General features: G+C 71.7%; 49 protein-coding genes (1 of these 49 cut by a window edge). 22 read left to right on the top strand and 27 right to left on the bottom strand.

Going from position 1 to position 56,782, the window contains the following annotated elements; genetic code table 11:
* Together ABZ848_RS38310 and ABZ848_RS38305 are read left to right on the top strand one after the other, a co-directional pair.
* Positions 1-792, top strand: partial view of an alpha/beta hydrolase gene (locus ABZ848_RS38310; RefSeq protein WP_360839489.1) — the 3' portion only. Its footprint begins 84 nt before the window's first position; only the last 792 of its 876 coding nucleotides appear in the window; its start codon lies off the left edge, out of view; it ends in the stop codon at positions 790-792.
* Positions 789-1,391, top strand: coding sequence for a helix-turn-helix domain-containing protein (locus ABZ848_RS38305; RefSeq protein ID WP_360839487.1), 603 nt, complete (start codon positions 789-791; stop codon positions 1,389-1,391). The genes ABZ848_RS38310 and ABZ848_RS38305 overlap by 4 nt, the downstream gene beginning before the upstream one ends.
* Before the next feature lie 3 nt (positions 1,392-1,394).
* Here ABZ848_RS38305 and ABZ848_RS38300 read toward each other — a convergent pair whose 3' ends face one another.
* The 4 genes from ABZ848_RS38300 to ABZ848_RS38285 all read right to left on the bottom strand — a co-directional run bounded on the left by ABZ848_RS38300 (position 1,395) and on the right by ABZ848_RS38285 (position 4,987).
* Positions 1,395-1,754 (bottom strand): metalloregulator ArsR/SmtB family transcription factor, encoded by a 360-nt coding sequence (locus ABZ848_RS38300; RefSeq protein ID WP_360839485.1) that lies wholly within the window; start codon positions 1,752-1,754, stop codon positions 1,395-1,397.
* A gap of 70 nt (positions 1,755-1,824) precedes the next feature.
* Positions 1,825-3,060, bottom strand: a complete 1,236-nt coding sequence (locus ABZ848_RS38295; protein WP_360839482.1) for a class I SAM-dependent methyltransferase — start codon at positions 3,058-3,060, stop codon at positions 1,825-1,827.
* 107 nt (positions 3,061-3,167) lie between these two features.
* Positions 3,168-4,679 carry a helix-turn-helix transcriptional regulator gene (locus ABZ848_RS38290; protein ID WP_360839480.1) on the bottom strand — a complete coding sequence of 504 codons (1,512 nt, stop codon included), beginning with the start codon at positions 4,677-4,679 and terminating at the stop codon, positions 3,168-3,170.
* Positions 4,676-4,987 carry a helix-turn-helix transcriptional regulator gene (locus tag ABZ848_RS38285; protein WP_360839478.1) on the bottom strand — a complete coding sequence of 104 codons (312 nt, stop codon included), beginning with the start codon at positions 4,985-4,987 and terminating at the stop codon, positions 4,676-4,678. The genes ABZ848_RS38290 and ABZ848_RS38285 overlap by 4 nt, the downstream gene beginning before the upstream one ends.
* Before the next feature lie 169 nt (positions 4,988-5,156).
* Here ABZ848_RS38285 and ABZ848_RS38280 point away from each other — a divergent pair, with 169 nt between their 5' ends.
* On the top strand, positions 5,157-5,945 hold the full coding sequence (locus tag ABZ848_RS38280; protein ID WP_360839477.1) for an SAM-dependent methyltransferase: 789 nt from the start codon (positions 5,157-5,159) through the stop codon (positions 5,943-5,945).
* A 52-nt stretch (positions 5,946-5,997) separates the two neighbouring features.
* Here ABZ848_RS38280 and ABZ848_RS38275 read toward each other — a convergent pair whose 3' ends face one another.
* Positions 5,998-6,984: a L,D-transpeptidase gene (locus tag ABZ848_RS38275; RefSeq protein ID WP_360839475.1), complete on the bottom strand. Its 987-nt coding sequence runs from the start codon at positions 6,982-6,984 to the stop codon at positions 5,998-6,000.
* 798 nt (positions 6,985-7,782) lie between these two features.
* Positions 7,783-8,847 carry a YihY/virulence factor BrkB family protein gene (locus ABZ848_RS38270; protein WP_360839474.1) on the bottom strand — a complete coding sequence of 355 codons (1,065 nt, stop codon included), beginning with the start codon at positions 8,845-8,847 and terminating at the stop codon, positions 7,783-7,785.
* Between the two features lie 138 nt (positions 8,848-8,985).
* Between ABZ848_RS38270 and ABZ848_RS38265 the strand changes: the two genes are divergently transcribed.
* Positions 8,986-9,489 carry a GIY-YIG nuclease family protein gene (locus ABZ848_RS38265; protein WP_360839473.1) on the top strand — a complete coding sequence of 168 codons (504 nt, stop codon included), beginning with the start codon at positions 8,986-8,988 and terminating at the stop codon, positions 9,487-9,489.
* Here ABZ848_RS38265 and ABZ848_RS38260 read toward each other — a convergent pair.
* Together ABZ848_RS38260 and ABZ848_RS38255 are read right to left on the bottom strand one after the other, a co-directional pair.
* Positions 9,450-10,214, bottom strand: a complete 765-nt coding sequence (locus ABZ848_RS38260; protein WP_360839663.1) for an IclR family transcriptional regulator — start codon at positions 10,212-10,214, stop codon at positions 9,450-9,452. The two genes, ABZ848_RS38265 and ABZ848_RS38260, sit on opposite strands and share 40 nt — an antisense overlap.
* A 191-nt stretch (positions 10,215-10,405) precedes the next feature.
* Complete coding sequence (locus tag ABZ848_RS38255; RefSeq protein ID WP_360839472.1) at positions 10,406-11,026, bottom strand: TetR/AcrR family transcriptional regulator; 621 nt, start codon at positions 11,024-11,026, stop codon at positions 10,406-10,408.
* Positions 11,027-11,311: 285 nt separating this feature from the next.
* On the opposite strand from ABZ848_RS38255, the gene ABZ848_RS38250 reads away from it, so the two are divergent.
* Positions 11,312-12,931, top strand: coding sequence for a GMC oxidoreductase (locus ABZ848_RS38250; protein WP_360839471.1), 1,620 nt, complete (start codon positions 11,312-11,314; stop codon positions 12,929-12,931).
* 65 nt (positions 12,932-12,996) lie between these two features.
* Here ABZ848_RS38250 and ABZ848_RS38245 read toward each other — a convergent pair whose 3' ends face one another.
* From ABZ848_RS38245 to ABZ848_RS38205, 9 genes are all read right to left on the bottom strand, one after another.
* Positions 12,997-14,079, bottom strand: coding sequence for a class I SAM-dependent methyltransferase (locus ABZ848_RS38245; protein WP_360839470.1), 1,083 nt, complete (start codon positions 14,077-14,079; stop codon positions 12,997-12,999).
* Positions 14,076-15,266, bottom strand: coding sequence for a glycosyltransferase (locus ABZ848_RS38240; protein ID WP_360839469.1), 1,191 nt, complete (start codon positions 15,264-15,266; stop codon positions 14,076-14,078). Before ABZ848_RS38240 ends, ABZ848_RS38245 begins: the two co-directional genes overlap by 4 nt.
* Positions 15,263-16,075 (bottom strand): alpha/beta hydrolase, encoded by an 813-nt coding sequence (locus tag ABZ848_RS38235; RefSeq protein WP_360839468.1) that lies wholly within the window; start codon positions 16,073-16,075, stop codon positions 15,263-15,265. The genes ABZ848_RS38240 and ABZ848_RS38235 overlap by 4 nt, the downstream gene beginning before the upstream one ends.
* Positions 16,076-16,078: 3 nt before the next feature.
* On the bottom strand, positions 16,079-16,390 hold the full coding sequence (locus ABZ848_RS38230; RefSeq protein ID WP_360839466.1) for an acyl carrier protein: 312 nt from the start codon (positions 16,388-16,390) through the stop codon (positions 16,079-16,081).
* Positions 16,387-20,904 (bottom strand): beta-ketoacyl synthase N-terminal-like domain-containing protein, encoded by a 4,518-nt coding sequence (locus tag ABZ848_RS38225; RefSeq protein WP_360839465.1) that lies wholly within the window; start codon positions 20,902-20,904, stop codon positions 16,387-16,389. Before ABZ848_RS38225 ends, ABZ848_RS38230 begins: the two co-directional genes overlap by 4 nt.
* A 13-nt stretch (positions 20,905-20,917) precedes the next feature.
* Entirely contained in the window at positions 20,918-27,934 is a 7,017-nt protein-coding gene (locus ABZ848_RS38220; protein WP_360839464.1) for an SDR family NAD(P)-dependent oxidoreductase, read from the bottom strand.
* 234 nt (positions 27,935-28,168) lie between these two features.
* Positions 28,169-29,839 carry an FAD-dependent oxidoreductase gene (locus tag ABZ848_RS38215; protein ID WP_360839462.1) on the bottom strand — a complete coding sequence of 557 codons (1,671 nt, stop codon included), beginning with the start codon at positions 29,837-29,839 and terminating at the stop codon, positions 28,169-28,171.
* Positions 29,840-29,966: 127 nt separating this feature from the next.
* A complete protein-coding gene (locus ABZ848_RS38210) occupies positions 29,967-31,142 on the bottom strand; it encodes an FAD-dependent oxidoreductase (RefSeq protein WP_360839460.1) in 1,176 nt (391 codons plus the stop codon).
* A 34-nt stretch (positions 31,143-31,176) separates the two neighbouring features.
* The gene (locus tag ABZ848_RS38205; protein WP_360839661.1) at positions 31,177-31,830 is read right to left on the bottom strand and encodes a TetR family transcriptional regulator; all 654 of its coding nucleotides are present in this window, start codon (positions 31,828-31,830) and stop codon (positions 31,177-31,179) included.
* Between the two features lie 95 nt (positions 31,831-31,925).
* Here ABZ848_RS38205 and ABZ848_RS38200 point away from each other — a divergent pair, with 95 nt between their 5' ends.
* The 10 genes from ABZ848_RS38200 (at position 31,926) to ABZ848_RS38155 (ending at position 42,275) form a co-directional block, all read left to right on the top strand.
* Positions 31,926-32,576: a TetR family transcriptional regulator gene (locus tag ABZ848_RS38200; protein ID WP_360839458.1), complete on the top strand. Its 651-nt coding sequence runs from the start codon at positions 31,926-31,928 to the stop codon at positions 32,574-32,576.
* 199 nt (positions 32,577-32,775) lie between these two features.
* Positions 32,776-32,970 carry a ferredoxin gene (locus tag ABZ848_RS38195; protein WP_360839456.1) on the top strand — a complete coding sequence of 65 codons (195 nt, stop codon included), beginning with the start codon at positions 32,776-32,778 and terminating at the stop codon, positions 32,968-32,970.
* A 17-nt stretch (positions 32,971-32,987) separates the two neighbouring features.
* Entirely contained in the window at positions 32,988-34,214 is a 1,227-nt protein-coding gene (locus ABZ848_RS38190; protein ID WP_360839455.1) for a cytochrome P450, read from the top strand.
* 5 nt (positions 34,215-34,219) lie between these two features.
* Positions 34,220-35,005 carry an SDR family NAD(P)-dependent oxidoreductase gene (locus ABZ848_RS38185; protein ID WP_360839453.1) on the top strand — a complete coding sequence of 262 codons (786 nt, stop codon included), beginning with the start codon at positions 34,220-34,222 and terminating at the stop codon, positions 35,003-35,005.
* A 22-nt stretch (positions 35,006-35,027) separates the two neighbouring features.
* Complete coding sequence (locus ABZ848_RS38180; RefSeq protein ID WP_360839451.1) at positions 35,028-36,191, top strand: amidohydrolase family protein; 1,164 nt, start codon at positions 35,028-35,030, stop codon at positions 36,189-36,191.
* Positions 36,192-36,228: 37 nt separating this feature from the next.
* Positions 36,229-37,440 (top strand): Xaa-Pro peptidase family protein, encoded by a 1,212-nt coding sequence (locus ABZ848_RS38175; RefSeq protein ID WP_360839449.1) that lies wholly within the window; start codon positions 36,229-36,231, stop codon positions 37,438-37,440.
* Positions 37,430-38,554, top strand: coding sequence for a M24 family metallopeptidase (locus ABZ848_RS38170; protein WP_360839447.1), 1,125 nt, complete (start codon positions 37,430-37,432; stop codon positions 38,552-38,554). Before ABZ848_RS38175 ends, ABZ848_RS38170 begins: the two co-directional genes overlap by 11 nt.
* 77 nt (positions 38,555-38,631) lie before the next feature.
* A complete protein-coding gene (locus ABZ848_RS38165) occupies positions 38,632-39,603 on the top strand; it encodes an enoyl-CoA hydratase/isomerase family protein (protein WP_360839445.1) in 972 nt (323 codons plus the stop codon).
* Positions 39,600-41,942, top strand: a complete 2,343-nt coding sequence (locus ABZ848_RS38160) for a CoA transferase (protein WP_360839443.1) — start codon at positions 39,600-39,602, stop codon at positions 41,940-41,942. Before ABZ848_RS38165 ends, ABZ848_RS38160 begins: the two co-directional genes overlap by 4 nt.
* 21 nt (positions 41,943-41,963) lie before the next feature.
* Complete coding sequence (locus ABZ848_RS38155) at positions 41,964-42,275, top strand: hypothetical protein (RefSeq protein ID WP_360839441.1); 312 nt, start codon at positions 41,964-41,966, stop codon at positions 42,273-42,275.
* A gap of 55 nt (positions 42,276-42,330) precedes the next feature.
* On the opposite strand, the gene ABZ848_RS38150 is transcribed toward ABZ848_RS38155, so the two are convergent.
* Entirely contained in the window at positions 42,331-43,782 is a 1,452-nt protein-coding gene (locus tag ABZ848_RS38150; RefSeq protein ID WP_360839439.1) for an MFS transporter, read from the bottom strand.
* A gap of 189 nt (positions 43,783-43,971) precedes the next feature.
* Positions 43,972-44,805: an SDR family NAD(P)-dependent oxidoreductase gene (locus ABZ848_RS38145; protein WP_360839438.1), complete on the bottom strand. Its 834-nt coding sequence runs from the start codon at positions 44,803-44,805 to the stop codon at positions 43,972-43,974.
* A gap of 172 nt (positions 44,806-44,977) precedes the next feature.
* Here ABZ848_RS38145 and ABZ848_RS38140 point away from each other — a divergent pair, with 172 nt between their 5' ends.
* The 4 genes from ABZ848_RS38140 to ABZ848_RS38125 all read left to right on the top strand — a co-directional run bounded on the left by ABZ848_RS38140 (position 44,978) and on the right by ABZ848_RS38125 (position 48,879).
* Positions 44,978-45,868 (top strand): helix-turn-helix transcriptional regulator, encoded by an 891-nt coding sequence (locus ABZ848_RS38140; protein ID WP_360839436.1) that lies wholly within the window; start codon positions 44,978-44,980, stop codon positions 45,866-45,868.
* Between the two features lie 121 nt (positions 45,869-45,989).
* Positions 45,990-46,994 (top strand): RNA polymerase subunit sigma-70, encoded by a 1,005-nt coding sequence (locus tag ABZ848_RS38135; RefSeq protein ID WP_360839434.1) that lies wholly within the window; start codon positions 45,990-45,992, stop codon positions 46,992-46,994.
* A 20-nt stretch (positions 46,995-47,014) separates the two neighbouring features.
* Complete coding sequence (locus ABZ848_RS38130) at positions 47,015-48,439, top strand: MFS transporter (protein WP_360839433.1); 1,425 nt, start codon at positions 47,015-47,017, stop codon at positions 48,437-48,439.
* An 89-nt stretch (positions 48,440-48,528) separates the two neighbouring features.
* Entirely contained in the window at positions 48,529-48,879 is a 351-nt protein-coding gene (locus ABZ848_RS38125) for a VOC family protein (protein WP_360839430.1), read from the top strand.
* On the opposite strand, the gene ABZ848_RS38120 is transcribed toward ABZ848_RS38125, so the two are convergent.
* Positions 48,866-49,561, bottom strand: a complete 696-nt coding sequence (locus ABZ848_RS38120; protein WP_360839428.1) for a helix-turn-helix transcriptional regulator — start codon at positions 49,559-49,561, stop codon at positions 48,866-48,868. The genes ABZ848_RS38125 and ABZ848_RS38120 overlap by 14 nt on opposite strands.
* A 150-nt stretch (positions 49,562-49,711) precedes the next feature.
* On the opposite strand from ABZ848_RS38120, the gene ABZ848_RS38115 reads away from it, so the two are divergent.
* Together ABZ848_RS38115 and ABZ848_RS38110 are read left to right on the top strand one after the other, a co-directional pair.
* A complete protein-coding gene (locus ABZ848_RS38115) occupies positions 49,712-50,728 on the top strand; it encodes a zinc-binding dehydrogenase (protein WP_360839426.1) in 1,017 nt (338 codons plus the stop codon).
* Between the two features lie 33 nt (positions 50,729-50,761).
* Complete coding sequence (locus tag ABZ848_RS38110; RefSeq protein ID WP_360839424.1) at positions 50,762-51,622, top strand: alpha/beta fold hydrolase; 861 nt, start codon at positions 50,762-50,764, stop codon at positions 51,620-51,622.
* On the opposite strand, the gene ABZ848_RS38105 is transcribed toward ABZ848_RS38110, so the two are convergent.
* On the bottom strand, positions 51,613-52,041 hold the full coding sequence (locus ABZ848_RS38105; protein ID WP_360839422.1) for a nuclear transport factor 2 family protein: 429 nt from the start codon (positions 52,039-52,041) through the stop codon (positions 51,613-51,615). The genes ABZ848_RS38110 and ABZ848_RS38105 overlap by 10 nt on opposite strands.
* The gene (locus tag ABZ848_RS38100; RefSeq protein WP_360839420.1) at positions 52,041-52,580 is read right to left on the bottom strand and encodes a GNAT family N-acetyltransferase; all 540 of its coding nucleotides are present in this window, start codon (positions 52,578-52,580) and stop codon (positions 52,041-52,043) included. Before ABZ848_RS38100 ends, ABZ848_RS38105 begins: the two co-directional genes overlap by 1 nt.
* A gap of 493 nt (positions 52,581-53,073) precedes the next feature.
* Here ABZ848_RS38100 and ABZ848_RS38095 point away from each other — a divergent pair, with 493 nt between their 5' ends.
* Positions 53,074-54,309 (top strand): acyl-CoA dehydrogenase family protein, encoded by a 1,236-nt coding sequence (locus ABZ848_RS38095; protein WP_360839419.1) that lies wholly within the window; start codon positions 53,074-53,076, stop codon positions 54,307-54,309.
* 53 nt (positions 54,310-54,362) lie between these two features.
* Here ABZ848_RS38095 and ABZ848_RS38090 read toward each other — a convergent pair whose 3' ends face one another.
* From ABZ848_RS38090 to ABZ848_RS38070, 5 genes are all read right to left on the bottom strand, one after another.
* Positions 54,363-54,956, bottom strand: a complete 594-nt coding sequence (locus tag ABZ848_RS38090; protein ID WP_360839418.1) for a GAF domain-containing protein — start codon at positions 54,954-54,956, stop codon at positions 54,363-54,365.
* Positions 54,957-54,988: 32 nt separating this feature from the next.
* Complete coding sequence (locus tag ABZ848_RS38085; protein WP_360839416.1) at positions 54,989-55,591, bottom strand: ATP/GTP-binding protein; 603 nt, start codon at positions 55,589-55,591, stop codon at positions 54,989-54,991.
* The gene (locus tag ABZ848_RS38080) at positions 55,569-55,946 is read right to left on the bottom strand and encodes a DUF742 domain-containing protein (protein ID WP_360839414.1); all 378 of its coding nucleotides are present in this window, start codon (positions 55,944-55,946) and stop codon (positions 55,569-55,571) included. The genes ABZ848_RS38085 and ABZ848_RS38080 overlap by 23 nt, the downstream gene beginning before the upstream one ends.
* A gap of 2 nt (positions 55,947-55,948) precedes the next feature.
* Positions 55,949-56,377, bottom strand: coding sequence for a roadblock/LC7 domain-containing protein (locus ABZ848_RS38075; protein ID WP_360839659.1), 429 nt, complete (start codon positions 56,375-56,377; stop codon positions 55,949-55,951).
* 51 nt (positions 56,378-56,428) lie between these two features.
* Positions 56,429-56,782: SAM-dependent methyltransferase (locus tag ABZ848_RS38070; RefSeq protein WP_360839412.1), on the bottom strand; the 354-nt coding region annotated here is incomplete at its 5' end.

Genomic DNA, 56,782 nt, shown 5'->3' with positions numbered 1-56,782 from the left:
CCGCCCGTGCTGTTCGTGCACGGGCTGCTGGTCAACGCCGACCTGTGGCGGCACGTGGTGCCGGCCGTCGCGGGCGCCGGGTTCCGCTGCCTGGCCCCGGACTGGCCGCTGGGCTCCCACGAGCACCCCATGAACCCGGAGGCGGACCTGAGCCCGCCCGCTCTCGCCGCGCTCGTCGCCGACTTCCTCGCCGCCCTCGACCTGACCGACGTCACGGTGGTTGCCAACGACACCGGCGGGGCGCTGGTCCAGATCATGATGGCCCGTCATCCCGAGCGGATCGGCCGCGTGGTGCTCGCCGGCTGCGACAGTCTGGAGCGGTTCTTCCCACCCCAGTTCGCCTACCTGCCCGTGCTGGCCCGGCTGCCGGGATCGGGGTGGCTGATCGCCCAGTTCCTGCGGCCACGGGTGCTGCACCGGCTGCCGTTCACGTTCGGTCTGCTGTCCAGGGTGCCGATCCCCGCCGAGGTCATGGACTCCTATCTGCGGCCCGCGCGCAGGCATGCTGGTGTGCGCCGCGACCTGCGCCGCTTCCTCACGGGCGTGCACCGCCGGCACACCCTGGCCGCGGCCGAGTCGTTCCCCGCCTTCGACCGGCCGGTCCTGCTGGCCTGGGCCGAGGACGACCGGCTCTTCCCGCTCTCACTGGCCTACCGGCTCAACGCCCTGCTCCCCCACGCCCGGCTCGCCCCCGTCGCGGACTCCCGCACGTTCCTGCCCGAGGACCAGCCCGCCGTCCTCGCCGACCTCATCGCCGCCTTCGCCCAGACCCCCGCCCCCGAGCACCGATGACCGAGCGGCGACGCCAGCGGGACCGCACCCGGGCCACCCGTCAGGCGCTGATCACCACGGCCCGGCGGCTGTTCGCGCAGCGCGGGTTCGCCGCCGTACCGGCCGAGGAGATCGTCGCCGAGGCGGGTCTGACCCGTGGTGCGCTGCGCCACCAGTTCGGCGACAAACGTGAGTTGTTCCGCGCGGTGTTCGAGGAGCAGGAGCGCGACATCACCGACCGCGTCGCCGCCGCGCTCGCCGACGCCGACGGGTCCTGGAGCGCCGCCACCGAGGGTCTGTCCGCGTTCCTGGACGCCTGCGAGGACCCCGAGGTGATCCGCATCGCGCTGACCGACGCCCCCGCTGTCCTCGGCTGGGCCGAGTGGCGCGCGATCGAGGCCCGGCACGGGCTGGGCCTGGTCATCGCCGGGCTCGACCAGGCCATGGCCGAGGGCATTCTCGTACGACAGCCCGCAGACGTCGTCGGCCACCTCGTGCTCAGCGCGGCGATCGAGGCCGCGCTGCTCATCGCCCAGGCACCCGACCCCCGCGCCGCGCGGGCCGAGGCCGAACAGGCTCTCCTCGCCCTGCTCGGCGGACTGCGGACACCGACGAATTGACCGTCATACGCCGGCTGACGGCGCCGTCACCTCTTGTTGCGTGGCCTGAAGGTCGGCGAGGAGTTCGGCCTGGCCCGCCAGGACGCCCGAGAGGATGGTGCGGGCGACGCGCAGCAGTTCGGCGACGTAGGGGCTGGTCAGCGAGTAGTAGACGGTCGAGCCCTCCTTGCGGGTCACCACCAGGTTCGCCCGCCGCAGGACCGCGAGCTGCTGGGAGAGATGGGCGGGTTCGATCCCGACCTCGGGCAGCATCTCGGAGACCGCGTGCTCGCGCTCGCTCAGCAGCTCCAGGACGCGGATACGGGCCGGGTGACCGAGCGTCTTGAAGAACTCGGCCTTCAGTTGGTACAGCGGCGTACTCAATGTGCGTCGCCTCCTCGACCTCAGGAATTGCCAATGTTAGCAATTCCTGAGGTGGCGCCCAGGGGACCTGTCAGCGCAGGCCTGCCAGGAACTCCACGAGTCTGCGCAGGCGGGACGGCCGGGGGCCGGGGTCGGCGGTGCGTTCGGCGACGAGGTGGTAGGCCTGCAGCGCGTTGACCTTGAAGGCGTGGGTGCCGCCCCAGAGGAAGAGCCGGAAGGCCCGGTACGTCTCCTCGCCCCATCGCGCGACGATGTCGTCCCGGGCTGCGTCGAGGCGCTTCGCCCATTCCAGCATCGTCAGCTCGTAGTCGCGGGTCTCCCGGGTCACGTCCAGGACCTCGAAGCCGTGGTAGAGCATCTCCCCCATGACGTCCTGGAGCGTCATGTAGGTGTGCCGGCCGCCCCAGATGTAGTCGCGGGTGAACGAACTCACCGAGAACTTCTGGATGGACGCGGAGCCGTCGAGATACAGCCGCCCGCCGGGCTTGATCACGTCCCAGGCCCTGGCGGCGAATCTGCGGTAGTCCGGGAGGTGTTCGATCACGCCGTAGATGACGGCGTGGTCGTACGGCTCAGCCGGGCGATGGGTGAGGAAGTCCTCCAGCAGGACCTCGCCGGGCAGGTCCTTGTCGGCGATCAGTCCCCGTATGTGGTGCGCGGAGTCGTCCGCGAGCGTCAGCGTGGTGACGTGCACGCCGCGTTCGCCGCAGTACTGGGTGACACCACCCCAGCCTCCGCCGATGTCGAGCAGCCTGTCCCCCGGCTTCAGGTCCAGTGCGGCGAACATGGTCTCCAGCTTGTGCTCGGACGCTTCCTCGATCGTCTCGCCTGGGTGCTGGAAGAGGCCCTGCGAGTAGAAGCGGTACCGCCTGTCGATGAACGTGAGGTAGAAGTCGTCGCCACGGCTGTAGTGCGCCGAGACGGCCTGCTTGTTCATCTTGAGGGGCGAGCGCACGAAGTCGTACAGGAACCGCAGCCGCTGACGCATCGGCACCTGTTCCCGCAGCCCCGCGCGGACGTCGAACACCGCGCCCAGGTCTCCTTCGACATCGATGTCGCCCGCCACGAAGGCCCGGCCGATAGCCATCTCCGTCAGGGGTGTGCGCAGCGCGCTCTCCGAGCGGAACACCACCCGATACCGAGGCTCGCCCGCGCCGACCGGAACCACTGCGCCCGAGGGCAGCTCCATCTCTCCCGGCAGATCGGCAGCGGCCAGCAGGGCCGCAAGGCCGGTCCGGGGCAGCAGCCCGGCCGCGCCCGTGACGCGACCGTCGGCATCCGGCCTCGTACCCGTGTCTCTGGCCATCGGGACCTCGCTCCCAGGTTCAGCACCGCGAGCACGGCGCTATAAACGACCACTCCTTGGGCGCGATCTTGAGGGCCGACCCGAAACGCCGTCAAGAGACTGCCGGGCTACGGGCCGACGTGGTAGACGTCCTTGACCTTCACCTCGGTGACGCCGCGGCCCTCGGGGAACACCTTGCGCCAGTCGCCGATGACATGGAGTTCGTCGGTGCCCATCGCGCGGACGACCGTCAGGCCCTCGTCGTACGCGCGATGGGCCTTCCACCAGAGGTTGGCGAAGGCCTGGCTGCGGATGAGGTGCATCCAGTCGGTTCGGTACAGCTCGCGGTTGTAGTTCGACTCGCCGAGCGTGGAGACGAACTTCGAGTACATCGCCTTGACGTACTCCAGCGTCACCTCGTCGTCCTCGGCGATCGCCCGGTCCCGGGCGTCCTTGAGAGCGACGCGGAACTTCTCCAGCAGGCCCTCGGTGGCGCCGGAGGTCCAGGACTCGTGGATCTCCGGCGGGTCGCACAGGCCGTGCTTCGGGCCGGAGACGCGCAGCAGGAGGCGCAGGGTCGACTCGGTCACCCACAGCGGGCCCGGCTCGTCCCGGCTGCCGATCGGGTTGGGCAGGTAGGCGTCGTGGTCCCAGTCGGGCGGGGTGATCAGGTGGACGCCGGCGCGGCGCGGGTTGTGGTGGTTGCCGGTGGAGTGCTCGAGCTGGCCGAGCGGCAGATGGGTCTTCAGCGCGCTGAGATACGCGCCGTTGACGTCGAGCGCGGTGATCTCGTGTTCGCCGGGCGGCAGTTCGGGCCGCGCCCACTTGGGGCGGGCCTCCCAGATCTGGTCGGCGCCGCGGGCGGACTGCTTGCGCAGGACGTCGGGCAGCCACGGGTGGGCGACCACGTCGTAGCGGCCGCCCTTGCGGGTGTGGTCCAGCAGCACCATCGCGTCCGGGATCGCCCGCTTCACCAGCGCGGTGGTCGCCCTGTCCACGTCTCCGGAGTGCTCGGCGAGCGCGGCCGCGACCGCGGTGGCGATCAGGTCCGGATCGTCGGCGGGCTTCATCCGGCGGCCGACGGGCACGACCCTGACGCCGCGTCCTTCCTGCCCCGGTCGGCCGGTGGGCTGCGTGCGCCCAGGTGACGTATGTGGAGCGGGCTTCTCCGGCGAGGAAACCTCATGCGCGGGTGCCGCTACCTCGCACTCGGCGGGGTCCAGGTGCTGGGGGAATCCGGCGACCTGGTGGCGAGCGGGCTGACCGCACAGCACGCACGGTTGGGGGGTGGCGAGGACGTCGACGTCGTCGTCCTGACCGGCTGTCTGCTCGGCATCCGCGCGGGGTTCGTCCTCCGGTTCCTCGTCCAGGGCTTCGTCGGCCGTGTCCGATGCCTCGGCGGCCAGTTTGGTCCTCGCGCCCTCGAGGAAGTAGGCGTACTTCTCCCGCACTTCGCCGCTGGGGTCTCGTCCCGACTCCCAGCCCCCGACCGTGGACGGGCTGACGCCCAGGGCCTGGGCGAGCTGCGCGCGCGAGAGGTTCAGTTCCTCGCGCAGGGTGCGCCGCTCCTCGGCCGATGGCAGCGGCACCTCCTTCTTCGCGCCGGCGAGCAGCGCGTCGATCGCGCCGAAGTCCGTCATGACGTACGCCCCTCGGTGGCAGCGGAACGGTGAGGGCCGGCCTGGCGGCCGAGGGCGCGGCGGCGCGCGGCGGGCAGCGCCTCCGCGGCCCGGGTGGGGCCGGCGAACAGGTCGAGGACGTCGATGCCGTAGTGCGCGGCAACCGCCTCGCAGTCGGCCAGACTCCAGCCGGCGGCACCGGACTGACGGCGGCTCACCTGGGCCTGGCTCACGCCCAGGACGGCGGCGAGTTCGGTCTGCGACTCGCCGGCCGCGTGCAGGAGTGCCGCCACCGCCGATCGCACTCGGTCCTCAAGGCTCATACCCATGAAGGGGAAGCTATCACTTTTACCTCATGAAATATGCGTATTGCGCAACCCCTGGCGATCGCGCGGACCGAGCGCTTCAACTCCCGTTCCCTGCAGGCCACATAGCTCACCCGCGTACGATGATCGAGTACTCGGCCCGCCCACATTTCACCCGCGTGATGGAGCTGCAATGACGTCCGACCCACAGCCGTCCGTGCGCATCGACACCAGCAAGGCGCATCCCGCGCGGGTCTACGACTGGCTGCTGGGCGGCAAGGACAACTACCCCGTCGACGAAGCCGTGGGAGTGCTGCTGCCGTCCGAGGCGAGGGATGCGGCGCGGCAGAACCGGCAGTTCATGCACCGGGCGGCGGCCTGGCTCGCCGGGCAGGGCGTGGACCAGTTCCTGGACATCGGCACCGGGATTCCGACCGAGCCCAATCTCCACCAGATCGTGCAGGACGTCATGCCGACGGCGAAGGTCGTCTACGCCGACAACGATCCGATCGTCCTGCGGCACGCCGAGGCGCTGCTGGTCAGCCGCCCCGAGGGGGTCACCGACTACATCGAGGCCGACGTACGCCGGCCCGACGGCATCGTCGAGCACGCGCGGCACATCCTGGACTTCGACCGGCCCATCGCGCTGTCGCTCATCGCGCTGATGCACTTCATCACCGACGAGCAGGGGGCCGGGGACATCGTCCGCGATCTGGTCGCCACGCTGCCGTCGGGCAGCTATCTGGTGCTCTCGCACGCGGCTTCCGACCTGTTTCCGGAACTCGCCGAACAGGTCACCGCCCAGTACGCCAAGGGCGGTATCCAGCTCGCGTTCCGTACCCGGCCGGAGGTCGAGCGCTTCTTCGACGGTCTGGAGCTCGTCCCGCCGGGCCTGGTCACCGCGACCGAGTGGACGACTCCCGACCTGCCCGCCGACCCGGAGGGCAGCGGCATCTACGCGGGAGTGGCGCGCATCGCCTGAACCTCAACCCGCCGCCCCCGCGAGAGCGTCCCGCGGGGGCATGCGAACGGCGTTACAGCGTCGCGGTCGTCTGCTCCCCGGACGCGCTGCCCGTGAGCCACTGGTCCCAGTCCAGGTTGAAGTCGGCGTAGCCGTTGTCGGCCGGGGCCTTGCCTCGAGGGGAGCCGGTGATGGTGACGGGGTCGCCCTGCTTGACCTGGCCGTAGAACCACTTCGCGTCCGACATCGACAGGTGGACGCAACCGTGCGAGCCTCGGGCGCTGCCGCTGCCCGGGTTGGGGTCGCCGGTCGAGTAGTGGACGTACGTGCCGGACTGCGTCAGGTGGACGTCCCAGGGCAGCGTGAGGTCGTAGTAGTTGGCGCTGCCCTTGTCGCAGCTGATGCCGACGCTGCAGGAGGTCATGTGGACCTTCTCCTGCTTGTCGATGACGGCCATCGTGCCGTCCCACGTCGGGTACTCGGCGCTGCCCGCGTTGATGGACAAGGTGCGCACCAGCGTGCCGTTCTTGGTCACCTTCATGGTGTGGTTGGTGACGGAGACGTCCGCGCGGACGTCGTCACCGACCTTGAAGGTGTGCGTGTAACCGTGCACGCCGTAGCGGCCGTTGCCGTTGCTGACGCCGGTCATGTCGGCGTCGATCTTCACCGTCGTACCGGCGGGCCAGTACGTCTTCGGCCGCCAGTCGGCGCGCCGGTCGCCCATCCAGTGCCAGGCGCCCTCCACCGGCTGCGAGGCGCTGACCTTCATGTGCTTCTCGACCGTGGCGCGCGCCTTGGCCGCCACCGGGTTCGTGAAGACCACCGAGATCGGCATGGCCACGCCGACCGTGGTTCCCGACTGCGGCATGATCGTGTCCAGCAGCATCGGCGGGCCCGCGGGCTTCGTCGGTGACGGCGAGGCGCTCGCGCTCGCCTTGCCCGACGCCTTCGCGTCCGCCCCGCTCGCCTGGTCGCCGCTGCCGCCGCCGCAGGCACTCACGCCCATCAGCGTCGCGACCGTGACGAGTGCGATTCCTATGCCACCCCTGCGCCGTCCCACGACCCGACCCGCTCTCTCGCTCCCGACCCCTGTAGGGTCCGCCTCCTTGTCAGACAGAGATCCCCCGGGTCGCAGTTCCATGCAGCACACAGATGTTTAGTGATCCACATCACTCGCACTTGCCGTGTCCCCCCATCCTGGTCAGTTCTTTGCCGCGCCGACGGCGTAGGTGCTCACATAGGCGAGCCGGCCGGTCAGCCGCACGATGGGGAGATCGGTGGTACGCCTCTTCTCCGTCATCGTGATCCGGGCGGCGGGCCCACGCAGATGGGCTTCGTGTCCACCGGGTCCGCATCGCAGTACTCACGCTTCTTGAGCATGTACCAGACACCCAGTCCCGCCTCGATCCGCTCCCCGGGCCGTGCGACCCGTACGGGGGAACGGTCGTCGTGGCTCGGCGCGTGGGACACGGGCGGGCGGATCCCGGTGACCGTGGCGGCAGCGTGGCGAGCGCGACGGACAGTTCGGACCTGATGTCGTGGTTCTCGTCCCCGGACTCGCTTCGGGGGTCGGGCAGTTGAGGGGTCAGGAAGTGTACGACCCGTCGTTTCCGCTGCCGGGTGATGTTGTTGTTGATCAGGGCGCGTCGGACGTACTGGTCAGGTGCGTCCAACGTACGTATGTGATGCCAGCGCAGACAGATCTTGGCCAGCGTGGCCTGGACGAGGTCCTCCGCACGCGTCTCTTCGAGAGGCGCTCGGCGCTGGGCTGGTCATGACACGCACTCCTCCGTGTAACACCACGCACTCGCGGATCGGGGTGCAGGCACCGGCTGAACAGATGCGGGTCGGCAGCGGGCTAGACGTCGTCCAGGCGGCGGAGGTCGGACTCGTCCCACGAGCGGGTGTCGCGGGGCTGGGTGTAGGGCTCGGCCTGCGGCGGATGTCCGCCGGCGATGGCCCGCTGCCGGACGCTCTCCGCGTCGAACTCCAGGCCCAGGAGGACCGCGAGGTTGCTGATCCACAGCCAGACGAGGAAGACGACGGCTCCGGCCATGGTGCCGTAGGTCTTGTTGTAGGTCGCGAATTGAGCCACGTAGAACGCGAAGCCCGCGGAGGCGGCGAGCCAGATCACCAGGGCCAGCAGGCTGCCCGGGGTGATCCAACGGAAGCCCTTCACCTTGGCGTTGGGCGTGGCCCAGTACAGGATCGCCAGCATCACCGTCACCAGCAGCACGAGGACCGGCCACTTGGCGATCGCCCAGACCGTCAGCGCGGTGTCGCCGATCCCGAGCGCCTGCCCGGCATGACGGGCGAGCCCGCCGGTGAAGACCACGATCAGCGCGCTGATCACCGCCAGCACCATGAGTACGACGGTCACCCCGAGCCGTACCGGAAGGATCTTCCAGACCGGCCGTCCCTCCGGCATGTCGTAGACGGCGTTGGCGGCACGGATGAAGGCGGCGACGTACCCGGACGACGACCACACCGCGACCACGATGCCCACCAGGGCCATCACGGAGCCGGTCCCGGCGCTGTTCTGCAGCTGTTCCACGGCCCGTGTGACGATGTCGCGCACCGGACCGGGGGCGAGCTGCCTGAGGTTGGACAGCACCTTGTCGGTGGCCGACTTGCCGGCGACCCCGAGAAGGGAGACCAGCACCAGCAGGGCCGGGAACAGGGAGAGCACTCCGTAGTACGTCAGCGCCGCGGCCCGGTCGGCGAGCTCGTCGTCCCTGAACTCCTTGAAGGTGCCTTTGAGTACGGCGGCCCGGGCCCCCTTCGGCAGTTTCGTCGGCGTGTCGGGCGCGGCCCGCTCGACCTCCTCGTCCGGCCCGGCCTCCTGCGGAGCCGGCACCCGGGTGTCCGGGTGGTCGTCGCGGGCGTTCTGGGGCTTCCGACTCGGAAGATGCAGCTTCGCCATGGCCGCCGGGTATCCCGCCGGCGCGAGCTCAACCCGGTGCGTCCCGGCCGTCACGTGAGGCCGGGGCATTGTCAGACCCGCGTGAGAGCGTGAGGACGTAGCGTCCTGCGAGTGCGGCGGAGGCGAGGAGGCGCCGGCATGACCCGCATCGACACGCAGTTCCTGCGCGCCCTCTTCGACGAGGAGGGCAGCCTGCACACCGCGGGCCGGACCGCCCTGTACCGGCTCTACGGCCCCGAGGGGCTGCTCTACGTCGGGATCTCGGTCAGTCCGCTCACGCGCGTGCGGACACACCTCAGGGAGCAGGCGTGGGCAGCCCACGTCATAGGGGTCCGGATCGACTACCCCGACGATCCCGAAGCGGCCGAGCGGGAGACGATATGGGCCGAGCATCCCAAGTACAACGTGGTCTTCAACGGCTCACTCCCTCCCCCGCCGCCGGACCGCGCACAGCGGCTACGAGTCCAACTCGCCCACGCCCGGCAGCAGTTGGAGGGGCTGGAGAGCGCGGTGCCCGAGTCGTCGGTCCATCTGCGGCTGATCATGCGCGGGATCGACGCCAAACGGGCGAGGATCGCGAAGCTGGTCGAGGAACTCGCGGCTCAGCCCGGCAGCAACGGCCGGATCGCTTCAGGGGGTTGAGGGCGCGCCGTGCCGAAGAGTTCCTCGGACACCGACCGCACCGCGCCGACCACCAGCGGTGCGATCCGTTCCACCGCGGAATCACCCGCGCCCACCGCCGAGATCGCCGCCACCGGTCCGTCCGGGCCGCGGATGGCGAGGCCGACGCAGGCGATGTCCGGGAAGCACTCGCCGCGGTCGACGGCCAGGCCGTTGCGGCGGCGGATGATGCCGAACTCCCGGTGCAGGGCGTCCAGACGGCCGATGCTCTGCGGGGTACGGCGCTCGATGACCTGGGCGTACCGGGCGTCGATCTCCTCGGGGCTGAGCCACGCGAGCATCGCCTTGCCCAGTCCCGTGCAGTGGGCGATCGCCCGGCCGCCGACCCGCGACGGGATGTCGACCGCGGCCCGGCCGCCGATCTTGTCGAGATAGTAGATCTCGGGGTCGTCCAGCACGGCCAGGTGGACCACCATCTTGGTACGCACGGCCAGTTCGAGGAGCTGGGGTGCGGCGGCGGCGCGCAGTGTGCTGTGCGCGATCTCCCGCCCGCCGAGGCCCAGTGCGCGCGGGCCGAGGAGGTAGCCGGAGACGGTGTGGTGCAGCCAGTCGAGCCGGACCAGCTGGTCGAGTATCCGGTGGGCGGTGGACCGGGGCAGGCCCGTGCAGCGGGAGACCGTTTCGAGCGTCAGCCTGGTCTGCGGGTGCTCGAAGAGGTCCATGATCAGCGTTACTCGTTCCATCATCGACGGGGGCAGCGGGTGCTGTTCCACGTCGATTCCCGGGGCAGGGCGAAGGGCAGACGTCATCGTCGGTGCCTCCCTGGTGAAACTGAAATGTATTTCAGTTTGGCGCCGGTGCCAAAGTACCAACGCCGCGGTCCGCAGACCAAGAGGCATGCAGGATCGGTTTGTTGAAGGCGTGCGGGAGGCCGTGTTCAGCCTGTGGCGTACGGCGCCAGGATCAGTCGTACGGCCAACCGCAGGTCCGCTTCCACCCGTTGGACCGAGATCTCCTCGGTCTGGGCCGCCACGAACAGGCCCCACCAGCAGTAGATGAGAAGCCGTACCGTGCTGCGGTCCTCTTCGCCGGGTTCGTGGACTCCGAGCAGTTGCAAGACCGTGCGTCCCAGGTAGCTTCCGGCGATGTCGTAGCGGGTCGGGGTGGTGCCGGCGTACTCGGTGAAGGAGGACATCGCCACCGCGGAGGCCAGCAGGGGGCTGTCCAGGAGTTTCACGGTAAGGGCGATGAGGGTGTCGCCCACGTCCTGCGCCGGGTCCGCCGTGCCGCTGTCGGCGGGGGTTTCGTCGTGCCCTTCCAGGAACGTCTCGATGTGCCATTCGAGGACCGCGGTGAACAGGTGGGTCTTGGACGGGAAGTAGCGGTACAGCGTGGCGATCGCGACGCCCGCCTCCTTGGCCACGTCCAGCATCTGCACCCCGGCGAGGCCGTCCCGCGCGGCCAGTTCGCCGGCGGCGCGGAGGATGGCCACCCTGCGGGCCTGCTGGCGGCGCGACACCGGTGCGGCGGGCTGTCGCGGTTCAGCGGTCCTCGGCACACCGTCCCCCTGGTCGTCGGGTTCTCCCCACGTTAGCCCAAGCGGGGGCCGATCCCGGTCAGCGGGATGAGGTGGGCGGCCGTGCGTGGTGGGGCGTTCAATCACGGGGGTGACTTCGGGTGAGCGCGATCCGCGTGCGCCCGGAGGGAATCGAGAGGTCGGCCGTGAAGCACGGCGTTCGTCGGCCGGGCCGTGCGGGTTCCCGCGGTGTCCGCCGCCGGGGAGCCCCCCTTCCTGTCGCAGTCGCGACATTCCCCGATCAGTCCGCCCCAACGGGAGTCCCCCATGTCCCGTAATTCCGCTCATTCCCCGTCCCCTTCCGGCATCAGCCGCCGTCGTCTGCTCGGCGCGTCCGCGGCCGTCGGCGCCGTCGCGCTCGGCGGTGCCGGTACCGCCCGGGCCTCCACCACCGCGACCGTCCGGGCCGACATGACCGAACTGCGGGCCCGTGCCGTGGTCGTGGGCACCGGCTTCGGCGGCGGTGTGACCGCCCTCCGGCTGGCGCAGGCCGGGGTGAAGACCCTGGTCCTGGAGCGCGGCCGGCGCTGGGTCACCGGCCCGAACGCGACCACGTTCTGCCGCTTCGCCAACATGGACAACCGCTCGGCGTGGCTGACCGACCACTCGATCGTCGGCGGCGTCGACAAGACCTGGACGCCCTACACCGGCGTCATCGAGGCCGTCGAGGGCAACGGGATGACCGCCAACGTCGGCGCGGCCGTCGGCGGCGGCTCGATCACGTACCACGGGATGACGCTGCAGCCGACGAAGGCGAACTTCGCCCGCTCCATCCCGCTCGCCGCGGACTTCTACGACTACCTGGACAAGGTGTCGTACCCGACCGTCTCCCGGATGCTGGGCATCTCCCCCGTCCCCGACGACCTGCTCGCCTCCGATCCCTACAAGTCCTCGCGGCTGTTCCGGGACGTGCTGCCCAAGGTGGGCCTGACCCCGTTCAAGGTGCCGCTGCCCATCGGCTGGGAGTACGCCCGCGGCGAGCTGGCCGGCCGCTACGAGCCGACGTACACCACCAGCGACGTGGCCTTCGGGGTGAACAACGGCGGGAAGCACTCGATCGACGTCACCTATCTCGCGCGGGCCGAGTCGACCGGTCTGGTGGAGGTGGCACCCCTGCACGTCGTACGGGATCTCGCGCTGGACGCGAACAAGAAGTGGGTGCTGTCCGTCGACCGCATCGACACCGGCGGCGCGGTCCAGGAGAGGATCAGCGTGACCGCCGACGCGGTGTTCCTCAACGCGGGCTCGCCCGGCACCACCCGGCTGCTGGTCAAGTCCCGCGCCAAAGGGCTGGTCCCGGATCTGCCGGACGCGGTCGGCACGAAGTGGGGCAACAACGGCGACCGGATCTGGGCCTGGCTCAACCCGAACGGGGACGCCGGCACCCAGCAGGGCGGCCCTGCCTGCATCGGCGCCACCGACTCCGGCAGCCCGATCCCGTACACCATCGTGCACGCGGGTTCGCCCGCGCCTGTCTCGGGCGCCACCCTGCTGACCGTCGTCGGGTACGGCATCGTCGACGGCGCCGGCACCTGGGCGTACGACGCCGACAAGGACGACGCCGTGCTGACCTGGCCGTCCACGGCGGACGCGGCGCTCCAGGCCCTGATCACGGCCCGGATGGAGGCCGTCGCGGCGGCCGGGGGCGGTCTCATGCTCGACACCAACGCCACCGCGCCCTCCACCTGGCACTCGCTGGGCGGCGTGCCGATGGGCGGGGCGGTGGACCTCTACGGCCGCGTCCTCGGGCACAAGGGCCTCTACGTCCTCGACGGCGCCCGCATCCCCGGCTCCACGGGCGCCTGCAACCCGTCGTACACGATCGCGGCGCTCGCCGAGCACAGCATGGAGACGATCGTCCGCAAGGACCTCGGCACCGTCTTCTGACGGTCCGCCCGGACGGACACGCCGGCGGACCCGGCGCTCACGGAGTGCCGGGTCCTGCGTGGGGCTCAGTCGCGTCGGGCCACCAGCCGGTAGGCGTTGGCCAGGCCCAGCGGCCGGGCCAGCGGCCTGACGACGAAGCGGTCCGTCAGCGTGCCCAGCACCAGGGCCGGAATGCCGGCGATCACGGTCGCGGCCCGCAGGGTGCGCTGCAGGGCGGTCGGCGGGGCCGGCAGCCACGGCAGGTCGTCGCGCGGGGCGGCCGCGTCCAGGGCCAGCCAGACGGCGGCGAGGAGGTCGACGGGGTCGTGCGGCTCGGCGTGCTGCCCGGCCATGACCGTGAAGCCGAGGGTGCGCAGTCGGCGGCGCAGGTTCTGCACGGGCATGAGGTGGAGGTGCTGCGGCTGCAGCCAGGGCAGCCACCAGCGGCCCAGCAGGCTCGCGTAGCGGCTGTCGGGGTCCGGGACCTCGATCAGCAGATGGCCGCCGGGGCGCAGGGCCCGGTGCGCCGCCTCGAGTTCGCGGGCCGGGTCCGTGCTGTGCTCCAGGTAGTGGAACATGCTCACGACGTCGTAGCCGCCGGCGAGTCCGCCGGCCAGTTCCGGGAAGGCGCCCCGGTAGCCGCGGTCCACGCGGCCGGCCCGCTCGGCGAGTTCGGCGCCGTCGGTGAAGTCCAGGCCGTCGAAGGACGTGCCGGGGTGGACGGTCCGGGCCGCCTCGCAGAAGTGGCCGTGTCCGGTGCCGACGTCCAGCCAGTTCTTGGGCGTGTCGACGAACGGCAGCAGCGACTGGGCCCGCCCGACGTACATCTTCGTCCGGCCCCCGAAGGTGCGGCCGAGCTGCTTCTCCCCCAGTCCGTCGTAGAAGTCCCGGTAGTAGAACTCCAGTCCGGCCTCGCTCAGGCGCGGGTTCTGGAAGGTGTGCCGGCACTCCCGGCAGCGGTCCAGGACGAAGCGGCCGGGCTTGTGCTGGATCAGGTCGGTGGTGCGCAGCCGTGTCGTCAGCCGGTCCGAGCCGCACCACGGGCAGGTGTCGCGCCGGGGTTCGAAGAAGCGGTCGAGGCCGTCGGCGAGGTCGGCCGTATAGCGGGGGCGCAGCGCGGCCACCTGCTCGCTGCGGCCGCGCGGCGGGGTGGCCCGGTCGTCGCTCATGTGTCCTCCTTGGCGGATGTGGCCAGTCGCTCCAGGTGGGTGGCGGCCGCGCGGCTGCCTCCGGCGGCACGGAACGCCGTACGGATCCGGTCGGCGGCGGTCCGGTGTCCGGGGTCGTCGAGTACGGCGTCCAGGGCGGCGCCCAGCCGTGGGGCGGTGACCCGGCCGAAGCGCACCCGGACGCCCGCGCCCGCCGCGGTGACCTGTGCGGCCACCACCGGCTGGTCGTCGCGGATCGGGGCCACGACGAGGGGGACGCCGTGCCACAGGGCCTCACACACGGTGTTGTGGCCGCCGTGGCAGACCACCGCCTGCGCCCTTTCCAGCAAGGCGAGTTGGGGCACCGAGGGCAGGATCAGTACGTCCTTGTCCTGGTCGTCGGGCGCGCCTAGCGCGCCGCCCGGATCCACGACCACCCCCTGCACGCGGTCGGCCCGTTCGCGCAGCGCCCGCACGCACTCGCCGAGGAACCGCGCGCCCACGTCGGTGTTGGCGGTGCCGAGGGTGACCAGGACCATGGCGCGGCCCGGGTCGAGCCGGTGCCAGGGAAAGCCGGCCGCGGCCGGGCGGTGTCCGATCGAGGGCCCCACCCAGCGGATCCGCTCCGCGTGCCTCGTGGGGGCGGCCAACTCCGGTGTGCTGAAGGCGAGGACGAGGTGTGGGGAGAAGCGCGGGTCGGCGGTCCCGGCCGGGTCGCCGATGCGGGCGCGCAGCCCGCGCAGGACTCCGTCGAGCCAGTCGGCGACTTTGGGTATGCCAGCCAGGGCGTCCGCGAACTCCGCGGAAGTGGTGGCCGAGGTCGCCCACGGCAGACCCAGCCGCTCGGCCACCAGCCCACCGGCCAGGGCCTGTTGATCCGCCACGACGGCATCGGGCCCGAAGTCCGCCACCGCCGCCCGCACCCCGGGTGCCATCTCCTCGGCCAGCGGCACCAGGAACCGCTCCCAGAGGAACTTCAGCGCCTCAGGGCCCCGGATGTCAGGTGGCCGGACACCGTCCCTCGCGCCCGGCACGGGCCCCTCGCACGGGAACACCACCGCGGACCGGCCCGCCAACCGGTGGATCAGGCCGGGGTCCGGACAGACCCAGGCGCACTCGTGCCCACGCGCGGCCAGTTCGGCCGCCACCCCCACCGCCGGGTTGATGTGCCCGGTCAACGGCGGTAGGACGAACAGGAATCGGCTCACCGGACGACGGCCTCGGCCGCGCGCACCCCGTCGATCAGCGTGAGGATGTGCCCGCCGACCACACCCGCCGCCTCCACCAGCACCGAGTGCTCGTGCCCCGGCACCACGACCGTCCGGCAGTCGGGCAGCAACTCCTCCAGCCACGGCACGAGTTCGGCGAGGTCGGAGTCGCCGCCGTACACGCCGAGCACCGGACAGCGCACGGCTCGGATCCGGTCCTCCGTGAGCACCCGGCTGGCGGGGATGTCCCGTGCCAGGGTGCTCTCCCTGGCGAGCCGGGCGGCGCCCTTGGCCAGGCGTGCGGTGTTGTGGCCGCGGTGGGCGGTGATCCAGGTGAGCGCGTCGGTCTCGTTGTACGCCAGCTCGTGCAGGACGCGCCGCAGGATGCCGCCGAGCTTCACCGCCCAGGCCGCGGTGGCCGGTTCGGACTCGATCAGGGTGACGCTGGCCGCCCGCTCCGGATGTCGGGCGGCGTAGCCGAAGGCCACCGTGCCGCCGTAGGAGTTGCCGACGAGGTGGACCGGGCCGGTCACCTCCAGGCGGTCCAGCAGTGCCTCCAGGTCGTCGATGCTGTCGTCGAGGGTGTAGCCGCTCGACGGGCGTGCGCTGCGGCCGTGGCCCCGCAGGTCGTACATCACGACGTCGAGGCCGGCCGCGGCGAACGCGGGGGCGACGGTGAAGTAGTAGCTGGCCAGGCTGTCGGTGAGCAGCCCGTGCACCAGCACGACCGTTGCGGTCGCCGCACGGCCGTCGCGTGGCCCCATCCGCTGTACGTGCAACCGGAGTTGACGGGTGTCGACCATCGCCATGGCTCAGCCCGCCTCCGCGACCTTGAGGCTGTGCACGACGTACTCGACGAGCCGGCCGACGGTGAGTTCGATGATCTCGTCGAACTCCATCCCGGCCAGGAACTCGGCGAAGTTGACCTGCCGGCCGTACTTCTCCTCCAGCAGGCCGGCGAGGGTCACCAGGTCGATGCTCTCCAGCTCAAGGTCGCGGTTGAAGGTGGTCGCCATGCCGATCTCGACGTCGTCCAGCCCGTATTCGTCTTCGAGGAGGGCGGTGAGCAGGCCGGCGATGTCGGCGAGGACCGCGTCCTCGTCGGTGGCGGTGGGAGGGGTCATCGGTCGTCCGTCTCCTTGGCGGGGGTGGCCGGGCCGGTCGTCCAGGCCACGACGTAGTTCCGGTCCGGCAGTCCCGGCGGATTGGCGGTACGTTCGTGTCGCACCAGGTAGGCGTCCTTCTGCCGTCCGGACACCAACAGCCCTGCCGCGTCGGCCACTTCGAGGATCGTGAAGTCGCGGGGCCGGCCCGCGAATCCGGTGCCCTCCGCCTTGGCGACCGCCTCCTTCGCGGCCCAGAACCGGGTGAACCAGAGCGCCTCCGGCTCGGCGGTGGCGGCGGACAGCTCCCGCAGCAGGGCGAGTTCGGACGCGGCGAGGGCGGTGGCGAAGGTCGCCGGGTCGCGGTCGACGACCTCCTCGATGTCGATACCGGGACCGGGACCGGCGTCTTCGTGTCGCGGCCGTACGATCGCGACCGCCGCCTCGGCCCGGTGGGCCAGCGACAGATCCAGCGGGGGCAGGGTCCGGCCGTGCAGGCCGGTGACGTACGGGCGCCCTGACGCGTCGTTGCGCACGCGGACCTCCGCCGGGAAGACCGGTCCCTCGCCGTGCTCCCACAGCCACCGCCGTACCACGTCCTTGGCCGCGATCCGGCCGAGCAGCCACTGTCTGCGGCCGCGTGGCGGGTGGGCGGCGTACTCCGCACGCTCCGCGCCGCTCAGCAGGTTGCGCATGGTCAGCTCGCGGGAGGCGAGGTCGGGCCAGCGCTCGTGCAGCAGCATCCAGCCGCCGGGCCGGGCCTCGGAGAGCGTGTTGCGTTCGGGGAAGCGTTCGACGGGTCGGGTCTTGGGGTCGTTGTCGAAGCGACGGTCCTGCCAGCCGGTCAGCTCCGCCCAGACCCGTCCCGCGACGGTCAGTTGGACGTCGGCCTCGAGTTCCGTGTCGGTGACGGAGGTGATCCGCACGAGGCACGCGACCTCCGTGCCGGGGGCCGGGTGAGGGCCGTAGAACCGCATGTGCCGTGTCTGGACGGGGAAGACGACGGTCCGCTCGGTGCGGATCGCCATGATCCAGTAGCCGAGGATCTGGCCGACGTTGTCGAGGAGGGCGCCGGGCGCGGCGGGTGTCGTGATCACGCCTCGGATGTGGGAGTCGCCGATCGCGGTGAGCTCGGTGACGCCCTGGAATGCCGGGCCGTGGAACATCCAGCGTTCGCTGTAGAGCCGGTCCGCGGTGTCCTCGGGAGGGCGTTCGGTGGTGGGGTCGGTGCGCCAGGGGGTCGGGGGTACGGCCGGGTGGAGGGTGGCGAGTTGGACGACGGCGCGGGCCTGGCGGCCGAAGGCGACCGTGAGCCGGTCGGGGCCGTCGGCGGTCACGGTGACCGGTACGTCGACCGCTGGGGTGGCCGTCAGCCACTGGTCGAAGCGGGCCTCGTGCACGGCGACCGCCCGCCTGCCGGGGGCCGCCCGCTCGGCCGCCTCCATCATGTGGTGCACGATCGTGGTCGCAGGCACGACCGGCCACCGGTCGGCCACGTCGGGCCAGCCCGGGCGCTGCCGGAAGAAGCAGTGGTCGAGGAGGTAGGGCATGGTGTCGGTGGACACGTGGACGGTGCTGCGGTACTCCTGGGGCGGGGCTGGACGAGGCACGGGGCCCGGAGGCACGGGCGGGGCAGGGGCCGCTGGAATCGCCAGTGCGGTCGGGCGTCGTGCGCCTGCGGTGATCAGCTCCGCGGCCGTCGCCGCCGTGTCCCGCAGCAGGGCGGAGAGTTCGGCAGCGGCCGAGGAGCGCGTGGCAAGCGTGTCCAGTGGCGAGGAGTCCATCGACGCGGCGGCGGGGCGAAGGGCCTGGCGCAGTTCCGCGAGCGCCGGGCCGTCCAGGGACACCAGGGCTCCACCGAGGTCGAGCCGGACCGGCGGCCGCGTCGACCGCGGCGAGGCCTGGGCAGGGGCGAGGGCCGGGGCGACCGCCGCGCCCGTGGTCCACAGGGCGGTCGCCACCCTGCGGAGCTGCGCGAGGCCCGAGCGGTGCGGTGAGTTGGCGGCCACGACGAGGTGGTCGCGACCGGCGAGGGTGTCGCCGATGAGCGAGCCGAGCTGCCCGGTGCCGACCTGGACGAAGGTGCGGTGTCCGGCCGCGTACAGCCCCTCCACCAGTTGCCGGAAGCGCACCGGCTCCAGCAGGTGCCGGACGAACAACTCCCGTACACCCGCCTCGTCTTGGGGGTACGGCGACGCGGTCGTCCCGGACCAGAGCGGTACCGTCGTCGGGTGCAGCCGGAGTTGGCGGGCGGCCTCCTCGATGGGGGCCAGGTAGGGCTCCAGCATCGGTGTGTGGAACCCGGAGCGGAACGGCAGCACCTGGGCGATCACGCCCTGCGCCCGGAAGGACCGTACGACCGCCTGGATCGCTTCGTCCGGGCCGCAGACCATGGACTGGTTCGGCGCGTTGTCGTGGGACAGCACGACTCCGGCCGCCGCCCATCCCTCCTCGTCGAGTGCGGCGAGGACGCGCGACGCGGGCGCGCCGAGCGCCCCGAAGGACAGTCCGGGGACGTTCAGGCTGTCCGGGTCGAAGGCGGCCATGAAGTCGCTGACATCGTCCGCGGAGTGCAGGCCGGCCGCGGCCATAGCGGTCCACTCGCCGACGCTGTGCCCGGCGACCGCGTCGGGCACGACGCCCATGCGGCGCAGCGCGGTGTCGAGGAGCCGGCCGACGGCGACCACCTCCAGGCCGTGCCGGCCCACGTCCGCCACCTGGGCGCCGGAGTGGATGCCGGGCAGACCGAAGTGGGCGGCGACATCGTCGACTTGGGGCGCGAACTCGCCCTCCAGGCCGGGGAACACGAACGCCAGCCCGCCCTCCAGCGGTCGCGGCGAGAACCACACATCACTCCGGCCCTGCCATGCGCGTCCCTTGGCGACCGCCTTGCGGGCGAGGGCCAGTTTCCTGGCGGTCGGCTCGACCACACCGAGTCGGCAGCCGCCGACCTCGGCGTGGGTACGGCGGTCGTCGAGGCCGGCGGCCAGGACGGCGGTGTCGGAGGCGTCCAGCAGCCGGGCCAGTTCCTCGGGGTCGTCGGCGGCGAGCAGGAGCGTCTTCTCCGGCTCGGTCACGACGGCCTTGGCGCGGCGCGGCCTGTGCGCACCAGGCGGCTCCTCCAACACCACGTGGGCGTTGATGCCGCCGAACCCGAACGCGTTGACCGCGGCCCGCCGTACCGGCCGCTCGGGCGTGGTCTCCCACGGCACGGCCTTCCGCAGGGGGCGGAAGCGGGTCGCGGTGAGCGCGGGGTGGGGGTCGTCGCAGTGCAGGGTCGGCAGAAATGTGCCGTGGTGGACGGCGAGGGCGGCCTTGATCAGGCCCGCCACCCCGGCGGCGGGCATCGTGTGGCCGATCATCGACTTCACCGAGCCGATGACGGCGTGCTCTCGTCCACCGCTCCTCTCTCCCGGGCCGAACACCTCGGCCAGCGTGGCCAGTTCGGCCGCGTCGCCGGCCGGGGTGGCCGTGCCGTGGGCCTCCAGAAGACCGATGGAGCCGGGTTCGGCCGGGTCGAGACCGGCGGCGTGCCAGGCCTGGCGTACGGCGTGGGCCTGGCCGGACGAGTCCGGGTTGACGAGGCTCGCGGTACGGCCGTCGCTCGCCACGCCGGTGCCGCGGATGACGGCGTAGACGCGGTCGCCGTCGCGTTCGGCGTCGGCCAGGCGCTTGAGGACGACGATGCCGGTGCCCTCGCCGATCAGGATGCCGTCGGCACCCCGGTCGAAGGGGCGGATGCGCTGGCTCGGGGAGAGGGCGCGCAGCTGGGAGAAGACGCTCCACAGGGTGATGTCGTGGCAGTGGTGCACTCCCCCGGCGAGCATCACGTCGCAGCGCCCGGCGGCGAGTTCGGTGACCGCCTGGTCGACGGCGACCAGCGAGGAGGCGCAGGCGGCGTCCACGGTGTACGCGGGGCCGCGCAGATCGAGGCGGTTTGCGACCCGGGAGGCGGCGAGGTTGGGTACCAGGCCGATGGCGTTCTCGGGGCTGTCGGTGCCGAGTCGGTCGGTGAACGCCTCGCGGACACGGTCGAGTTGACCGGGTGTCAGGTCCGGCAGCAACTCGCCCAGGGTACGGACGAGTTGTCCCGCTGTACGGACCCGCTGGTCGAGTCGGACCAGGCCGGGTGTGAGGTAGCCGCCGCGGCCCAGGACGACGCCGACGCGCCGGCGGTCCGGCAGCAGGCCCTCGCCGCCCGCGTCGGCGAGGGCCTGGGCGGCCACGTGCAGGGCGATGAGCTGGTCGGGCTCGGTGCCGGCCACCGAGTTCGGCATGATCCCGAACCGGGTGACCTCCACCTCGGCCAGGGCGTCGACGAAACCGCCGCGCCGGCAGTACACCCGCTCGGCGACGGCCTGTCCGGTCGCCGCTCCTTCCCGGTAGTAGGCGTCGGTGTCCCAACGTCCGTCCGGGACCTCGGAGATGGCGTCCCTGCCGTGCAGCAGGTTGTCCCAATAGGCGTCCAGGCCGGCGGCGCCGGGCAGCAGCACCGACATGCCCACGATGGCCACCGGGGTCTGACGGCCCGTCATGTGCGGTCGCATCTCACCAGCCCGAGGCGGTGTGGACGACGGCCCCGGCCGACTCCTCGCCCCAGGCGAGCTCGCGCAGGAGTGCCGCGGCGCCCTCGTCGGGATCGATGAGCCGGATGCCGCGGCGGGCGTACTCGCGGCCGAGCTCCGGGGTCACCATGCCGCTGTGGCCGTCCGCCGGCGCCCAGGGCCCCCAGTGCACGGTCAGGGCCCGGCGTCCGGTGCGGGCGGCCCAGGCGGTGCCCAGGCTTTCGAGGGCGTCGTTGGCGGCCGCGTAGTCGGCCTGGCCGCGGTTGCCCAGGACGGCGGAGATGCTGCCGAACAGCACGGTGAACGCGGGCCCGTTGGGCATGGTCTCCAGCGCGGCCAGCAGGGTTTCGGCACCGCAGGTCTTCGTGCTGTACACGCGCTGGAAGGACTCGGCGCTCTTCTCGGCGATCAGCCGGTCCTCGATCACGCCCGCCGCGTAGACCACGCCGTCGAGGCGGTCGTACTCGGCGTAGGTCTCCTTCACGGCCTGGAGTGCCGCGTCCGGGTCGCGGAAGTCGACGGAGTGGTAGCGGACTTGGCTGCCGAGCGCCGTCAGTTCCGCGACGGTGGCGGCTATCTCCCGTTGCGCCAGCAGGAGTTCGGCTCTGCGGTTGATCTCGGCGGGGGTCAGGCCGCCCGGGGCGGCGAGCGCCGCGCGCAGTTCGGCCGGGGTGCGGGCGTCCGCCGTCGCCGGGTCCTCGGGTCCGGCCGGAGCGGGTGTCCTGCCGAGCAGTTCGATACGGCACCGGGAAGCCGCGGCGAGCGAGGCGGCCACCTTCGCGGTGATACCGCGGGCTCCCCCGACCAGCAGCACCACCGACTCCCGGTCCAGGCCCAGCGCGGCGGCCTCCGCGGCTCCGTCCCCGGCCGGTCCGGCGCCGCTGGTGGCCAACGGGCCGAGCGGCGTCTCCACCAGCTCGAGCCCGTGCCGGCCGGACGCGGTGCGCAGCACGACAGGGGTGTCGGTCTCGGGTGTCAGCAGCTCGGCCAGCAGTGCGTCGGCGACCGTCCTGGGCGAGGTGTCGTCGAGGTCGACGACCCGGGCGACGGTCTCCGGGTACTCGCGGGCGATGGTGCGGAACAGACCGTGCAGCCCGGCCGAGCGGATCGCGCCGGAGGGTCGTACGGCGATCAGGCGCCCTGGTGTGCGGCGGAGGGCGGCCTGTAGAACGGGGAAGGCGGTGGGCAGGACCGGCAGGCCGGCGGGGCAGAGGGCGTCGAGGTAGAGGATGCCGTCCACCGCCGTGCCGGTCTCGGAGAGCAGGTCGTCGGCGGTGACGTGGTGGGCGTCGGCGCCGTGCGCGGTGAGCCGGGCCAGGACCTCGCGGGCCGCGTCACCGCCGTCGCCGACGAGGAGGATCCGCAGGCCGGTGAGGGCGCCGGTCGGGTCCGCGGGGCCGTCGCCGTCCTGGTGCCGCAGGCGCACGGGCCGCAGCTGGAGACGCTTCGGCGCCTCGCCGGTCACGGCCAGGGGTTCCCGCGCCACTTCGCCGGTCGTGTACGTCGGTTGCGGTGCTTCCTGCGCCTCGGCCGGGTCGCCCGCGGTGAGCCGTGCCGCGAGCCATCCGGTCACCGAGGCGGCCGTACGGGCCCTGGCCAGCTCCTCCAGCTCCGTGTCGTCCAGCACCGTGACGTCCGCGCCGCCGACGCCCAGGCGCTTGGCCAGTTCACCGGCGATCTCGGCCCGCTTGATGGAGTCGATGCTGAGGTCCGCCTCCAGGTCCAGGTCGGGCTCGATCATGTCGACGGGATAGCCGGTGCGCTCGCTGATGATCTCCAGGACGACCCGTCCGAGGTCGGTCGCGGGAGCCTCGACGGCCGCTGGGGCCTGCAACTCCGGTTGCGGTACGACGACTTCGGCGACCGGCGGCGGCTGGGGAGCCGCGGGTACGGCGGGCACCGTCCCGGGCGTCGCCCCGAAGTAGGTGAGCAGCACATCGCGCTGGGCGGCCACCATCTCGCGGCTGGTGCGCAGGAATTCGGTGATCAGCATGTCCCGGTCGGCCGTGGCGGGGACGCCTTCCGGGTGGTTCGTCGTCACAGTCGTCTCCACGACGCGTCGGGCCGGCGTGAGGGCGCCGGGGAGGAAGTCGCCGGCGACGGTGCGGACCAGCTGTCCGTCGACCGTCCAGCCGGGCCGTGCCGGTGCGGGGACGCGGCTTGCGTCGACGGCGTCGCGTCCGCGGAAGAGGCGTCCGGTGCTCACCGGCACTCCGGCGACGGCCAGTCGGGCCAGGGCGTCGAGCCAGCCGCGCAGTCCGGTGCCGGCGTGCGGTTCGCAGGCGACCGTGCGGTGCGGGCGGTCGCCGAGGATCTGGGAGACCAGCCGGGTCAGCACCGTGCCCGGTCCCGCCTCGACGAAGATCCGCGCCCCGGCCGCGTACATGGCCTCGATCTGCTCGGCGAAGCGCACGGGTGCGCCGATCTGGGCGGTCAGTTCGGTCCGGACGGCGTCGGCGTCGGCGCCGTAGACGGTGGCGGTGCGGTTGGTCCACACGGGGAACTCGGGGGCGTGGACGGTCTGTTGTGCGAGGGCTTCGGCGAAGCGCGCTCCGGCGTCGGCGACCAGAGGGCTGTGGAAGGCGCAGGCCACCGGGATGCGTTTCGCGCCGAGCCCGGCTTCCCGCAGCAGTCGTACCGTGTCGGCGACCGCCTCCGTCGGGCCGGAGATCACCGTCTGGCGCGGGGAGTTGTGGTTGGCGACGACCACCGAGGTGGGGGCGCCGCGCTCGCGCAGGGCGCGCTCCACGTCCTCGGCGCCCGCCGCGACCGCGGCCATGGTGCCCGGGTCGTCGGTGCCGGTCGACGCGAGGATGGCCGCCGCGCGCTCGCTGCTCAGCCGCAGCAGCGCCTCTGGGCCGACGGCGCCGGCCGCGCACAGGGCGACGAGTTCGCCGTAACTGTGTCCGGCCGCCATGTCGGGCCGTACGCCGACCGCGGTGAGCAGGGCGTGGGCGGCCAGCCCGGCGATGCCCAGCGCGGGCTGCGCGGCCCGGGTGTCGGTGAGGGCGGCGCGGTGGCGGTCGCGGCCGGCGTCGTCGAAGGCGGCGGACGGAAACAGCACGTCGGCGTGCTCGTGGCCGAGCTGGAGATAGTGCTGCAGTTCGGGGAAGGCGAGGAAGACGTCGGCGAGCATTCCGGGACGCTGGCTGCCCTGGCCCGGGAAGAGGAAGGCCACCTTGCCCGCGGGCGCGGCGGGTGCCCGGCTCGCGCTGTCCGCCTCTGCGGACACGGGGTCGCGGTACCGGTCCGCGAACGCGCCGGATTCGGCGGGCTCCCGTTGGGAGGGGATGCGCGCGCTTCCAGCGGCGACCTCCCCGGTCGCCGGTCTCTCGTCATCCGAACGCTCCGCGAGATGGATGCCCGCCGCGGGGTCGTGCTCGCCCGCCAGCGCCCTGCGGAGCTGGGCGTGTAGGCCTTCCGGGCCTTCCACCGAGGTCGCCACCACCGCCACCTGGACCGGGCCCTGGCCGGCCTCGGCGCGGCGGGACGCGGTCAGGGCGAGGTCGCGCAGCCGCCAGGGGCGGGCGTCGCCGGTGTCGGCGGTCGCCAGGAGGGCCTCGATCGCGCGGTGGGCCGTCGCCATGTCCTTGCCGCGGAAGGTGAACAGCTCGGCGGGCCAGACGTCCAGCCCGTGGGCGGGCGGTACGGCATCGCCGTAACCACTCAGCACCACATGGAAGTTGGTGCCGCCGAAGCCGAACGCGCTCACCCCCGCGAGCCGCCCGGTCATCGGGGCGGCCCAGGGCCGCGCCTCGGCGTGGAAGACGAAGGGGCTGCTCTCCTCCTGCCAGGCCGGATTGGGCCGGTCGATGTGCAGGGTGGGCGGTTTGACCCCGCTGTGCAGGGCGAGGAGCGTCTTGATCAGGCCCGCGAGTCCGGCGGCACACTTGGTGTGCCCGATCTGCGACTTGACCGAGCCGAGCGTGCAAGCTCCCGGCTGCGCCCCGGCGTCGGTGAACACCTCGCTGAGGATGGTGAGTTCGGTGCGGTCGCCCACCACCGTGCCCGTGCCGTGCGCCTCGACGAGGCCGACGTCGGCGGGTGAGACGCCCGCGTTGCGGTACGCCCGCTGCAGCGCGGTCCGCTGACCCTCGGGGCGGGGCGCGGTCAGGCCGAGGGAGCGGCCGTCGCTGGAGCTGCCGACTCCCTTGATCACGCCGTAGATCCGGTCGCCGTCGCGTTCGGCGTCGGCCAGGCGCTTCAGTACGACGCAGGCGACGCCCTCGCCGAGCGCGATGCCATCGGCCGAGCCGTCGAAGGCGCGGCAGCGTCCGGTCGGGGACAGGGCGTGCACGGAGGAGAAGAGGACGTAGTCGTTGATGCCGTTGTGCAGGTCGGCGCCCCCGCACAGGACGACGTCGCTGGTGCCGCCGACGAGTTCCTTGCAGGCGACGTCGACGGCTGCGAGGGAGGAGGCGCAGGCCGCGTCGACCGTGTAGTTGGCGCCGCCGAGGTCGAGGCGGTTGGCGATGCGGCCCGAGATGACGTTGGAGAGCATGCCGGGGAAGGAGTCCTCGGTCAGGCGGGGCAGCTGCTGTGCGACGCCGTCCGGGAGGTGTCCGTAGTACGCGGGGAGGACGGCCCGCAGGGTGGTCGCGTTGGAGAGGTCGCTGCCCGCCTCGGCGCCGAAGACCACGGAGGTGCGCGAGCGGTCGAACTCCCGTCCCCGTTCGCCGTATCCGGCGTCGTCCAGGGCTCGCCTGGCGGCCTCCAGGGCGAGCAGCTGGACGGGCTCGATGCTGCCGATGGAGGCGGGCGGGATGCCGTAGCGGAGCGGGTCGAAGGGGATCCGCGGGAGGAAGCCGCCCCATTTGGAGACGGTGGCGCCGGTGCCGTCCTCGGACCAGTGGACGGCCGGGTCCCAGCGCTCGGGCGGCACCTCGCCGACGGCGTCGTGGCCGGCGAGGATGTTCGCCCAGTACGTGGCGAGGTCGGGGGCGTCCGGGAACATGCAGGCCATGCCGACGACAGCGATGTCGAGCGGGGCGGGGGCTTCGGGGGCGGTCCGGGCGTCCTCGCCGAGGCGGGTGCGGACGGCGCGTGCCTGTTCGGTGAGTAAGTCGGCGGCCTGGTCGGTCACCGAGCGGTGGAGGGCGGTCAGGGTCGTGGTCGCCGAGCGGAGGACCGCCACCTCGCCGGCCATGAACAGGCCCTCGGCGAGGCTGCGTTCCTCGTCGACGGAGGCCAGGGTCCCGTCGGCGGCGCGCTCCACGCCCTTGCCGGCGATGCGCAACCGGCCGACGTTGAGGCGCTCCAGTTCTTCCCAGATCTGCCGGTCGGGCAGGCCCCGGGCGCGCAGTTCGGCCTCGAACTCCCGGTAGCCGTCGGTGAAGGGGCTCGGCACGCAGCGGGTGGCGTGGCCGGGGGCGGTCTCCAGCAGGGTGGTCGCCCGCGCCCGTACGGCCTGCCGCTGGAAGAGCGGCTGGATCGCGCCGCAGGTGACGGCTTCCTCGGTGAACAGGTAGGCGGTGCCCATGAGCACGCCCACGCGGGCGCCGCGCGCGGTCAGGGGTGCGGCGAGGGCCGCGACCATCGCGGCGGAGCGCTCGTCGTGGACGCCGCCGGCGAAGAACACCTCGACAGCGGCCGCGGTCTCGCTGTCTGCGCCGTCCAAGTAGTCTTCCAGTACGGCGAGTTGGGCCTCCCACAGAGGGAAGCTCGCGCGCGGTCCGACGTGGCCGCCGCACTCGGAGCCCTCGAAGACGAACCGGCGCGCTCCGGCCTCCAGGAACTGCTTCAGCAGTCCCGGCGAGGGCACGTGCAGGAAGGCGCTGATGCCCGCCCGCTCCAGAGCCTCGGCCTGGGCCGGCCGTCCGCCCGCGATGATCGCGTGCGTGGGCCGCAGTTCGCGTACGGCGTCCAGCTGGGCGTTCCTGACGTCCTCCGGCGCGAAGCCGAGGATGCCGACGCCCCAGGGCCGTCCTGCCAGGGCGGCCCGGGTTTCGGTGAGCATGGTGCGGGCCTGGTCGGGGCCGGCGAGGGCGAGCGCAATGAAGGGCAGGGCGCCGTCCTCGGCGACGGCGGCGGCGAAGCGGGCCTGGTCGCTGACGCGGGTCATGGGGCCCTGGGCGACGGGGAGGCGGGTGCCGAGCGCTGCGCTGAGCGGGGAGCCGGGGCGCAGGGTCGCGGCGGGGGTGTCGTCGCGTACGGCGTCTCGTATGGCGTCGGTCAGGGCGCGTAGCGTTCGGGCGGTGGTGTGCCAGCGGGCGGCGAAGCGGGCGGCCAGGAAGCCGTCCTGGCCGACGGGGAGGGCGCCCAACAGCTCGGGATGGACGGTGATCGAGCGGCTGCGGGTTGTCGGGGGCTGGTCGCGCAGTTCCCCGCGCCCCTTGGGGCGTCGCAGTGCACGGTATCCAGACACCACCGTCGTTTCCGATCCATCCATGGAGCGGAGGATGGTTGCCATTTCCTGCGGTAGGGCCGACTCGGCCAGCAGAGCCAGCTGACTGTCCAGGACAACCCCGGTCGCGCCGCCCACCACCGCCGCTGCCGCAGTGTGGAGGCCGATGCCGCCGCACGCCCAGACCGGGACGTCCACCTCGGGTGCGGCGAGGAGTTGCTGGAGCAGGACGTAGGTGCTGAGGTCGCCGATCCGGCCGCCGCTCTCGTTGCCGCGGGCGATCAGGCCGTGGGCTCCTGCGGTGATCGCCGCGAGTGCCTGGTCGAGGTCCGTGACCTCCACGAGTACCCGGTGGGCGGCGGCCGTGTCGTCGACCCGCCAGGGGGCATCGGCGGCCAGGACCACGGTGTGGGGGCCGCCGGGGAGGGTGAGTTCGGCGGGCTCGGTCCGGCAGTGCGCGGCGATCCGGACGCCGAAGCGGCCGGGTGTCCAGTGCCGGAGACGGGCCAGGGCCTCTCTGGACGTCCGGTCGCCGGCGCCCAGGTCGAGGACTCCGAGGCCGCCGGCCCGGCTGACGGCTGCGGCGAGACCGGGGTCCGGCTCGCCGAAAGGGGTGATTCCGATGATCAGGTCTTCGGCGCACACGGCAGATGTCATGATTCTCCGAATGAACGGTGAAACTGCGTGGTGGGGGGTTGAGCCTAAAGACGGCGAATTGAATCGCGAATGCGCGTCTCGTCCGTTTTCCGGGACGCGCCGCGAGCGGTTTCGTGGGGAAACTGCTTGGGAAGCTAGACCCGCGGTTACCCGCCGGTCAATGCCGTAAGTGATTCCTTTACTTGACAGGCGGTTTCGCAACGCGCCGGAAACACATGTGCTGTCAGGGAAGAGTCAGGTAAGCGTCAGGGACGCGGCGTGGTCAGCGGCGATGTAGCCGAAAACCGCCGACGCGGCAATGCTGGCACCGGCCCCCAGGTACTTTCGCCCCATTACGGACGCGGTGCAGTTGCCGGTGGCGTAGAGGCCGGCTATCGGCGCTCCTTCGGTGTCGAGTACGCGCGCGAATTCGTCGCAGAGAATTCCCCCGCTGGTTCCGATGTCGCCTGGATACAGGGCCACCGCATAGTAGGGCGCCTTCGACAGCGGCCCGAGACAGGGATTTGGGCTGTGGGTCACGTCGCCGTAATACTTCTCGTGGTCTCCTTCGCCCCGGTGGAAGTCCTCGTCGAGACCGGACTCGGCAAAGCGGTTGAACCGCTCGACCGTCTTGAGGAGGCCTCCCGCGTCGATGCCGCACCGGCGGGCGAGTTCTTCGAGGGTGTCGGCGCGTTTCATCGCGCCGCTGGTGATCCACTCCTTGGGTGTCCGGCCGGGCGGGGACATGCCGAACGGGTAGTGGCCGCGGTGGCGGGAGTCGACGATGAGCCAGGAGGGCACTGCGCCACCGGTCTCCAGCTCGTGCGCGTACATCTGCTGGCCGGCCTCCTGGTAGGCGACCGCCTCGTTGAAGTAGCGCCGGCCCTGCGCGTCGACGACGATCGCGCCGGGCTTGCTGCGCTCGGACAGGCACATGGCGGGGGTGCCGTCGGGCATCATCCACGAGGGCATCCACCAGGCCTCGTCGAGCATGTCCGTGGCGGCGCCGTGCGCCATGGCGATGCGGATCGCCTCCCCGGTGTCGCCGGGGTTGGCCGAGGTCCAGGTGGCCGAGGTGGGTCGATCCCCTCCGTACTCCTCGCGCATCTCCCCGTTGCGGGCGAAGCCGCCGGCGGCGAGCAGGACGCCGTCCCGTGTCCGGACCCGCACTTCACGACCGTTCCGGCGCAGGACCGCGCCGACGACCCGGCCATCCTCGACGACGAGGTCGGTGATTGCGGACTCCAGCCACACGTCGACGCCCTGACGCAGCAGCACCTGAAGCAGACGGGCGGTCAGGGCGGCCCCGTTCGTCACGAGCCGCCGGCGGCGGATCCTGCCGAGGGCCGTACGCAGCCCGACGCGGGCCAGGACCGCGAGCCCGATCCGGGTCCGCATCAGCATCATCGGGCCCGCCTCGCCGGTGTAGACGGTGAGGCCGCCCGAGAATCCGAGGCGGATCCGGTCCCCCCACGGCCCGAGCCGGTTCTTGTCGAAGGCCTTCGCCTCGATCGACCTGCCCCGCGCCGAACCTCCCTCGCAGCCCCGCACACCCGAGTAGTAGTCGCTGTAGCCCTCGCAGCGCCGGAACTCCATCCCCTCGGACTCCAGGAAGTCGACCATCTCGACACCGGCGCGGAGGTAGGCCCGCCTGCGGGCGTCCGACGAGGCCGGTCCCGCGTCGCCGACGACGGTCTCGAAGTAGCGCAGTGCCTCGTCGAACGAGTCGGGGACACCTTCGCGGCGCATGAGCGGATTGCGGGGCAGCCACATGACCCCGCCCGACATACAGGTGGAGCCGCCGAACCTGTCGGTCTTCTCCACGACGAGAACGTCCTTGCCGAGCGCGCGTGCCCGCACCGCTCCCACGACGCCCGCACCGCTGCCGACCACCAGGAAGTCCGTCACATGATCCCAGCCGGTCAATGGACCTGCCTCCTCCACTCCTCGGATGCGGACAGGTGCGCCAACCGTAGGTGCGGGCGATCAGAGCGCCGGATTCGCGCTCCCGCTGAGTGGAACAGAACCGAGCGAGGGGAGCAGGGTCCGACGCCTAGCGCCCCACGACGTCCGTCCACGGTGCCCGCGCCGCGATGTCCTGCCGCCACCGCAGGAGCGCCTTGGGCGGCATGGCGACCGCGAGCGCGCCGACGAGCCGGTCGCCGCCCCGGTAGGCGGCCAGGAACCGACGCTCCGTCAAGTCTCCTTCCACCAGGGCCACTTCGTCGTGGCCGCGCAGCCAGCCGTACGCCTGGACGCGCATGTCGTACTGGTCGGACCAGAAATACGGCACCGGCGCGAACGGCTTGGAACTCTCCGGCCGCAGCAGGTTGCGGGCGGCCGCCATGGCCTGCTCGGCCGCGTTGGTGCGGTGCTCGATGCGCATCGAGACGCCGAACAGCGGGTTGTGCCAGCGCGCGACGTCACCGGCCGCGTACACCCCGGGTGCGGCCCGGCAGTACTCGTCGCACACCACGCCGTCGGCCACGGTGAGCCCGCTGCCCGCCAGCCATTCGATGTTCGGTTCGCAGCCGACCGCGACGAGCACCGCGTCGCCGTGCACCGACTCGCCGTCCACCAACTGCACGCCGTCCCGGGCGACTTCGCTGACCGCGACGCCGCAGCGCAGGGTCACTCCGTGGTCCAGGTGCGCCTGCGCCAGGACCATCCCGACGGACTCCCCCACCGCGTGCGCCAGCGGGACGGGGGCCGGTTCGAGGAGGACCACCTCGCATCCGCGGGAGCGGGCGACGGCGGCGGCCTCCGCGCCGAGGAAGCCGGCCCCGACGACGATCAGCCGGCGCCCCGGCCGCAGTTCCTCGCGCAGGGCGAGCGCGTCGTCGAGGGTACGCAGGACATGAGCACCGCGCCCGGGAAGGCGCCGGGGTCGTACCCCGGTGGCCACCACCAGTGCGTCGTACGGCAGTTGGGTGCCGTCGGCCAGGTGCACGGCGTGGCCGGTCACGTCCAGGCCGGTGGCCGGGGTGTGCGGGCGGAAGTCCAGGCCGAGCGCGTCGAGGGCGGCGGCCGGGCGTAGGGCGAGCCGGTCGGCGGGCCACTGGCCGGTGAGGAGCTGCTTGGACAGCGGCGGGCGGTCGTACGGCGGACGGGACTCGTCGCCGAGGAGGGTGAGCGTGCCGTCGTACCCCTCGCGGCGCAGGGTCTCGACGGCGGCGAGGCCGGCGGCGGAGGCGCCCACGACCACGATCCGGTTCCGTTCGGCGCTCATGGGCATCCCGCCTTCTCGGTAGGGGAGTTGCCGGTCAGGGCTCGTGCGTCACCGGGGACTGCCACAGCGCGACGATCGCGTCGACGAGGCCCATGGCGGCTTCGTGCCAGGTCGGGCGGAGCGGGCGGGCGCCGGCCGCGAGGGCCCGTTCCCGCTCGACGCACATCTGCACGATCAAGTGCCGGGTCATGACGGCGCGTTCGGCCCGCACCCCTTCGGACAGCTCCGGCACACAGCGCGTCAGGCCTTCCTCCGCCGCCCGCAGGCCCGGGGAGACGGCGTAGAACTCCTCCTCCGCGAGCGTGTAGAGGGCGGGGTCGGCGGAGACCTGTGCGATGAACCGGGCGTACCAGCTGGGGCAGCCGAGTTCCTCCTGGTGCTCGGTGACGGAGCGGACCGACAGGTCCACCCAGTCGCGCAGGTCCGGGGAGTCGCCGATGTCCTCCAGCATGCGTACGCGAAGGACCTCGATGCGTTCGGCGTGTCTGCGGATGAGGGCCCGCACCACGTCCGCCTTGGTGCCGAAGTGGTAGACGACCGCGGTGTTGTTGCCCTGGCCCGCGGCCTCGCTGATCTGGCGGTTGCCGACCGCGTGCACCCCGTGCTCGGCGAACAGCCGTTCCGCCGCGTCCAGTAGTGCCTGCCGGGTCGCCCTGACCTGCTCGTCCCGCCGGGTGCCGCCGGCCATCCTCACCCCCGTGTCCCTCACGACCCAAAACTTAAATCACCCGATTGATTTCTGTCCAGTGTGCGGCCGCGGACCCTGCCGGTACGGTGGTGGCCATGGCGGGGAGAAGTGTCCGGGCCGAGCAGGTCCGCGCGACCCGGGAGGCCATCCGGACCACCGCGGAGCGGCTGTTCGCCGAGCGCGGGGTCCACGCGGTGTCGAACCGTCAGATCAGCGAGGCAGCGGGCCAGGGCAACACCGCTGTCGTCGGGTACCACTTCGGCACCAAGGCGGACCTGGTCCGGGCGATCGCCCACCACCACACCGAGCGGCTGGAGCGCGTCACCGAGCGGTTGCTGGCCGAGACCGGTGACTCGGCCGAACTGCGGGACTGGGTTGCGTGCCTGGTGCGGCCGACGCCGGCATATCTGGCGGAGCTCGGCAGTCCCACGTGGTTCGCTCGGTTCAGCGCGCAGGTCATGGCCGATCCGGCGCTGCACGAGATCGTCGTGGACGAGACGCTCAGCGCTCCCGTGTGGCGGCGGATCCTCAGCGGTCTGCACCGCTGCGTGCCGGAGCTGCCGGCCGAAGTACGTGCCGAGCGGATCGCCATGACGCGGCAGTTGATCCTGCACATGTGCGCGGACCGCGAGCGCGCCCTCGCGCTGGGCTCCCCGACACCGCGGACGAGCTGGCACGACGCGGCCACCGGCATGATCGACGCCATCGTCGGGATCTGGACGGCACCTGTCACCGACGGGTCCTGACGATCCGTCACCCTCCTTCACACAACCCGTCCGGCCGTCTCAAGAGATTTTGAATCAACCGATTGACTTAGCTTCTGTGCGGGAGTTCACTCGGAGGCGCGGTCGACGGAGCCGGGACGGGTTCCGGCCGCTCAACTCCCTTTTCCCACACGGTCGATACGAAGGCTCCGCCGTGCCCGCGGCGACGAGGAGCGGCCCCGTGAAAGTAACCGTCGAGCAGGACAAGTGCGTTGCGGCCGGCCAGTGCGTGGCCACCGCGCCGGACGTGTTCGACCAGCGTGACGAGGACGGAGTCGTCGTGCTGCTGGCCGAGGACCCGCCCGCCGAGCTGTCCGAAGGCGTCCGGTACGCGGCCGCCGTCTGTCCGGCGCTGGCGATCCACATCGAAGAATGACGACCCCGAGGATGACGATGCCCGACGTACTTCCCGAAGCCCAGGCGCCCGAGTGGCCGATGCCGCGGGCGGAGGGCTGCCCATTCGACCCGCCACCGGCGCTGCGAGCCCTCACCGGCGACAAGCCGCTGGCCAGGGTGCGGATCTGGGACGGCAGCACACCCTGGATCGTGACCGGTCACGCCGCCCAGCGGGCCCTGCTCGGCGATCCGCGGGTGAGCGTCGACGAGCGTCTGCCTGGGTTCCCGCACTGGCACGAGGGCATGGCGGCCGCCGTCGAGTACCGCCCGCGGTCCGTCTTCAACTCGGACGCACCCGAGCACACCCGCTACCGCCGCATCATGACGGGACCCTTCACCCTCAAGCGGGTCGAGGCGCTGCGCCCCACCATCCAGAAGATCACCGACGATCTCATCGACCGGATGCTCGCCGGACCGAAGCCGGCCGACCTGGTGGAGGCGCTGGCCCTGCCGCTGCCCACGCTGATGATCAGTGAGCTGCTGGGGGTGCCGTACGAGGACCACGACTTCTTCCAGGACAACGCGGCCCGCGGGATCGCCCACAACGTCTCCGCCGAGGAGAGCATGCGGACCTTCGGGGCGCTCAACGGCTACCTGGTCCAACTCGTCGAGAAGAAGGCCGCCGCACCCGCGGACGACGCGCTGTCCGACATCGCGGCCCGCGTCAACGCCGGTGACATCACCGTGGCCGAGGCGGCCATGATGGGCCTGGGCCTGCTCATCGCGGGGCACGAGACCAGCGCCAACATGATCGGCCTCGCCACGGCCGCGCTCCTGGAACACCCCGAGCAGCTGGCGGTCCTGCGCGACACGGACGATCCGAAGGTCGTCGCAGGGGCGGTGGAGGAGCTGCTGCGCTACCTGGGCATCATCCACGGCGGCCAGCGGCGGATCGCCAAGGAGGACATCGAGATCGCGGGCGAGACGATCCGGGCCGGCGAGGGCATCATCATCGAACTCTTCAGCGCCAACCGGGACGCCGACGTCTTCCCCGAGCCCGACGTGATGGACCTGCGCCGGGCCAACGCCCGGCACCACAACGCGTTCGGCTTCGGTATCCACCAGTGCGTCGGACAGCAGCTCGCCCGCGTGGAGCTCCAGGTCGTCTACGGCACGCTCTTCCGCCGCATCCCCACCCTGGCCCCGGCCGTGGAGCGCGACGAGATCCAGTTCAAGCACGACCGGCTCGCCTACGGCGTGTACGCGCTGCCGGTGACGTGGTGAGCGCCATGGCCGACGGGACGGTCGCCGTGGTCACGGGCGGTGCCGCGGGCCTCGGACGCGCGAGCGTGGAGCGGCTCCTGGCGGACGGGGCGCGGGTCGTCGTGGCCGACGTCGACCGGGACGGCGGAGAGGCGCTGGCCAAGGAGCTCGGGCCGGACGTGCGGTTCCGGCACACCGATGTCGCGGATGCCGAGCAGGTCAGGGACCTCGTCGCCTTCGCCGTCGGCGAGTTCGGCGGGCTGCAGCTGATGGTCAACAACGCGGGCGTCTCCGGCGCGATGCACGCGAGCCTCCTGGAGGAGGACTTCGCGGACTTCCAGCACGTCCTGTCGGTGAACCTGCTCGGCGTGATGACGGGAACGCGGGAGGCGGCCCGGCACATGGCGGCGCACGGCGGCGGCTCCGTCGTCAACATCAGCTCCGTCGGCGGTGTGCAGGCCGGCCCCAGCGTGCTGTCGTACCGCGCCTCCAAAGCGGCGGTCATCCACTTCACCAAGTGCGCGGCCCTCGACCTCGCCGAGCACGGCATCCGCGTCAACTGCGTCGCACCGGGCGGCATCCCCACCGGACTGCTGGCCTCCGCGACCGCGACCGACGAGATGACCGACCGCATCCGCGCCCACATGGCGGCCATGCAGCCACTGCCGCGGCTGGGCACTCCCGCGGACGTGGCCGAGGCCGTCGCCTACCTGGGCGGCGACCGCTCACTGCACGTCACCGGGACCGTGCTGACGATCGACGGCGGGACCACCGCGGGCCTCAAGCCGATGCGGCCCGCCCCGGCTTCGTAGGACCGAACCAGGGAGGACGACGATGTCCAGCCAGGCAGACACGCTGTACCCGCCCGAGGGACTGGGCGCGCCGAAGGACCGGCACGGCCACACCGGGAGCGACCTGAACCTCCCGCCGGGAACCGAGATCTTCTCCGCCGACAACCACATCTCGCTCGCCGAGGACATCTTCGTCGACAAGTTCCCCGAGCGGCTCAAGGACCAGGCCCCGCGGATCTGGTACGAGGACGGCGCCTATGAGCTCGGCATGGGCGGACAGTCGTTCCTGCCCAAGGAGTTCAGCAGCGTCCTCATGCAGTACGACCCGCTCACCGGCTCCGGCTCGAACAACATCGAGGGCCGGATGGAGGAACTCGCCTCCGACGGCATCCAGCGGGAACTCGCCTTCCCCAACGCCCTGTTGGCGATGTTCTTCTACCCGGACCCGGAGGTCCGCGAGCTCATCTTCCGCATCTACAACGAGTACGTCGCGGGACTGCAGGAACGCGCCGAGGGCCGCTTCTACGGCGTCGGGCTCATCAACTGGTGGGACGGCGAGGGCGCGCGCAAGACCCTGGAGGAGCTGAAGGGCTACGGGATCCGGACCTTCCTCATGCCGATGAATCCGGGCAACGACCTGGAGGGCAACCCCATCGACTACGCGAGCAGCAAGATGGACCCCGTCTGGGAGGCCATCGAGGAGTCGGGGCTGCCGGTCTCCCACCACATCGGCGAGAGCACGCTGAAGTCCCCCTGCGAGTCCAACGCGATCGCCGTCGGCATGGTCGTCAACGTCTCGCCGTTCCGCGAGGTGTGGGCGAAGTACGTCTTCAGCGGCATCCTCGACCGCCACCCGGGCCTGCGCGTCGGATGGTTCGAGGGCGGCGCGAACTGGGTCCCCTCCGCCCTCCAGGACGCCAAGCACATCCTCGCCTCCTACCGGCACATGCTGGACCGGCCGCTGGAGCACGACGTCCAGTACTACTGGGACCACCACATGTACGCGTCCTTCATGGTCGACCCGCTCGGGCTGAAGCTCCTGGAGGACATCGGCGTGGACCGGGTCATGTGGTCCGCCGACTACCCGCACAACGAGAGCACGTTCGGCTACTCCGAGAAGTCGATCGGCCTGGTCGTGGACGCCGTGGGACCGGAGAAGGCGGCCCGCATCGTCGGCGGCAACATCAGGGAATACCTCGGCCTGTGAGGCCTTCCGGACCCATGACCTCGCAACGGAGGCAGCGATGACCGTCATCGACATCCCGGCCGAACCCGACCTGGACCGGATGAGCCGTGAGCGCGGCGCACGGCTGCGGGCGGCCATGTCGGACCAGGGCGTCGACGCCCTGGTCCTGCTCGGCAACACCGCGGTCAGCTATGCGACCGGGGTGACCTGGCCGCTCGGCGACTCCGGCCTGGCCCACGCGGACCGGCCCGTCGCCGTGGTGGTGGCGGACGACCCGTGGCCGCACCTGTTCATGCCGTTCCGCGAAGGCGCCCCGGGCGAGCCGTCACTGCCGGCCGACCATGTCCGTCCGCCCGTCTACCTGGAGTACGACGAAGGGGTACGGAGCTTCGCCGCCGTTCTCGCCGAGCTGCTGCCGGAGGGGGCGCGGGTCGCGGCCGACGAGCTGACCGGCGCGATGCGCAGGGCGGACAAGGCGCTGTTCCCGGGCGGGCCGCCCGGCGACGCCTCGATGGTCCTGGCGGTGGCCAAGCTGATCAAGACACCCGACGAACTCGCCTGTATCCGCACGGCGTTGCGCATCACCGAGCGGGCCATGGCCGGCATCGCGGGCTCGCTCGCGCCGGGCATGCGGCAGATCGAGCTGTCGGCGGGCTTCGTACGGCAGGCCTACGAGCACGGCGCCCAGGCCAACGTCCTCGACCCCATATGGCAGGTGATGCCCGACAGCAGGGCCGAGGGTGTGTGGACCACCCACGGCGACCTCGCCCTTCCGCTGCTGACGACCGAGCGGGAGCTGGCCGAGGGCGATGTGCTGTGGACCGACGTGAGCATCACCTACGCCGGATACTGCTCCGACTTCGGCCGCACCTGGATCGTCGGCCGGGATCCGGACGCGCGGCAGCGGGCGCAGTTCAGGAAGTGGTGGGAAATCCACTCCGCGGTGAAGGACGTACTGCGGGCGGGCGCCACCGCCTCCGACCTGACCAGGGCGGCCATCGCCGCGAACGGCGGCAGCAAGCCCTGGCTTCCCCACTTCTACCTCGCCCACGGCATGGGCGTGGACCCCGCCGAGATGCCCTTCGTCGGCACCGACCTGGGCGAGGAGTTCGACGAGCAGCTGGTCCTGGAGGCCGGCATGGTGCTCGTCCTCGAACCGGTCGTCTGGGAGGACGGCACCGGCGGCTACCGCAGCGAGGAGGTTCTCGTGATCGAGGAAGAGGGCTGCACGGCCCTGACCGACTATTCCTACGCCCCCTATGGCGACTGAGGTCCTGCCGGACGACCGGGCTCTCCGCGTCGGGCGGCGGGAGCGCGCGCTGGCACACATGGCCGCCCATGACCTCGACGTCCTCGTGCTGGGGCGGGAGGCCAACGTCCGTTACGTCACCGGCACGCGAAGCCTGTGGACGGCGGGCACCCGCCCCTTCGCGCCCGCGGCCGTGCTGGTCCGCGCCACCGGCGCCGTCCACGCGCTGATGACCTGGGACGAGGGGCTCCCCGACGACATCCCCCGCGAGCACCTGTACGGCCTGACCTGGAACCCGATGAACTGGGTGACGGCGCTGCAGGGCATCGAGGGCACGGCCACCGCCCTGCGGGTCGGCACGGACTCCATCTCGCCGCTGTTCGCGCAGCTGCTGCCGATGGCCTGCCCGAAGGCCGAACTGGCCGACGGCGAACCGGCCATGCGGGCCGCCCGCCGGGTCAAGACCGCCGAGGAGATCGTGGCGCTGCGCGAGTCCCTCGCGGTGGCCGAGGCCAGTCTCACGACGGCGGTCGCCGAACTGCGCCCTGGTGTCACCGAGCAGCACCTCACCGGCGTCCTGCTGGAGGCCGCGGCCGCCGGTGGCGTGAGCACTCCGGCGACACAGGAGGCGGTCTGGGTGACCTCACGGGAGCATCCGTGGCGCAAGGCCGGCACGCACGGCCGGGTGGGACGGGGCGACCTCGTCGCCTTCACCTCGGGCGTGGTCGCGGGCGGCTACATCGGCGAGGTCGGCCGCACCTGGCCGGCCGACGCCGGGGACTCCCCCAACTCCCGTGCGCTGTACCGGCGTTGGGCCGACCTGTGGAGCGGCCTCTTCGACGCCTGCCGACCGGGCGCGCCCGCCGCCGACCTGCTCACCGCGTACGACACGGCCGGTGAACCGCTGCCCCCGATGCCCGTGGCGCGCGGCCTCGGCCTGGGCTTCGACCCGCCGGTGGTCGCCTCCGGCCTGCCGGAGACGGCGGCCGAGGAACGCCTCGAACCCGGCATGGCGCTCGCCGTCACCGGCTACGTCTGGCAGGAGGGCGTCGGAGCCGTCCTGGGCCGTGAGGCCGTGCTCATCCCCGCCGACGGGCCCGAGCTGCTCACGTCGAGTCCCCACTGGAAGCCGTAATCCCCGCGCGGGGCAGGACCGACCGCTCCGGTCCTGCCCCGCACCCCTGCACGCGGCCGGGAAAGGAACCCCCGCACATGGCTGACAGCACGCGTCCTTCCGCGGAAGAGATCATCCGCTACGAGAAGGACCCCAGGACCAGGATCGCCACCCTCACCCTGGACCGGCCCGACGCCCTCAACGCGCCGACCGCGGCGGCCCGGCTGCGCTTCGCGGACCTGCTGCACCGGGCCAACGTCGACGACGAGGTGAAGGTCCTGGTCATCCGGGGCGTCGGCGACGACCTCGGCTCGGGCGCCGACATCGCCGAGACCATGGAGATGCACGCCGCGCCGACGGCCGGACCGCTCCTGGCGGAAGAGGGCATCGGCGAGGACGAGGACGTCCGCTATCCCCCCAAGGGCTCCTACCGCTACGGCGGCACCCCGTCCCAGTGGTACGCGAACCCCCAAGGCGGCTGCCGGAGCCTGCAGGACTTCAAGAAGATCAGCATCCTGGAGGTCAAGGGCTACTGCTACGGCTGGCACTTCTACCAGGCCGCCGACGCCGACCTGGTGATCTCCTCCGACGACGCCCTCTTCGGCCACCCCTCCTTCCGCTACATCGGCTGGGCGCCCCGGATGTGGAGCTGGGCGCAGACGATGGGCCTCAGGAAGTTCCAGGAGATGGTCTTCACCGGCCGCCCGTTCACCGCCCGTGAGATGTACGAGTGCAACTTCCTCAACTCCGTCGTCCCGCGAGCCGGGTTGGAGGCGGAGGTGGAGAAGTACGCGCTGGCCTGCGCGCGCACCCGACCGACCGACACCGTGTTCATGCAGAAGGTCTTCTTCGAGATCTTCAAGCAGCACCAGGGCGAGTACATGGGCTCGCTGCTCACCGGCCTCTTCGAGTCGATCGGCGGGATCGCCCGGGCCGACGGCGACGACCTGATGCTCGACGAGGAGACGGTCGGCGGCGGCATCGCCAACGCGGTGCGCGGCAACGACGACCACTTCCCCGCGGACTTCCGGCTCAGCAAGTCGGGCCGCAGGCGCGGGAGCGAGTCATGACCTCTGCTCGACCGCCGCTCGGCGACTGGGTCGTGGCCGACCTGTCGACGGGAATCGCCGGCGCCTACTGCACCAAGCTGCTCGCCGACGGCGGCGCGCAGGTGGTCAAGGCCGAGGCCCCGGAAGGCGATCCGCTACGACGGTGGTCGGCGTCCGGCGCCACGATCCGCCCCGGCCGTGACGGAGCCCTCTTCAGCTTCCTGGCCTGCTCCAAGGAGAGTGTCGTCGCCGAACCGGACCTGCTGCGCGAGCTCCTGGAGTCGGCGGACGTGGCGGTGTGGTCGCCGGGCTCACCGCTCGACCCGCGGGAGATCCACCGCACGTACCCCCACCTGGTCGTCACCTCGATCACGCCGTTCGGCCTCGAAGGGCCGTGGCGGGACCGCCCGGCCACCGAGTTCACCCTGCAGGCCTGGTCCGGCGGGATCATCGGGCTGGGGCGGGGCGACCCGGAGCGGGCGCCGGTCTTCGTGGGCGGACAGGCCGGCGACTGGACGTCCGGGGCGTACGCGGCGGCCGCCACCATGGCCTCCCGTATGCGGGGCGGAGGCGAACTGGTCGACCTCTCCATGCTCGAGGCGCACATCATGACGTTCACCTATCACCCGGTCACCTTCTGGGAGATGCTCGGGCGCCCCTGGCAGCAGGCCCGCAGGCTGAACATGCCGGGCGTGGCCGCCGCGAAGGACGGCCTCGTGGCGCTCGGGTGTGCGACGGCACAGCAGTTCTTCGACCTGTGCGCGATGGTCGGGCATCCGGAGTGGATCGACGAGAAGAACCCGTTCTCGATCGTCGCGCGCGCCACCGAGGTGGCCCCGGTGATCCAGGAGTGGATCGCGGCCCGTACGACCGCCGAGATCCGCGAGCTGGCCACGGCGTTCCGCATCCCCAACTCCCCGGTCGTCAACGGAGCCAACGCCACGGGAATGGACCACTTCGACGCACGCGGCACCTTCCGGCGCAACCCGCGCGACGGCTTCCTCCAGCCCGGCCCCCCGTATCGGCTGACACCGGACGTGCTCCGGCCGCCCGGTCCGGCCCCGCGGCTCGGCGAGCACACGGCGAAGCGCCCTACGCCACGACGGACCGCCGAGCCGGGCCTGTCCTTCAGCGGCCTGCGGGTCCTGGACATGACCGCGTTCTGGGCCGGCCCCTCCTGCACCCACGCCCTCGCGATGCTCGGGGCCGAGGTGATCCACCTGGAGGCCACCGCGCGGCCCGACGGGACCCGGCTCATCGCCGGGGTGCCGCCGAGCGTCGAGCAGTGGTGGGAACGGTCGCCGATCTTCGCGGGCCTGAACACCAACAAGAAGAGCCTGACGCTCGACATCCGGACCGAACGCGGCCGCGAGGTGCTGCGGCGGCTGATCGAGACCTGCGACGTGGTGGTCGAGAACTACACGCCCCGGGTGCTGGACCAACTCGGCCTGGACTACGAGGCGATACGCGCCGTGCGCCCCGACGCGATCGTGGTGCGGATGCCCGGCTTCGGTCTCGACGGGCCGTGGCGCGACAACGCCGCCTTCGCGTTCGTCATCGAGGACGCCTCGGGCCTGACCTGGCTGACCGGCCACCCCGACCAGAACCCCGTCGAGCCGTACTCGATCGGCGACCCCAACGCGGGCCTGCACGCGCTCAACGGCCTTCTCCTGGCGCTGGAGCACCGGCACCGCACAGGCGAGGGCATGCTGGTCGAGGCGGCCATGGTCGACGCGGCCCTCAACGTGGCCGCCGAGCAGATCATCGAGTACTCGGCGTACGGCGCCCTGCTGGAGCGGGCCGGCAACCGGGGCCCGGCCGCGGCCCCGCAGAACCTCTACCGGACCGCGGACACCGACGAGTTCGGCGGCAACGACTCCTGGGTGGCCATCTCCGTGGCCACCGACGAACAGTGGCAGGCCTTGTGCGAGGCCGTGGGCCGGTCCGACTGGGCGACGGACCCGGACCTGGCCACCGCCGAAGGACGGCACGCGCACCACGACGCCGTCGACGAGGGGTTGGCCGACTGGTGCGGTGAGCGCGGCGCCGACGAGATCGTCGATGTCCTCTGGGCCGCCGGCATCCCGGTGGGCAAGGTCCTGCAGCCGCACCGCCAGGCCGAGTTGGAACAGCTGCGCTTCCGCGGCTTCTTCGAGGAGCTGGAACACCCCGTGAGCGGCACGGCCCGCTACGGCACTTTGCCGGTACGGCTGTCCCGGGGCCCCGAGCGCCGCCATGTGCGCCCCGCGCCCCTGCTCGGCGAGCACAACCAGGAACTGCTGGCCGGACTCGGGCTGACGGAGCGGGAGATCGCCGCGCTGGAGTCCGACGGGATCATCGGCCGGGCACCCGCCCGGTAGGCGACGTACAGAGGGAATGACATGACACCACGCATCGGGATGATGCTCGCGAGCACGGTGGACAGCACCAGCGTCGTGGTGGTCCGCTGGGCGGCGGGCGATCAGGAAGTGACGTGCGGTGGCGCGCCGATGGTCGATCCCGCACAGGCCGACCCCGCACTCCAACAGCCCCCGGATCCGGACCAGTCGACGGGAACACTGCTGGGCAAGCGCTACGCGACCGAGGACGGCACCGTCGAGCTGCTGTGCACCAAGCCCGGCAAGGGCACTCTCGCGGTGGGCGGCACTCCCCTGCGCGTCAAGAGCGCCAAGCCGCTGCCCGCGTCCGACTGACGGCCGCCGAAGAAACGCCCGGGGATCCCGCAGGTGGGTGCGGGATCCCTCGGGTTCACGCCTTGGTCGCCAGGGCGGCCGAGGGGGCCGCGGCTCCGGAGCGCTCTCCCGAGCGGATGAACAGGGCCAGGACGAACCCGGCGGCGGAGCAGGCCCCGATCAGGGTGAATCCCTGGGTGAACGCGTCGCTGCTGCTGAACGGCGTCCGGGGTACGAGGTCGTGGCTGAGGAAGTAGGTCGCGAGCGAGGTGCCCAGGGTGGCGAAGACCGTGCGCACGACCACGTTCAGGCCGGTGGCCTCGCTGGTGTTCTCCTCGGGTGTGTCCTCCATGATGAGGATCGGGATCGCGGACAGCACGAACGACGTCGCCACGGCGAGGAACGCGACCGAGACGACGACTCCGGTGACGCTGTCGTGGAACAGCGCGAGGCAGAGCGCGTTGACGACGCCGAAGAGGCTGCCGACGACCAGTGACTGCCGGGCGCCTGCTCGCGCGGCCAGCCAGCCGGCGACCGGCGACAGCAGGAGGCCGAGGGCCGCCACCCCGAACAGGAGCCACACCGTCTCCCGCGCGCTCAGACCGATGCCGACGGGGGCCGACTCCGGTGTCAGCATGAGAGTTTGGAGCAGCAGACCGGCCGCGCCGACGACACCGGTCACGAGCACGGCGGTCGCCAGCGTCGTCAGTACGGTCTTCCGGCCGGCGAGCAGCCGTATGTTGATCATGGGGTGTTCGACACGCCGTTCCCATGCCGCCCAGAGCGCCAGCAGCGCGAAGCCGCAGACGATCCCGGCGATGGTGCGCCCGTCGGACCAGGACCGCGTGATGCTGCCCTGAACGCCGAACAGCACCAGGGAGACGGCCGCGACCAGCACCAGGCCCGCGAGCCAGTTGACGCGCTCGCCTCCGGCGGCCCGGGTGGATCCGGGCAGCAGTGTGCAGGCGAGACCGGCGAGCAGGGTGGCGGCGCCGGTGACCACGAGGATGTACCGCCAGCCCGGCGACTGGACCATCGCCTCGGCGACGACGGCGCCGGTCGCTCCGCCGAGCGTCGCGGCTCCCGCGATCACCGCGGTGGCCACCGGCACGCGCTGCCACGGGAGGGCTTCCCGGGCGACGCCGAAGCACAGCGGCAGGACTCCGCCAGCCACGCCCGCGACCGCCTGTCCGGCGATGACGCCGGACAGGGTGTCGGTGGCGAGGCTGATGACGGCTCCGACCGTGGAGACCAGCAGCAGCGTGACGAGCACCCTGCGGCGCCCGTAGCGGTCTCCGACGCGCCCGCCGACCACGGCGGAGGCGGCGGCGACCAGGATGAACGCGTTGACCGCCCAGCCCGCGTTGTCGAGGTTGGTGCGGAAGTGGACGATCAGTACTTGCAGTGCGCCGACCAGCGCCGTGGCCGCGAAGCCCGCGGCGGCCGCCGCGGAGGCCAGCAGCCCGACCAGCAGCGGCAGGGGACGGGCAGGGCGGACACCGGTGGCGGTATCTGGGGATGGTGACATCTCTGTCCTTCTCGGATAGGCGGCGAGGAGTGATCGCCTCGCTCGGAACGCCGTTCCGCAGGAGGAACCGACCCGGGGACTGGGCCGCTGCTCCTTTGGAAGGGCCCGTTCGCCTCGGAGCGTGACAGCAGCGCGAAATGGGCGGCAAAACCGAGTCCCGCTGAGTGGTGCGCCCGTTGAAAACCTGCTCTACAAGGCCGGTTGGGCCGTGCGGACCCCCTCGGGGAAGGACTCCCAACGGTCCAGTTCCGCCAGGCGCGAGCGCAGGGACGCCCGGATCTGCTCGACCGCGTCCGCGCCGACGGCCAGCCGCAGCGGCGGCTCCTCCAGCGCCGTGACCGCCATGATCGCGTCCGCGACCGCGACCGGGTCGCCGAACGCCTCGGGCGGCAGCTCGGAGAAGTCGGTGAGGAACTTGCCGACGGTCGGGGCGTAGACGTCGTTCGGGGCGACGACGCGGAGGTTGGCGGCGAAGTCGGTGGCGAAGGTGCCCGGTTCGATGACGGTGACCTTGACGCCGGTGGGGGCCAGTTCGTGGGCGAGGGCCTCGCTGAACAGTTCCACGGCACCCTTGGAGGCGGCGTACAGGCCCGAGGAAGCCCAGGCGAACTGGCCGACGAGCGAGGAGGTCTGGACGATGCGGCCCCGGGCGGCGCGCAGGGCCGGGAGCGTGGCCCGCAGGACGGTGAGGTTGGCCAGCACGTTGGTGTCGAAGACCGCGCGGGCCTCGGCGGCGTCGATCTGCTCGACGGCTCCGAACAGCCCGTATCCCGCGTTGTTGACGAGGACATCCAGGCCGCCTGCCGCTTGTACGGCGGATGCCAGGGCGTCCTGGGCGTCGGGGGCGGTGATGTCCAGTGCGACCGGGATGACCTGTCCCCGAGGGGCGCGGTCGGACAGGTCGGCGAGCCGGTCGCGGCGGCGGCCGACCGCGATGACATGAGCGCCGTCGGCGAGCGCGCGTTCGGCGACGAGGCGGCCGAAGCCGGAGGTCGCGCCGGTGATGAGCCAGATGGAAGGCATGTCGAGGACTCCGTGGGGTGGGGTGGAAGCGGGATCGCCGAGTGGCGTCCCGCTCTTCAGCCAACCGCCGACGGACCCGCACGGGGGCCCTGGAACCGGCCCGCCTCTTCCTGGGATCCGGAGGGCCACCTTCGCCACCGCTCCGCGCACCGGCCCGCGCGACCATGGGGCCATGGAGCGGAACGAAGGACTCGCCGACTTCCTGCGCGCCCGGCGCGCGGCGATGGACCCCGAGCGGCTCGGCATCCACGACGCGGCCCCGCGCCGGGTCCCCGGGCTGCGCAGGGAGGAGCTGGCGGCCCTGGCGGGCGTCAGCGTGGACTACTACACACGCCTGGAGCAGGGCAGGCCCATCACACCCTCGGAGTCGGTGCTCGACGCCCTGGCGGACGCCCTGCAGCTCGACGCGGCGGAGCGGAGCTATCTGCGCGCGGTGGCACGCAGGCCCTCGGCCGCGGACAGGCGCCGTAACCCCCGAACCGTGCAGAAGGTACGGCCCGGTGTGCACGCGTTCCTCGCCCGTCTCGGGGACACACCGGCGTTCGTCCTGGGCCGTCGTACCGACATCCTGGCCGCCAACCGGATGGCCCGCGCCCTGCTCTCCGACTTCGACGCGATGCCCGTCCGGGAGCGCAGCGCCGTGCGCTGGGTGGTGCTCGACGAGGCCGCGCGGTCGCTGTTCGCCGAGGGCTGGGAGAAGGCCGCCTCCATGTTCGTCGGGATGCTGCGGATGGACGTGGCACGTCATCCCGACGACCTGCGCACGGCCGAGCTGGTGGGCGAACTGTCCATGAAGAGCGAGCACTTCCGTCGCTGGTGGGCCGACCAGAAGGTCGACGAACCCGCGCACGGCAGCAAGACCCTGCGCCATCCGATCGTCGGGCGCCTGACCCTCCACACCGAGGCGCTGACCTTTCCCGGCGACCCCGACCAGAGCCTGTTCGCCTTCCTCGCCGACCCCGGATCACCGTCGGAAGAGGCACTGACGGTGCTCTCCGCGTGGGCGGCCGAGCAGGACGGCTCCGGTCGCTCGGAGGCGGCCCCTGCCAGGCATCGGCCGTAGGTCCGGCATCTCGGCCAGGTCCCGGAGAGTTTCTCCCAGGAAACCGCCCAGTTTCCGCGACCGCCGCCGTCAGTACGGGTGACAGCCGGAAGGGGGACCGACATGGGAGGAACCCGACACCATGGAAACGTCACTGCTGACGCGTGCGCGGGCAGGGGACGGAGAAGCGTTCGGCCTGCTGGTCGAGCCCTACCGCCAGGAACTGCAGGCGCACTGCTACCGGATCCTCGGCTCCGCCCAGGACGCCGAAGACGTACTGCAGGAGACCCTTCTGTCCGCATGGCGCGGCCTGACCGCGTTCGAGGAACGCTCGGGCCTGCGCACCTGGCTCTACCGCATCGCCACCAACCGCGCCCTGGACGCGCGCCGCTCCGCAGGCCGGAGGCCCCAGATGCAGCGGCCCGAAGTCGACGTCAACCCCGAACTGCCCGCCCCCACGCACACCAGCGAGGTGGCGTGGCTCGAACCGATCCCGGACCACGCCCTGGAGACCCTGGCCGACCACCGGCCCGGTCCGGCCGCCCGGTACGAGGCCAACGAGGCGATCTCGCTCGCCTTCGTCAACGCCCTCCAGCTGCTGCCGGCCCGCCAGCGCGCCGTACTGGTCCTGCGCGACGTGCTCGGCTACAGCGCGGCCGAGTCCGCCGACATCCTTGAGACCAGCACCGAGTCCGTCACCAGCGCCCTCAAGCGCGCACGTGCCACCCTCGCCCGGCACCGGCCCGAGCGGGCGCCCGCGCCGCCCCCGGACTCGCCGGCCGAGCGCGCCCTGGTCGACAGGCTCACCCGTGCGTACGCGACGGCGGACGTCGACCAGGTGATCGCCCTGCTCGCCGAGGACGTGCGCCTGAGCATGCCCCCGGTGCCGTTCGAGTACCGCGGCCGGGAAGCCGCCGCCGGGATGCTGACCGCGGTCTTCGCCCGGGTCGGAGGGCGCCGGCTGGTCGCGACCCGCGCCAACCACCAGCCCGCCTTCGGTGTGTACCAGCGCGAGCGGCACTCCGGCGTGCTGCACGCGGCCGGGCTGATGGTGCTCACCCTCAGCGGCGACCGGATCGCCGAGATGACGATCTTCGACAACAACGTTCTCGCCCGCTTCGGGCTGCCGCGCACCCTGCCAGCCTGATCACGACAGGAAACACCCCCATGATCGAACAGAGCCGGGTGGCGACCCCCGCCACCCGGGCCGAACCCACGGCCGCGCACAACCCGCGGGCCGTCCTCACGGTCCTGTCGCTGGCCGCGTTCATGGCCAGCCTGGACACCTTCGTCGTCAACGTCGCCTTCGACGCGATCGGTACGAGCTTCAGCGGATCGTCGATCGCGGACCTGAGCTGGGTGCTCAACGGGTACGCGATCGTCTTCGCTGCGCTGCTCGTGCCGCTCGGACGTCTGGCCGACAGGATCGGCCGCAAGCGGATGTTCCTCCAGGGCCTCGGGCTGTTCACGGCGGCGAGCGTCGCCTGCGCCGTCGCCCCGGGCCTGTGGTGGCTGGTGGTGTTCCGGCTGCTGCAGGCCGCCGGCGCGGCCGCGATCACCCCGACCTCGCTCGGCCTGCTCCTGGCCGCGGTACCGGCGGGCAAACGGCTCGGGTACGTGCGGATCTGGACCACCGTCGCCGGGATCGCCGCGGCGGGCGGACCCGTGATCGGCGGCCTGCTGGTCACCGCATCCTGGCGCTGGGTGTTCCTGATCAACCTGCCGGTCGGGATCGTCGCGTTCGTCGCCGCCCGCCGTGTCGTACCGGACTCGCGCGACACCGCCGTGACCAGGATTCCCGACGTACTCGGCGCCGCGCTGCTGACGGTCGGGGTGGGCGCGCTCGCCCTCGCCATCGTCAAGGGCGGTGACTGGGGCTGGGACAGCGGGGACACGATCGCGGTCTTCGTGCTCGCCGCAGCGGCGCTGGCCTGGTTCGTCTGGCGGGCCGAGCACCACCCCGTGCCGGTGGTCGACCCCGCCCTCTACCGCGTCCGCACCTTCGCCGCGGCCAACCTCGCGATGCTCGCCTTCAGCCTCGGTCTGGCCGGCTACCTGCTCATGGTCGTGCTCTGGCTGCAGAACGTCTGGCACTGGTCGACGATCGCCACCGGCTTCGGCGTGGCACCCGGACCCGCCATGGTCCCCCTCGTCGCCGTGCTCACCCAGCGGCTCGCCCACCGGGTGCAGGCCGGCGCCCTGGCCGCCGTCGGCAGCGTGCTGTTCGTGGTGGCCGCCGTGGTCAACCTCCTGCTGATCGGCCCGCACGGCACGGACTACGCGAGCGAACTGCTGCCCGGCCAGCTGATCGCCGGCCTCGGCATCGGACTGACCCTGCCCACACTGCTGGCGGCCGCGACCGCGGGCCTGCCGCCGCACCGCGCCTCGACCGGCAGCGGCGTGATCAACATGACGCGCCAGATCGGGTTCGTGCTCGGCGTCAGCATCGTCGTCGCGATCCTCGGCGCCCCCGCCTCCTACGCGGCGGCACACCACGCCTTCCAGCACGGCTGGTGGACCATCGCGGCCGCCGAGCTGGTCGCCGCGGTGTCCTGCCTGGGCCTGCTGCGCCGCCGGGCGAGCACGGATTGACCGGCACGCGTCCCGTCGGCCGGGCCCCACCACCCACCCGCACAGACCCAAGACACACACCCACATCACGCAGCAGAAAGCAGACCGTCATGCCCATCGCAGTCTTCGGCATCACCTTCGACGCCTCCGACGCCAAGGTCGCCGCGTCCTTCTGGGCCGAGGTCCTCGGCCGTACCGTCGCGGACGGAGCCGACGAGGCCAACGCGGCCATCGAGGCCGACCCCGCCGTCCCGGGCTCCCGGATCGGCTTCCGCCAGGTCCCCGAGGGCAAGAAGGTCAAGAACCGCATGCACTTCGACCTGGTCACCGCCGACTTCGACACCGAGGTACGGCGCCTGACCGAGCTCGGAGCCACCCGGCTCAACGAGGTCGACGCCCACATCCACTACGTCACCCTCGCCGACCCCGAGGGCAACGAGTTCGACCTCATCGCCGCCTGACCTCACCGACGCGGCCGGCCCGGTAACGGCCGGGTGTGGTGCCGATGATGCCCGCGAAAGCCTCGATGAAGCCGCTGGGGTTCGCCCATCCGCAGGCGTGGGCGACCCGGGTGGTGTCGTGGCCGTCGGCCAGCAGGACGAGGGCGTGATGGATGCGTACCTGGGTGCGCCATTCGTAGAAGGTCATGCCCAGCTCGTCGCGGAAGAGCCGGCTGAGCGTGCGGGCGCCGGCTCCGACCGTCCGCCCCAGTTCCGCGAGTGAGGAGTTGTCCGCGGGCTGCTCCTGGAGGATCCGCGCGACGGCCCGCAACCGGTCGTCGCGCGGCTCCGGCAGTTGCAGCGGCTGCTCGTTCGCCTCGTCGAGCTCGTCGACGAGGACCCGGCGCAGACGGGCGCTCGCGGCGCGGTCGTGGCTGCGTGGCCCGGTGAGGGTCAGCAGGATCTCGCGGGCGAGGCCGGAGACCAGGAACACGGCCGGCCGGTCCGGCACCAGCCGGGCCAGGGACGCCGGCAGGAAGACGATCCGCATCTCGGTGTCGCTGTGCGCACGGTGCTGGTGCGTGAACCCGGCGGGAGTCCACGCGACCCGGTTGGCCGGCACGATCGACGTACCGCTCTCCGTGCGCACGGAGAGCACGCCGCGAGCCGCGTACACCAGATGTCCACGGGTATGGCGGTGCACCGAGCTGGCCTCCCCCGAGGGCCACAGATGCACCCCCGCGGACGGCCAGAGCTGTGACGTCCCACCGGCCCGGGGGACTTGGCGGCCTACAGGCATAGCTTGGCATTCTACCGGTGGCCCGCCGCACCGGCCTCGGGCAACAGTGGACCCATGCGCGAACAGATACGGCACTCTCAAAGGGTTACGACGATGAAGGCGGCGGTCTGTGTCAGGGCGGGCGGCCCGGAGGTGCTGGAGCTCCGTGAGCTGCCGGTTCCGGAGGTCCGGGAGGGCTGGAGCCTGGTGCGGATCAAGGGCGCGGGCCTGAACCGTTCGGAACTGAGGACCCGTCAAGGCCACTCCCCCGACGTCAGGTTCCCGCGTGTGCTGGGCATCGAATGCGTGGGAGTCGTGGCGGCCTCGACCGATCCCCTCCTCCCGGACGGCACCACCGTCGCGGCGGTGATGGGCGAGATGGGCCGACAGTTCGACGGCGGATACGCGGAGTACGCGCTGCTGCCGAACTCCCTCCTCATGCCGCTCACCACCACCCTGTCCTGGGACATCCTGGCCGCACTGCCCGAGACGTACCTGACCGCGCAGGGCTCGCTGGACGCGCTGGGCATCGAACCGGGCGGCAAGGGACGGCTGCTGATCCGGGGCGGGACCTCGTCGGTGGGCATGGCGGCCGCGTCGATCGCGGCCGGACACGGCATCGAGACCGCGGCCACGACCCGGCGGCGCGACAAGACCGACGCGCTGGCGGCGGCCGGCGTGGACCACGTACTCCTGGACGACGGCGAGCACCTGACGGCCGGTGTGCAGGCGCTCTGGCCCGAAGGCCCGGACTACGTTCTGGATCTCGTCGGGACGAGCACGGCGGTCGATTCACTGCGGCTGGTCCGGCGCGGCGGGACCGTGTGCATGACGGGCACGCTCAGCGGGTGGCTGATCCCGGACTTCGAACCGGTCGCGATGATCCCCACCGGAACCAGGCTGACGGCCTTCCACAGCGACAACGTCAAGGGCAGCGCGGGCAGACCCCTGTTGCAGCGTGTCGTCGACGAGGTCGAGGCCGGCGTCTACCGGCCCAACGTGGACCGCGTCTTCGCCCTCGACGACATCGTCGCGGCCCACCGCTACATGGAGGACAACCGGGCCGCGGGGAAACTGGTCGTACTGCCCTGACCGGAGACATCGACGAGGCGAGGAGGCGCGGCGATGGCTGCCGAACGCATGATCGACGCAAACGGCGTGGAGCTGTGCACCGAAGCCTTCGGTGCCCCCTCGAACCCACCCGTCCTGCTCATCATGGGCACCGGCGCGTCGATGCTCTGGTGGGAGGAGGACTTCTGCCGACTGCTGGCGGACGGCGGACGGTTCGTGATCCGTTACGACCACCGGGACACGGGTCGATCGGTCACCTACGAGCCGGGGAGCCCCGCGTACACCGGCGCGGACCTCGTCGACGACGCCGTCGGCGTGCTCGACGCCCATGGAATCCCGGCCGCGCATCTGGTGGGCGTCTCGGCCGGAGGGGCCTTCGCGCAACTCGTCGCGCTCGACCATGCCGACCGGGTGCGCTCCCTCACCCTGATCAGCACGACCGGCGCGGTGCCGATGGACCGCGAACTGCCGCCGCCGACCGAGGAGTTCATGCGCTTCGTGTCGTCGGCGCGGGTCGACTGGTCGCAGACCGACTCCGTGATCGACTACCTGGTCGGCTACTCACGGGTGCTCGCGGGAGGCCGCCGCCCGTTCGACGAGAGCGCCGTCCACGACTTGATCCGCCGTGACGTCGAGCGCGCACGTGACTTCGCCGCCGTACAGAACCACGACCTGTTGTCCCAAGGCGAGCAGTCACGCAAAGGCCTGTCGTCAATCGCCGTACCGACCCTGGTCATCCATGGCACCGCCGATCCGATGTTCCCCTTCGAGCACGGCCGGGCGTTGGCGCAAGAGATCCCCACGGCGGACCTGTTGGCCTTGGAGGACGCGGGCCACGGGGTCGAGCGGGCCGACTGGGAAACGATCGCCGAGGCGGTCCTGCGACACACCTCAACACCAAGGGACTACGCCTGACGCAGGTGGCGACTCACATCGCCGACCAGGTTGATGCGAACCCGCCGCTCCACGAAGCGCCACTGTCCGTCCCGACGCTCGAAGCGGTCGTGGTAGCGGCCGCCGGCGATGGGTTGCAGGGGCAGGTCGGGCAGCGCCTGCAGCACGGTCACGTACGAGCGTGCGACCGCCGTACCCGCTTCTTCGTCGACCTCGATGGCGATGTTGGTCGTGACGTGCTGGGTGCGGGGCGTCCCGTCGCCGTAGACGATCAGCGTGTCCCGGAGCATCGTCTCGATCGCGTCGCCACCCCGCACCGGCTCGCCGCTGCCCGCGAACGTGGCGTCCTCGAGCAGCCTGCCGACGCCTGCGAAGTCACCGTCGTCCACGAGCTCGGCGTACCGCACGATCAGGTTCTCGATGGCTCGCTGGCTGGACATCAGGCAAGCTCCAGACTGAGCTGGGCACCGAGTTCCTCGAAGCCCAAGGCGGCCGCGACACGTCGCGAGGCAGGTGGCCGTGCGCGCCATTGGGGCAGCAGTCCGGCGGCGAGGGCAGGCGCGACCGCCGCCGAGCCGGCCACTCGCGCCAGCCCTCGCCCGCGTGCTCGGGGCGCCGTCAGTACGCAGATGTGGGCGGTCCTGCCCGGCCAGGTCCGATATCCCGCGGCAGCAACCGCCCGAGCGTCTTCCTGGACCACGAACGCGGGTGACGTGATCTCGTCGAGTGCGGCCTCACCGGCATCGTCTTGACCAGCCGCCTCCTCCAAGCGGCGCAATTCCGGGTGGTCGGGGAGAAGTTGAGCGACCGTCACCGCACCTGCTCGCGCCGGCCCCAACGCGTCGGAAACGATCAGGGCCGCATTCTCGCTCGGCACGGCCATCCGCGCCGACCCGCCCAAGGCCACATTCGACACCGGCACTCCGGCCAGCCTCTCCCACAGTGCGCGGGCTCTCGCCGGCAACTGATCACTCGCCATGCCGCCGATCCTGCCAGACTCCCCCGGGCTGGTTCGTGCGGCCAGTGGAGTGAGGCGCGTGACGGGTGTTGCGGTGGGCGTTCGCCCTGCCTCTGATGACCATGGCTGATTTGCATCGGTGAAGCAGCCGGGCGGCGCGGATGGCCGTTCCCTTATCGGCCAGACAGAACGTGACCGGACTTGGACCCGGGGCGGTGCCTGCCCGCCCGGCAATTGCCTGGCGGGCAGGCCTATGTCCGTATTGGGCGGACCTTGTTCACAGTTGAGCGGTTTCTCTCTGTGACGTGTCCGGAACAGACCAAGTCCCGCTCTGTATCGCACAGTTGAGACGGAATGCAAGGTGCCGCATTTCAGTCAATGTCAGTGAGTGATCTTGGCTGAGACGGGTCGATAAGTAGACAATATTTTGGGCGGTCGGCCCGGGGCGATTGACCACTGCCCGACGAATGACCTCCAGAGCCAGCGGGTTCGGAGGCAGCGTGCAGGAGGGGTTGTGGAACGCGAATTCACCAGCAGGTGGCACGAGGACCTGCGCTACACGGTCCGGGAGTTCGCCGAACGGGAGGTGCGTCCGCGGATAGCGGAGATGGAGACCTCCCGTGCGGTGGCCCATGAGCTGTCCCGGCTCATCGCCCGGCAGGGCTGGATCGGTGTCACCATCGCCAGGGAGTACGGCGGCATGGCCGCCGGACACCTCGCCAAGACGATCACCATCGAGGAACTCGCCCGCGTCAGCGGTGCGATGGGCGCCATGGTCCAGGCCTCCCAGCTCGGCGTGGCCAAGATCATTCACTTCGGCGACGCCGAGCAGCGCAGAACCTGGCTGCCACGCATCGCCGCCGGCGACTGCCTGCCGACGATCGCGGTCACCGAGCCCGCGTCGGGCGGCCATGTCCTCGGCATGGGCAGCACCGCCGTCCGCGACGGCGACGAGTACGTGCTCAACGGCAGCAAGGTCTTCGTCGGCAACAGTCATGTCGGCGATCTCCACGGGGTGGTGATGCGCACCGGCGAGGGCTCGAAGGGACTGTCCGCCTTCCTCGTCGAGGCCGACCGGCCCGGTTTCTCGCTCGGCGAGCTGCAGCCCGCGATGGGCCTGCACGGCTTCAGCTTCGGCGAGCTCATCTTCGACAACTGCCGGGTCCCGGCGGCCAACCGGCTCGGCCCCGAGGGGCAGGGCCTGGCCGTCGCCTACTCCTCCAGCATCCTCTACGGCCGTCCCAATCTGACGGCGGTCTCCCTCGGTATCCACCAGGCCGTCTTCGAGGAGACGACGGCCCTGTGCATCGAGCGGGTGCGCTATGGGGCGCCCCTCGGCGAACTCACCAACATCAAGCTGAAGTTGGGCAGGATGAAGTCCCGGCTGATGACGGCCCGGCTGGCCGCCTACCACGCCGTGCACCTGCTCGACCAAGGGCTGCCGTGCGACGCGGAGCTGATGAACGCCAAGCTGCTCAACGTCGAGGCGGCCATCGACTCGGCCCGCGACAGCATGGAGATCCATGCCGCCAGCGGTCTGTTCACCGACCGCCCCGTCGAGCGCTACCTGCGCGACGCCCACCACATCTACTCCCCCGCCGGCACCTCCGACATCCAGCTGCTGCGCCTGGGCGAGATCGCCCTGGGCACCACGAAGAGCCAGTGGTCCGAGCGGCTTGCCGATCTCGTACGGACCGTGCCGCCGCGACGCTCGCAGGAGCCGCTGGAGACGGCCGGCCACCCGGGCTGAGCGAAGAAGACCGCCGGGAACCGGGAACACGACGATGTGCCCCCGGCTCCCGGTCAGATTCCGCCCCTGGTCTCCATGGTGTGCAGCCGCTCGACCAGCTGCTGCGCCAGCGACTTGATGGTCGCCAGGCCCTCGCGGCCCCACGGGTGGGTGTCCGTGTCGACCACGCAGATCGTGCCGAGGGCCATGCCCGTCTTCCAGTCGATCAGCGGCGCGCCCATGTAGGAGCGGATGCCGATCTCGTCGACGACGCGGTTGCCGGCGAACCTGGGGTAGTCGCAGACGTCCTCGAGCACCAGGGCCTTCTTGCGTACGACGACGTGCGGGCAGTAGCCCTGGTCGCGGGTCATCGTCCGGCCGACCGGGGGCTGCTGCTGGGACGGCTCCAGCTGCACGCCGGGACGGCCCGCGGCGTACAGGCCGGCGAAGTACTGGCGATTCTCGTCGATGAAGTTGACCATCGAGAAGGGTGCGCCGGTGACATGCGCGAGGTTGCGCGCGAAGTCGTCGAACTCCGGGACCGGGCTGTCGGCGATGCCGAGCTCGCGCAGCCTGGCCACGCGGGCGGGCGCGTCCCGGTCCTCGGGGGTCAGCAGCAGATGACCGGTCGGGTCGAACGGGGGCTGGTAGGGAACCGGGGCTGACATGCAGGCTCCATTCGGCTCGGCGGAGGGGGTCCTCAGCCGAGCGGGTTGGGCTCCGCGGGCGGTATGCCGGGAGTCGAGGCGAGCAGATGTTGCAGGAGTGCGATCAGCACGCGCGTTGCCGAGTTGCACTGGCGGGCGTCGCACATCACCACGGGGATGTCGGGCTTGAGGTCGAGGGCCGCGCGTATCTCCTCGGACTCGTAGCGGTAGGCGCCGTCGAACTCGTTGACGGCCACGATGAAACCGATGCCGCGACGCTCGAAGAAGTCGACGGCGGCGAAGCACTGCTCCAGTCGCCGGGTGTCGGCGAGCACCACCGCGCCCAGCGCCCCGGACGACAGCTCGTCCCACATGAACCAGAACCGCTCCTGCCCCGGCGTACCGAACAGGTACAGGACGTGGTTGTCGTCCAGGGACATGCGGCCGAAGTCCATGGCCACCGTGGTGGTCGTCTTGCCCTCGATGCCGGCCAGGCTGTCGGTACGGGCGCTGACCTGGGTCAGCAGTTCCTCGGTGCTCAGCGGTTCGATCTCGCTGACCGCACCGACGAACGTGGTCTTGCCGACCCCGAAGCCGCCCGCGATGAGGATCTTCAGCGCGGTCGGGAAGGGATCAGAGGCGCTTGCGAAGGCCATGCAGCACCGTCTCCAGGAGATGTCGGTCGGTCGGGGAGCCCGCCTCGACGACGCGCGGCGCGCTCGTGGTGAGCGCCCGGTGCGTGACGAGGTCGGACAGGATGACTTTGGTGACGACGGCCGGAAGCCGAAGGTGGGCGGCCACCTCGGCGACCGAGACGGGCCGGTCGCACAGCGCGATGACCTGGTCGTAGTCCGGGCCGAGGTAGGTGGGCGGCCGGACGCCGGTCGTCATCACCAGGGTGAGCAGGTCGAAGTGCGACGAGGGGCGGGTACGGCCGTTGCTCACCGTGTACGGCCGTATCAGCCGCCCAGCCTCGTCGTCGAGCCACGACCCGTCCGGCGCATCCGGCATCCTCAGCGCCCCGGGTCGAACGAGCTGCCGGCCGCCTGCTGCCGTACCGGGGTGGCGAGGTACGGGCGCACGCTCTTGACCAGCATGGCCATCTCGTAGCCGAGCACGGCCGCGTCGGCGTCCCGGTCGGCCAGCACGGCCAGACAGGCGCCGGAGCCGGCCGCGCAGACGAACAGCAGAGCGGTGTCCAGCTCCACCACCACCTGCCGTACGTCGGCCCCGTCGGCGAACTGCACGCCCGCGCTGCGGGCGAGCGAGTGCAGGCCGGAGGCCAGCGCGGCCAGGTGTTCCGCCTCGGCCGCCGTCTCCAGCCCGTCGAAGGCTTTCGCCAGCCCGTCCGAGGACAGCAGCAGGGCACTGCGTGTGTAGGGGACCCTCTGGACGAGTCCGGCCAGGAGCCAGTCGAGGTTCTTGGTCTGGCCGGCATGCATGTCGCTCACGGTGGGGTTCTTTCTCCTTGTTGCGAATACAGGGGCCTCGGGTCAGCGCGTACTGCCGGTGGGAGGCTCGTCCGGCTCGTTGTCGGCGAGCCGGATTCCGCGCTGGAACAGGGCCATCAGCCCTGGATCGTGTTCCTTGTCCTGCTCCTCGGCCTTCCGCGGCGCGGGAGTGTCGCGCAGCTCGGGTGCCAGGTGCTCCTGGGCGTGGCGCTGGGGCAGTGCGGGCCGCCGGTCGCCGGGCACCCCGTCGTGCATGGGCGGGCGCGTGTATGCCGGGGGCGCGGCCTGGGCGGGCGGCAGGGCCGCCTCTTCGAGGATCTCGGCCGGGCGGCGCAGGTCCGCGTCGATGTAGTCGGTACGGCCCTCGTCGCTGCTGGTGAGCAGGGCACGGGCGTG

It is taken from the genome of Streptomyces sp. NPDC047081, assembly GCF_040643775.1.
In the GTDB taxonomy this organism is placed as follows: domain Bacteria; phylum Actinomycetota; class Actinomycetes; order Streptomycetales; family Streptomycetaceae; genus Streptomyces.
The sequence above is the reverse complement of the archived record's forward strand: the minus strand, read 5'-3'. Positions and strand labels throughout refer to the sequence as shown.

Coding starts and splice junctions, on each gene's coding strand:
- ABZ848_RS38305 (WP_360839487.1), top strand. CDS start 789: ATGACCGAGCGGCGACGCCAGCGGGACCGCACCCGGGCCACCCGTCAG.
- ABZ848_RS38295 (WP_360839482.1), bottom strand. CDS start 3,060: ATGGCCAGAGACACGGGTACGAGGCCGGATGCCGACGGTCGCGTCACG.
- ABZ848_RS38290 (WP_360839480.1), bottom strand. CDS start 4,679: ATGACGGACTTCGGCGCGATCGACGCGCTGCTCGCCGGCGCGAAGAAG.
- ABZ848_RS38285 (WP_360839478.1), bottom strand. CDS start 4,987: ATGGGTATGAGCCTTGAGGACCGAGTGCGATCGGCGGTGGCGGCACTC.
- ABZ848_RS38280 (WP_360839477.1), top strand. CDS start 5,157: ATGACGTCCGACCCACAGCCGTCCGTGCGCATCGACACCAGCAAGGCG.
- ABZ848_RS38270 (WP_360839474.1), bottom strand. CDS start 8,847: ATGGCGAAGCTGCATCTTCCGAGTCGGAAGCCCCAGAACGCCCGCGAC.
- ABZ848_RS38265 (WP_360839473.1), top strand. CDS start 8,986: ATGACCCGCATCGACACGCAGTTCCTGCGCGCCCTCTTCGACGAGGAG.
- ABZ848_RS38260 (WP_360839663.1), bottom strand. CDS start 10,214: ATGATGGAACGAGTAACGCTGATCATGGACCTCTTCGAGCACCCGCAG.
- ABZ848_RS38250 (WP_360839471.1), top strand. CDS start 11,312: ATGTCCCGTAATTCCGCTCATTCCCCGTCCCCTTCCGGCATCAGCCGC.
- ABZ848_RS38245 (WP_360839470.1), bottom strand. CDS start 14,079: ATGAGCGACGACCGGGCCACCCCGCCGCGCGGCCGCAGCGAGCAGGTG.
- ABZ848_RS38235 (WP_360839468.1), bottom strand. CDS start 16,075: ATGGCGATGGTCGACACCCGTCAACTCCGGTTGCACGTACAGCGGATG.
- ABZ848_RS38230 (WP_360839466.1), bottom strand. CDS start 16,390: ATGACCCCTCCCACCGCCACCGACGAGGACGCGGTCCTCGCCGACATC.
- ABZ848_RS38225 (WP_360839465.1), bottom strand. CDS start 20,904: ATGACGGGCCGTCAGACCCCGGTGGCCATCGTGGGCATGTCGGTGCTG.
- ABZ848_RS38220 (WP_360839464.1), bottom strand. CDS start 27,934: ATGACATCTGCCGTGTGCGCCGAAGACCTGATCATCGGAATCACCCCT.
- ABZ848_RS38210 (WP_360839460.1), bottom strand. CDS start 31,142: ATGAGCGCCGAACGGAACCGGATCGTGGTCGTGGGCGCCTCCGCCGCC.
- ABZ848_RS38205 (WP_360839661.1), bottom strand. CDS start 31,830: ATGGCCGGCGGCACCCGGCGGGACGAGCAGGTCAGGGCGACCCGGCAG.
- ABZ848_RS38200 (WP_360839458.1), top strand. CDS start 31,926: ATGGCGGGGAGAAGTGTCCGGGCCGAGCAGGTCCGCGCGACCCGGGAG.
- ABZ848_RS38190 (WP_360839455.1), top strand. CDS start 32,988: ATGCCCGACGTACTTCCCGAAGCCCAGGCGCCCGAGTGGCCGATGCCG.
- ABZ848_RS38185 (WP_360839453.1), top strand. CDS start 34,220: ATGGCCGACGGGACGGTCGCCGTGGTCACGGGCGGTGCCGCGGGCCTC.
- ABZ848_RS38180 (WP_360839451.1), top strand. CDS start 35,028: ATGTCCAGCCAGGCAGACACGCTGTACCCGCCCGAGGGACTGGGCGCG.
- ABZ848_RS38175 (WP_360839449.1), top strand. CDS start 36,229: ATGACCGTCATCGACATCCCGGCCGAACCCGACCTGGACCGGATGAGC.
- ABZ848_RS38170 (WP_360839447.1), top strand. CDS start 37,430: ATGGCGACTGAGGTCCTGCCGGACGACCGGGCTCTCCGCGTCGGGCGG.
- ABZ848_RS38165 (WP_360839445.1), top strand. CDS start 38,632: ATGGCTGACAGCACGCGTCCTTCCGCGGAAGAGATCATCCGCTACGAG.
- ABZ848_RS38160 (WP_360839443.1), top strand. CDS start 39,600: ATGACCTCTGCTCGACCGCCGCTCGGCGACTGGGTCGTGGCCGACCTG.
- ABZ848_RS38155 (WP_360839441.1), top strand. CDS start 41,964: ATGACACCACGCATCGGGATGATGCTCGCGAGCACGGTGGACAGCACC.
- ABZ848_RS38150 (WP_360839439.1), bottom strand. CDS start 43,782: ATGTCACCATCCCCAGATACCGCCACCGGTGTCCGCCCTGCCCGTCCC.
- ABZ848_RS38145 (WP_360839438.1), bottom strand. CDS start 44,805: ATGCCTTCCATCTGGCTCATCACCGGCGCGACCTCCGGCTTCGGCCGC.
- ABZ848_RS38140 (WP_360839436.1), top strand. CDS start 44,978: ATGGAGCGGAACGAAGGACTCGCCGACTTCCTGCGCGCCCGGCGCGCG.
- ABZ848_RS38135 (WP_360839434.1), top strand. CDS start 45,990: ATGGAAACGTCACTGCTGACGCGTGCGCGGGCAGGGGACGGAGAAGCG.
- ABZ848_RS38130 (WP_360839433.1), top strand. CDS start 47,015: ATGATCGAACAGAGCCGGGTGGCGACCCCCGCCACCCGGGCCGAACCC.
- ABZ848_RS38125 (WP_360839430.1), top strand. CDS start 48,529: ATGCCCATCGCAGTCTTCGGCATCACCTTCGACGCCTCCGACGCCAAG.
- ABZ848_RS38115 (WP_360839426.1), top strand. CDS start 49,712: ATGCGCGAACAGATACGGCACTCTCAAAGGGTTACGACGATGAAGGCG.
- ABZ848_RS38110 (WP_360839424.1), top strand. CDS start 50,762: ATGGCTGCCGAACGCATGATCGACGCAAACGGCGTGGAGCTGTGCACC.
- ABZ848_RS38105 (WP_360839422.1), bottom strand. CDS start 52,041: ATGTCCAGCCAGCGAGCCATCGAGAACCTGATCGTGCGGTACGCCGAG.
- ABZ848_RS38100 (WP_360839420.1), bottom strand. CDS start 52,580: ATGGCGAGTGATCAGTTGCCGGCGAGAGCCCGCGCACTGTGGGAGAGG.
- ABZ848_RS38090 (WP_360839418.1), bottom strand. CDS start 54,956: ATGTCAGCCCCGGTTCCCTACCAGCCCCCGTTCGACCCGACCGGTCAT.
- ABZ848_RS38085 (WP_360839416.1), bottom strand. CDS start 55,591: ATGGCCTTCGCAAGCGCCTCTGATCCCTTCCCGACCGCGCTGAAGATC.
- ABZ848_RS38080 (WP_360839414.1), bottom strand. CDS start 55,946: ATGCCGGATGCGCCGGACGGGTCGTGGCTCGACGACGAGGCTGGGCGG.
- ABZ848_RS38075 (WP_360839659.1), bottom strand. CDS start 56,377: ATGCATGCCGGCCAGACCAAGAACCTCGACTGGCTCCTGGCCGGACTC.